General features: G+C 67.0%; 55 protein-coding genes and 1 tRNA gene (2 of these 56 running past the window's edge). 29 read left to right on the top strand and 27 right to left on the bottom strand.

The window, feature by feature from the left end; genetic code table 11:
- A protein-coding gene (locus LG299_RS07850; RefSeq protein WP_404434549.1) for an aldose 1-epimerase family protein crosses the window boundary here: on the top strand, nt 1-351 show its end. Its footprint begins 594 nt before the window's first position; the window shows 351 of its 945 coding nt (coding positions 595-945); its start codon lies off the left edge, out of view; the stop codon is at nt 349-351.
- 12 nt (nt 352-363) lie between these two features.
- On the opposite strand, the gene LG299_RS07845 is transcribed toward LG299_RS07850, so the two are convergent.
- From LG299_RS07845 to LG299_RS07825, 5 genes are all read right to left on the bottom strand, one after another.
- Nucleotides 364-870 carry a hypothetical protein gene (locus LG299_RS07845; RefSeq protein ID WP_404434547.1) on the bottom strand — a complete coding sequence of 169 codons (507 nt, stop codon included), beginning with the start codon at nt 868-870 and terminating at the stop codon, nt 364-366.
- 20 nt (nt 871-890) lie between these two features.
- Nucleotides 891-1,310, bottom strand: a complete 420-nt coding sequence (locus LG299_RS07840) for a DUF4383 domain-containing protein (RefSeq protein WP_404434546.1) — start codon at nt 1,308-1,310, stop codon at nt 891-893.
- 166 nt (nt 1,311-1,476) lie between these two features.
- The gene (locus LG299_RS07835; protein WP_404434544.1) at nt 1,477-1,674 is read right to left on the bottom strand and encodes a hypothetical protein; all 198 of its coding nucleotides are present in this window, start codon (nt 1,672-1,674) and stop codon (nt 1,477-1,479) included.
- A 170-nt stretch (nt 1,675-1,844) separates the two neighbouring features.
- Nucleotides 1,845-2,534: a hypothetical protein gene (locus LG299_RS07830; RefSeq protein WP_404434542.1), complete on the bottom strand. Its 690-nt coding sequence runs from the start codon at nt 2,532-2,534 to the stop codon at nt 1,845-1,847.
- A 124-nt stretch (nt 2,535-2,658) separates the two neighbouring features.
- Entirely contained in the window at nt 2,659-3,537 is an 879-nt protein-coding gene (locus LG299_RS07825) for an SDR family NAD(P)-dependent oxidoreductase (RefSeq protein WP_404434540.1), read from the bottom strand.
- 77 nt (nt 3,538-3,614) lie between these two features.
- On the opposite strand from LG299_RS07825, the gene LG299_RS07820 reads away from it, so the two are divergent.
- Nucleotides 3,615-4,217 carry an asparagine synthase gene (locus LG299_RS07820; protein ID WP_404434539.1) on the top strand — a complete coding sequence of 201 codons (603 nt, stop codon included), beginning with the start codon at nt 3,615-3,617 and terminating at the stop codon, nt 4,215-4,217.
- 47 nt (nt 4,218-4,264) lie between these two features.
- Nucleotides 4,265-4,337 (top strand) — tRNA-Arg (locus LG299_RS07815).
- A gap of 75 nt (nt 4,338-4,412) precedes the next feature.
- On the opposite strand, the gene LG299_RS07810 is transcribed toward LG299_RS07815, so the two are convergent.
- Nucleotides 4,413-5,543: a serine hydrolase domain-containing protein gene (locus tag LG299_RS07810; protein WP_404434538.1), complete on the bottom strand. Its 1,131-nt coding sequence runs from the start codon at nt 5,541-5,543 to the stop codon at nt 4,413-4,415.
- A gap of 231 nt (nt 5,544-5,774) precedes the next feature.
- Nucleotides 5,775-5,945: a CsbD family protein gene (locus tag LG299_RS07805; RefSeq protein ID WP_404434536.1), complete on the bottom strand. Its 171-nt coding sequence runs from the start codon at nt 5,943-5,945 to the stop codon at nt 5,775-5,777.
- A gap of 225 nt (nt 5,946-6,170) precedes the next feature.
- Between LG299_RS07805 and LG299_RS07800 the strand changes: the two genes are divergently transcribed.
- From LG299_RS07800 to LG299_RS07790, 3 genes are read left to right on the top strand one after another with little or no spacing between them, the layout of a single operon-like run.
- Nucleotides 6,171-7,259: an acyl-CoA dehydrogenase gene (locus LG299_RS07800; protein ID WP_404434535.1), complete on the top strand. Its 1,089-nt coding sequence runs from the start codon at nt 6,171-6,173 to the stop codon at nt 7,257-7,259.
- A complete protein-coding gene (locus tag LG299_RS07795; protein WP_404434533.1) occupies nt 7,256-8,653 on the top strand; it encodes a PIG-L family deacetylase in 1,398 nt (465 codons plus the stop codon). The genes LG299_RS07800 and LG299_RS07795 overlap by 4 nt, the downstream gene beginning before the upstream one ends.
- Nucleotides 8,650-9,354: a glycosyltransferase gene (locus tag LG299_RS07790; RefSeq protein ID WP_404434532.1), complete on the top strand. Its 705-nt coding sequence runs from the start codon at nt 8,650-8,652 to the stop codon at nt 9,352-9,354. The genes LG299_RS07795 and LG299_RS07790 overlap by 4 nt, the downstream gene beginning before the upstream one ends.
- A gap of 17 nt (nt 9,355-9,371) precedes the next feature.
- Here the strand turns inward: LG299_RS07790 and LG299_RS07785 are convergent, their stop codons facing one another.
- Both LG299_RS07785 and LG299_RS07780 read right to left on the bottom strand, forming a co-directional pair.
- Entirely contained in the window at nt 9,372-9,878 is a 507-nt protein-coding gene (locus tag LG299_RS07785; RefSeq protein ID WP_404434531.1) for a gluconokinase, read from the bottom strand.
- Between the two features lie 27 nt (nt 9,879-9,905).
- A complete protein-coding gene (locus tag LG299_RS07780; RefSeq protein WP_404434529.1) occupies nt 9,906-10,955 on the bottom strand; it encodes an NADP-dependent oxidoreductase in 1,050 nt (349 codons plus the stop codon).
- A gap of 142 nt (nt 10,956-11,097) precedes the next feature.
- Between LG299_RS07780 and LG299_RS07775 the strand changes: the two genes are divergently transcribed.
- From LG299_RS07775 to LG299_RS07755, 5 genes are all read left to right on the top strand, one after another.
- On the top strand, nt 11,098-13,206 hold the full coding sequence (locus LG299_RS07775; protein WP_404434527.1) for a RecQ family ATP-dependent DNA helicase: 2,109 nt from the start codon (nt 11,098-11,100) through the stop codon (nt 13,204-13,206).
- Between the two features lie 40 nt (nt 13,207-13,246).
- A complete protein-coding gene (locus LG299_RS07770) occupies nt 13,247-13,957 on the top strand; it encodes a spermidine synthase (protein WP_404434526.1) in 711 nt (236 codons plus the stop codon).
- Nucleotides 13,958-14,057: 100 nt separating this feature from the next.
- The gene (locus LG299_RS07765; protein ID WP_404434525.1) at nt 14,058-14,888 is read left to right on the top strand and encodes a tryptophan-rich sensory protein; all 831 of its coding nucleotides are present in this window, start codon (nt 14,058-14,060) and stop codon (nt 14,886-14,888) included.
- Entirely contained in the window at nt 14,885-15,250 is a 366-nt protein-coding gene (locus tag LG299_RS07760) for a VOC family protein (RefSeq protein ID WP_404434524.1), read from the top strand. The genes LG299_RS07765 and LG299_RS07760 overlap by 4 nt, the downstream gene beginning before the upstream one ends.
- Nucleotides 15,251-15,288: 38 nt before the next feature.
- Nucleotides 15,289-16,857 carry an L-serine ammonia-lyase, iron-sulfur-dependent, subunit alpha gene (locus tag LG299_RS07755; RefSeq protein ID WP_404434523.1) on the top strand — a complete coding sequence of 523 codons (1,569 nt, stop codon included), beginning with the start codon at nt 15,289-15,291 and terminating at the stop codon, nt 16,855-16,857.
- Nucleotides 16,858-17,033: 176 nt separating this feature from the next.
- On the opposite strand, the gene LG299_RS07750 is transcribed toward LG299_RS07755, so the two are convergent.
- Nucleotides 17,034-18,053, bottom strand: a complete 1,020-nt coding sequence (locus LG299_RS07750; protein WP_404434521.1) for a hypothetical protein — start codon at nt 18,051-18,053, stop codon at nt 17,034-17,036.
- Nucleotides 18,054-18,439: 386 nt separating this feature from the next.
- On the opposite strand from LG299_RS07750, the gene LG299_RS07745 reads away from it, so the two are divergent.
- Together LG299_RS07745 and LG299_RS07740 are read left to right on the top strand one after the other, a co-directional pair.
- Nucleotides 18,440-18,895 carry an Hsp20/alpha crystallin family protein gene (locus LG299_RS07745; protein WP_404434520.1) on the top strand — a complete coding sequence of 152 codons (456 nt, stop codon included), beginning with the start codon at nt 18,440-18,442 and terminating at the stop codon, nt 18,893-18,895.
- Between the two features lie 104 nt (nt 18,896-18,999).
- A complete protein-coding gene (locus LG299_RS07740) occupies nt 19,000-19,290 on the top strand; it encodes a DUF4287 domain-containing protein (RefSeq protein WP_404434519.1) in 291 nt (96 codons plus the stop codon).
- A 24-nt stretch (nt 19,291-19,314) separates the two neighbouring features.
- Here LG299_RS07740 and LG299_RS07735 read toward each other — a convergent pair whose 3' ends face one another.
- Entirely contained in the window at nt 19,315-19,755 is a 441-nt protein-coding gene (locus LG299_RS07735; RefSeq protein ID WP_404434517.1) for a MarR family winged helix-turn-helix transcriptional regulator, read from the bottom strand.
- A gap of 35 nt (nt 19,756-19,790) precedes the next feature.
- Between LG299_RS07735 and LG299_RS07730 the strand changes: the two genes are divergently transcribed.
- Nucleotides 19,791-21,608, top strand: a complete 1,818-nt coding sequence (locus tag LG299_RS07730) for a DUF2207 domain-containing protein (protein ID WP_404434515.1) — start codon at nt 19,791-19,793, stop codon at nt 21,606-21,608.
- A 33-nt stretch (nt 21,609-21,641) separates the two neighbouring features.
- Here LG299_RS07730 and LG299_RS07725 read toward each other — a convergent pair whose 3' ends face one another.
- Together LG299_RS07725 and LG299_RS07720 are read right to left on the bottom strand one after the other, a co-directional pair.
- Nucleotides 21,642-22,619, bottom strand: a complete 978-nt coding sequence (locus tag LG299_RS07725) for a phospholipase (protein ID WP_404434514.1) — start codon at nt 22,617-22,619, stop codon at nt 21,642-21,644.
- Between the two features lie 141 nt (nt 22,620-22,760).
- Nucleotides 22,761-23,345, bottom strand: a complete 585-nt coding sequence (locus LG299_RS07720) for a helix-turn-helix domain-containing protein (protein ID WP_404434513.1) — start codon at nt 23,343-23,345, stop codon at nt 22,761-22,763.
- Nucleotides 23,346-23,449: 104 nt separating this feature from the next.
- Here LG299_RS07720 and speB point away from each other — a divergent pair, with 104 nt between their 5' ends.
- From speB to LG299_RS07700, 4 genes are read left to right on the top strand one after another with little or no spacing between them, the layout of a single operon-like run.
- Nucleotides 23,450-24,445, top strand: coding sequence for an agmatinase (speB, locus tag LG299_RS07715; protein WP_404434512.1), 996 nt, complete (start codon nt 23,450-23,452; stop codon nt 24,443-24,445).
- Nucleotides 24,445-24,840 carry a YybH family protein gene (locus tag LG299_RS07710; RefSeq protein WP_404434511.1) on the top strand — a complete coding sequence of 132 codons (396 nt, stop codon included), beginning with the start codon at nt 24,445-24,447 and terminating at the stop codon, nt 24,838-24,840. Before speB ends, LG299_RS07710 begins: the two co-directional genes overlap by 1 nt.
- A gap of 55 nt (nt 24,841-24,895) precedes the next feature.
- Entirely contained in the window at nt 24,896-26,293 is a 1,398-nt protein-coding gene (locus LG299_RS07705; protein WP_404434510.1) for a purine-cytosine permease family protein, read from the top strand.
- A 5-nt stretch (nt 26,294-26,298) separates the two neighbouring features.
- Nucleotides 26,299-26,934: a cyclase family protein gene (locus tag LG299_RS07700; protein ID WP_404434509.1), complete on the top strand. Its 636-nt coding sequence runs from the start codon at nt 26,299-26,301 to the stop codon at nt 26,932-26,934.
- A gap of 16 nt (nt 26,935-26,950) precedes the next feature.
- Here LG299_RS07700 and LG299_RS07695 read toward each other — a convergent pair whose 3' ends face one another.
- From LG299_RS07695 to pgi, 3 genes are all read right to left on the bottom strand, one after another.
- Nucleotides 26,951-28,612 carry an alpha-amylase family protein gene (locus tag LG299_RS07695; protein ID WP_404434508.1) on the bottom strand — a complete coding sequence of 554 codons (1,662 nt, stop codon included), beginning with the start codon at nt 28,610-28,612 and terminating at the stop codon, nt 26,951-26,953.
- The gene (locus tag LG299_RS07690) at nt 28,609-29,508 is read right to left on the bottom strand and encodes a TIGR03557 family F420-dependent LLM class oxidoreductase (protein WP_404434507.1); all 900 of its coding nucleotides are present in this window, start codon (nt 29,506-29,508) and stop codon (nt 28,609-28,611) included. The genes LG299_RS07695 and LG299_RS07690 overlap by 4 nt, the downstream gene beginning before the upstream one ends.
- Before the next feature lie 152 nt (nt 29,509-29,660).
- Nucleotides 29,661-31,346, bottom strand: coding sequence for a glucose-6-phosphate isomerase (pgi, locus tag LG299_RS07685; RefSeq protein WP_404434506.1), 1,686 nt, complete (start codon nt 31,344-31,346; stop codon nt 29,661-29,663).
- Between the two features lie 414 nt (nt 31,347-31,760).
- On the opposite strand from pgi, the gene LG299_RS07680 reads away from it, so the two are divergent.
- The 5 genes from LG299_RS07680 to LG299_RS07660 all read left to right on the top strand — a co-directional run bounded on the left by LG299_RS07680 (nt 31,761) and on the right by LG299_RS07660 (nt 36,980).
- Complete coding sequence (locus LG299_RS07680) at nt 31,761-33,179, top strand: hemolysin family protein (protein ID WP_404434505.1); 1,419 nt, start codon at nt 31,761-31,763, stop codon at nt 33,177-33,179.
- Nucleotides 33,176-34,195: a hemolysin family protein gene (locus LG299_RS07675; RefSeq protein WP_404434504.1), complete on the top strand. Its 1,020-nt coding sequence runs from the start codon at nt 33,176-33,178 to the stop codon at nt 34,193-34,195. The genes LG299_RS07680 and LG299_RS07675 overlap by 4 nt, the downstream gene beginning before the upstream one ends.
- A 63-nt stretch (nt 34,196-34,258) precedes the next feature.
- Nucleotides 34,259-35,368 carry a semialdehyde dehydrogenase gene (locus LG299_RS07670; RefSeq protein ID WP_404434502.1) on the top strand — a complete coding sequence of 370 codons (1,110 nt, stop codon included), beginning with the start codon at nt 34,259-34,261 and terminating at the stop codon, nt 35,366-35,368.
- A 1-nt stretch (nt 35,369) separates the two neighbouring features.
- The gene (locus tag LG299_RS07665) at nt 35,370-36,656 is read left to right on the top strand and encodes an NAD(P)/FAD-dependent oxidoreductase (protein ID WP_404434501.1); all 1,287 of its coding nucleotides are present in this window, start codon (nt 35,370-35,372) and stop codon (nt 36,654-36,656) included.
- Between the two features lie 3 nt (nt 36,657-36,659).
- Nucleotides 36,660-36,980, top strand: coding sequence for a hypothetical protein (locus LG299_RS07660; protein WP_404434499.1), 321 nt, complete (start codon nt 36,660-36,662; stop codon nt 36,978-36,980).
- Between the two features lie 23 nt (nt 36,981-37,003).
- On the opposite strand, the gene LG299_RS07655 is transcribed toward LG299_RS07660, so the two are convergent.
- Genes LG299_RS07655 through LG299_RS07635 form a run of 5 tightly spaced genes read right to left on the bottom strand, consistent with a single transcriptional unit; the run spans nt 37,004 to nt 43,250 of the window.
- A complete protein-coding gene (locus LG299_RS07655; RefSeq protein WP_404434498.1) occupies nt 37,004-38,041 on the bottom strand; it encodes a glycosyltransferase family 4 protein in 1,038 nt (345 codons plus the stop codon).
- A gap of 8 nt (nt 38,042-38,049) precedes the next feature.
- Nucleotides 38,050-39,642 carry an ABC transporter permease gene (locus LG299_RS07650; protein ID WP_404434497.1) on the bottom strand — a complete coding sequence of 531 codons (1,593 nt, stop codon included), beginning with the start codon at nt 39,640-39,642 and terminating at the stop codon, nt 38,050-38,052.
- Nucleotides 39,639-40,454 (bottom strand): ABC transporter ATP-binding protein, encoded by an 816-nt coding sequence (locus tag LG299_RS07645; RefSeq protein ID WP_404434495.1) that lies wholly within the window; start codon nt 40,452-40,454, stop codon nt 39,639-39,641. Before LG299_RS07645 ends, LG299_RS07650 begins: the two co-directional genes overlap by 4 nt.
- Nucleotides 40,444-41,472, bottom strand: coding sequence for an ABC transporter substrate-binding protein (locus tag LG299_RS07640; RefSeq protein ID WP_404434493.1), 1,029 nt, complete (start codon nt 41,470-41,472; stop codon nt 40,444-40,446). The genes LG299_RS07645 and LG299_RS07640 overlap by 11 nt, the downstream gene beginning before the upstream one ends.
- Nucleotides 41,469-43,250 carry a lysylphosphatidylglycerol synthase domain-containing protein gene (locus LG299_RS07635; RefSeq protein ID WP_404434492.1) on the bottom strand — a complete coding sequence of 594 codons (1,782 nt, stop codon included), beginning with the start codon at nt 43,248-43,250 and terminating at the stop codon, nt 41,469-41,471. Before LG299_RS07635 ends, LG299_RS07640 begins: the two co-directional genes overlap by 4 nt.
- Before the next feature lie 143 nt (nt 43,251-43,393).
- Between LG299_RS07635 and LG299_RS07630 the strand changes: the two genes are divergently transcribed.
- The 5 genes from LG299_RS07630 to LG299_RS07610 all read left to right on the top strand — a co-directional run bounded on the left by LG299_RS07630 (nt 43,394) and on the right by LG299_RS07610 (nt 48,074).
- Nucleotides 43,394-44,482 carry a PQQ-dependent sugar dehydrogenase gene (locus LG299_RS07630; RefSeq protein WP_404434490.1) on the top strand — a complete coding sequence of 363 codons (1,089 nt, stop codon included), beginning with the start codon at nt 43,394-43,396 and terminating at the stop codon, nt 44,480-44,482.
- On the top strand, nt 44,482-44,907 hold the full coding sequence (locus tag LG299_RS07625) for a hypothetical protein (RefSeq protein ID WP_404434488.1): 426 nt from the start codon (nt 44,482-44,484) through the stop codon (nt 44,905-44,907). The genes LG299_RS07630 and LG299_RS07625 overlap by 1 nt, the downstream gene beginning before the upstream one ends.
- Nucleotides 44,908-45,021: 114 nt before the next feature.
- Nucleotides 45,022-46,437, top strand: coding sequence for a DUF222 domain-containing protein (locus LG299_RS07620; RefSeq protein ID WP_404434487.1), 1,416 nt, complete (start codon nt 45,022-45,024; stop codon nt 46,435-46,437).
- 31 nt (nt 46,438-46,468) lie between these two features.
- On the top strand, nt 46,469-46,963 hold the full coding sequence (locus LG299_RS07615) for a GNAT family N-acetyltransferase (RefSeq protein ID WP_404434485.1): 495 nt from the start codon (nt 46,469-46,471) through the stop codon (nt 46,961-46,963).
- A gap of 172 nt (nt 46,964-47,135) precedes the next feature.
- Nucleotides 47,136-48,074, top strand: a complete 939-nt coding sequence (locus tag LG299_RS07610; RefSeq protein ID WP_404434483.1) for a diacylglycerol/lipid kinase family protein — start codon at nt 47,136-47,138, stop codon at nt 48,072-48,074.
- Between the two features lie 116 nt (nt 48,075-48,190).
- Here LG299_RS07610 and LG299_RS07605 read toward each other — a convergent pair whose 3' ends face one another.
- From LG299_RS07605 to LG299_RS07580, 6 genes are all read right to left on the bottom strand, one after another.
- A complete protein-coding gene (locus tag LG299_RS07605; RefSeq protein ID WP_404434482.1) occupies nt 48,191-49,120 on the bottom strand; it encodes an SDR family oxidoreductase in 930 nt (309 codons plus the stop codon).
- A gap of 125 nt (nt 49,121-49,245) precedes the next feature.
- Nucleotides 49,246-50,085 (bottom strand): helix-turn-helix transcriptional regulator, encoded by an 840-nt coding sequence (locus LG299_RS07600; RefSeq protein WP_404434480.1) that lies wholly within the window; start codon nt 50,083-50,085, stop codon nt 49,246-49,248.
- Between the two features lie 100 nt (nt 50,086-50,185).
- Nucleotides 50,186-51,055, bottom strand: a complete 870-nt coding sequence (locus LG299_RS07595) for an ABC transporter permease (RefSeq protein WP_404434478.1) — start codon at nt 51,053-51,055, stop codon at nt 50,186-50,188.
- Nucleotides 51,042-52,025 carry an ABC transporter ATP-binding protein gene (locus LG299_RS07590; RefSeq protein WP_404434477.1) on the bottom strand — a complete coding sequence of 328 codons (984 nt, stop codon included), beginning with the start codon at nt 52,023-52,025 and terminating at the stop codon, nt 51,042-51,044. The genes LG299_RS07595 and LG299_RS07590 overlap by 14 nt, the downstream gene beginning before the upstream one ends.
- An 11-nt stretch (nt 52,026-52,036) precedes the next feature.
- Nucleotides 52,037-53,218 (bottom strand): outer membrane lipoprotein carrier protein LolA, encoded by a 1,182-nt coding sequence (locus LG299_RS07585; protein WP_404434476.1) that lies wholly within the window; start codon nt 53,216-53,218, stop codon nt 52,037-52,039.
- A gap of 115 nt (nt 53,219-53,333) precedes the next feature.
- The gene (locus LG299_RS07580) at nt 53,334-54,665 is read right to left on the bottom strand and encodes a flavin monoamine oxidase family protein (RefSeq protein ID WP_404434475.1); all 1,332 of its coding nucleotides are present in this window, start codon (nt 54,663-54,665) and stop codon (nt 53,334-53,336) included.
- 92 nt (nt 54,666-54,757) lie between these two features.
- Here LG299_RS07580 and LG299_RS07575 point away from each other — a divergent pair, with 92 nt between their 5' ends.
- Nucleotides 54,758-56,442, top strand: partial view of a long-chain-fatty-acid--CoA ligase gene (locus tag LG299_RS07575; protein WP_404434474.1) — the 5' portion only. 19 nt of this gene lie beyond the right edge of the window; only the first 1,685 of its 1,704 coding nucleotides appear in the window; it begins with the start codon at nt 54,758-54,760; the stop codon falls past the right edge of the window.

Raw genomic sequence — 56,442 nt, 5'->3', positions numbered from 1 at the left:
GACGACCCGACGCGTTTCGACTTCCGCGAGCCGCGCCAGATCGAGGCAGTGGAGATCGACCACGCCTACACGGGCTTGGCGCGAGACGACAACGGCATCGCGACCGTGCGCGTCGAGGCGGCAGACGGTCATGGCGTGCAGATGACGTGGGATGCCGCGTGCCCCTGGGTGCAGATCCACACGGCCGACAAGGGTGTGGGCAAGCCCGGGCACCGGACCGGCCTCGCGGTCGAGCCGATGACCTGCGCGCCCGACGCGTTCAACGCCGCGAACTATGACTACGATGCGGGACTGATCGTGCTCGAGCCGGGCGCTTCGTCGGCAGCTTCCTGGACGATCTCCGCCTTCTGATCCGGCCTGGGTCTAGTGGTGGCCGGGGTCGACGAATGTGTGTTCGCCGTGCGGCACGGCATGCTGCCCGGCCTCGCTGGCGCTGAGCGCCGGAGTAACCACGGCCGAGACGAGAACTCCCGCGACCAAGAGCACCGCGATACGCGGGGGAGCAGCATCCGCTCTCTTGCGACTCTGTCGTGCGCACGCGAGCGCAGTGACGATGAGTAGGACGGATGCTGCGGCCGCCGTCAGCACGCTCACCCGAGCAGGGTCGGCGGCGACGGTCAGCACCGTCAGCACGATGCCGAGGAGGGCGCCGGAGACGCCCACCCGAGGAACGATGAGTCGTCCTCGGGTGAGCGTCGCGGCCCCCCATACGAGCCCCGCTGCGCCGAGCATCACAAGAGTGATGCCCAAGACGCGGACGGTGTTTCCCCCGGCACCCCCGAAGGCGCCAGCACCGAGTGCGAGCTCGAGGAGTCCGGCCCCCCATGCCGTCACCGCAGCCCAGGCGGGCATTCCGGCTCGGGCATTCATCGCGGACTCCTGGGTGTGCATCAGGCCGTACGGCCCGACACGTTGGTCTTCACAGCTTTGTCGGCGGCGAGGCCGACTCCGAGCAGCACAACGGCGCTCGCGAGGTGAAGGAAGTGGTCAGCGGTGTTCAGCGCCAGGATGTTGAGCGCCGTTCCGACGAGGAAGAAGCCGATGATTCCGAGAAGCAGGTAGGTCGCTCCGACGATGACATTGACCGTCTTGGCGGCAACTACCGACGACAATCCGGCGATCAGCAGCGCTCCACCGATCAGCAGGTGAGCGATGTTGTGCAGCGGATTGACTTGGAAGACGCCGAGGAGAAGCCCTCCCTCGGTGGCGATGAAGCCCACGCCGCCGGTGACGGCGAATCCCAGGGCTCCGACGAGTAGGTATACCGCGCCGAAGATCGTAGCGACGAGGCGGTTGGGTGACGATCGCATGAGGACCTCCCGGTTCACGCACGGCGGATATGCCGTGTCTGTATCTGTTCGGAGCCTCGCGCCGATCGGTTTGCCTTATGCCCGTCCACCGGGCAAGAACAGAAGGCCCCCGAGTAATCTCCGAGGCCCCCCGTCGTTCGCCGCGACGCGGCGGTCTTTCGCGAGATCAGCTGTCGCGCAGGTCTTCCCTGATCTCGTTGCGCTTGTGGACCGAGTCACGCTCGGCTTCGGCCTTCTTGACCTCGGCGTCGGCCTTCATCTCGTCCGACTTGTCGCTGACCCGCTCCGTGGTGTCCTCCCACGTGTCGGCAATCTTCTCGCCGACGGCTTCCGCCGTCTTCTTGGCGTCATCGATGAATCCCATGACTTGCTCCTTTCGTAAAGGTGTGCGGTTACGACGCTACGTCGTCGTCGCGAGATCATCACGGGCCTTGCGTCCGAGGCATCCACTTGATACAGCCCGCGTGAATTGCACCGGTGAAGGGCGGTCGCAGCCCCGAGCAGGGCTGAATCGGTCGTTTCCCTCCGGCAGCTCTATCGCTCGAACTCAATGGAATTGATGACGGCGTCGATTTCGCGCCGGTCCGCCTCGGGCGTCGCGGGGAGGAAGAAGGCATTGATCACCAAACGCTCACCATCGACGTCGACGATCCAGATTCTGTCGACTTGCCCGGGTGCCTGCTGGTATCTATCGGTTCCGCCGACATCTCCCGTCCAGGACTCGAAAATGCCGTCGTCGCATACGGCAAAGTCGGCATCACTCGGCACGCTCCACTCGAGGTAGAGACCCTGAGCCCCATCCACAGACGTCGGCACAGGTTCGGAGGCGTTGCGCGTGGGAACCGCGCTCAGCGCCGTCGCCAGGTCTGTGACGGTCTGTCCAGGGTCGAACGTGCTGCCCTGCCAGTTGCAGGGCTCTGCGTAGACCTCGGTGACCCGCCACCACATCACGGCCATCATCGTGTCTTCTTCGGTGCAGCCCGCGTCGGCGCAGGGGTCGCGATTCAGTACCCACCCGTCTACGGCATTCCACGTCCGGGGAGCGGATGCCTGGAACGAGGGGAACGGCGGAAGTGAGAACGTGTGCGCCACCATGTCGGCGGTCGGCTCCGGCGAAGCACCACCGGCCGAAGATGCGTGGGGATACTGGCTCGTTGCTGGGGCACCGTCGCACGACGCAAGGCCCGCCGCAATCACCGCACAAACGGCAACACGGGTTGCCATCGCCCCCCATTTTCTGAGTTCCATCAGCATCCGTCCCCACGACGCTGGATTGCCTGATCCGCGGGCCAGGCGCGACCAGCATCCTCCTTGCCGGGCTCACCGTCAAGGGGTCGGTCGCGCCCGCTCAGCGCGTGATCGGCGTGGTGGTGTCGATCGCGTCTTTGAGGGGTTTGCGCATCGGCGCCCAGTAGTGGTTCGGGCTGAGTCGCGTGAGTACGTCCACGAGACGCGCTTCGCGCCCGACCATCGTGCGGGGCTTGCGGTTTACGGTCGCGTCGACGATCTTGCGCGCGGCGTCGACGGGCTCGGTGTGGTACATCTTCGCCTGCGCGTTCGCGGCGCGCTGGGCGATCGCCGGGTCGATCGCCGCGGCGAAACGGCCGTGCAGAATGATGCCGGTCTTCACTCCGGCCGGGTATACCGCTCCGACGCTGACCGTGGAGTGCTCGAGCTCGTGACGAAGTGCTTCGCTGAACCCGCGCACGGCGAACTTGCTCATCGCGTACGGAATGCGACCGGCGGGCGCGGCCAGACCATAGATCGACACGAGGTGCGTGATGTGCGCGGCGGGTTCGCGACGCAATGCCGGCAGCAGAGCCTGTGTGATGTTGACCGTGCCCCAGAGGTTCACGTCCATCAGCCAGCGCATCTCTTCCATGGTGACCTGGTCGATGTTGCCGAGCATCGACGAACCCGCACACGTGATGAGAGCCTGCACCCGTGGGTGGGCTACCTCGATCTCGCCCGCGAGCGCGCGCACGGCCGCGTCGTCGGTGAGGTCGACCTGGTGGGTTGTGACGACGGGTTCGGCACCGCGCGCCACGCGGGGCAGGGAGGAGATGGATGCCGCAACCTCGGCGAGCCCGTTCGCATTGCGGTCGACCAGCGCAAGGTGGGCTCCGCGGTTCGCGAGATCGCGCGCGACGTCGGCGCCCATGCCGCTGGCGGCACCGGTGATCACCGTGGTGCGTCCGCGCACATCGAGCTGCGGCATCCTGCTCATCTTCTGTCTCCTCGTCGTTGATCGACAATCGATTCTCGCCGACGTGGACGCTCGGTACTGACCGGTACCCTCAGGGTGTGGGGAAGACTGCGGATGCTGTCGCCGAGGGCGTCTCGATCGCCGCGGCCGCGGCGCGTCTCGCGGTGCGCAATCACATCCTCGTAGAGGCGATCGCGCACGGCGCAGACTTCGACCCCGCCGTCGTCGGAGTCTTCGCTCACGACACCCTGATCGCGCTGGCTGATGAGCAGGATGCGGCGGCCGATCTCGCCCATAAACAGCGTAAGAAGGCGTGGGGAAAGTTCACCGACCCCGACGGCACGCACGACTATCGCGACCGTGACACCCGCAACCTGCGTAAACGCCACAAGCAGTACCGCGGTGTGGCGAAAGAGCTGCGCCGCCAGGCATCCGACCCCACCGCCGTTTCTGCGCTCGTGGCGCAGGCTCGGGAGGCCGCGTGGGGCGACGTCGAGTCCAACCTGCAACGGCGTCTGAAAGTCGAGGGGATGCGCGCAGACCTTGACCCCGACTACGAGATGATGCGCGCAGCGCGCATGCAGTCGCTGCGGCTGATCGACCTACCCAGGCTGGCGTCGAACAAGCGTCGTGCTGCCGCGGACGAAGCTGAGGCGGACTCTGCCGACGGAGGCGACGCGCTCGATTCGCGGCAGGCGTGAGCGTGGGGTATTCTGGACGCTGGCCTGCTCGCAAGAAAATGGCCGATGCGCCCGTAGCTCAATGGATAGAGCATCTGACTACGGATCAGAAGGTTGGGAGTTCGAGTCTCTTCGGGCGCACACTGTGTTGAGACAGTGATTGGGAAAAGTGTCGGGAAACCGGCACTTTTTTCTTTTGCAGGGACCATTGTCCGATCACTCGTCGAACCAAACTTCGACGAGGTCGTGGCCCATGCCTGCCATGTCGATCCCGTCCTGATTGCACGACACGGCGCCCACCGTGTGCCCGTCCGCGCTGACCCCGAACGCGGTGTGCAGACCGGCTCCTTCTCCGGGATGTCCGAGTCCACCATCCGGAAAGACGTACAGACCCGGTCCGTAGCGAGACCCATCGTCCAGGAGTGCGCCGCTACTCAGAGCATCTGCCAGCGTCTCGGCGCTTACCAGTGACGGTTCACGCAGTTGGTCGCCCCAGCGGACCAACTCCGAGGGCGTCATCGTGACAAAGCCCGCTCCGCTCAGCACCCACGGCAATGGTTCCATCTCAGTGAACTCGCCGGTCACCTCGACCTCGTAGCCAACGGGATCAGAGGGAAGCGCTGCGCCGATCCTTGCCTCGAGGCCCAGCGGCGCGAAGACATTCCCCTCCATCCACGCGGCGAAATCGGTGTGGGTGACCTCGGCGACGATGTCGGCGAGCAACGCGTAGTTCGTGTTGGAGTACTCGAACTCGCCCGGGGTCCCGGGCTGGGCGAGGGGACTCGTTCTCACGAACTCGAGGGCATCGGTGTTCGTCAGCGGCGGCGTACCGAAGACACTCGTGTTCAAGGACACCACGTCCGCTACTCCAGAGGTGTGCTGGAGCAGGTCGGTGAGCGTCAGTTGTTGCGCCCACGCGGGTATCCCGTCCAGATAGTCAGCGGGCGACTCCTCCAGAGACAGGTCACCTCGCTCAGCGAGCATGAGCACCGCCATCGCGGTGAACTGTTTTCCCGTCGAGGCGATGTGAATCGGGGTGGACGTCGTGAACTCTGTGCCGTCATCGAGGTTCGCCAGCCCGCGCGCGTCAGCCCAAACGACCTCACCATCGATCGCGATGGCTGCGGAGCACCCCGGCGCGCCTTCGGGAACATCCTCTTGGATGATCGCCGTGCTCGCTGTTCGCCGGGCTTCTCTGGGGTCGGCCGCGCAACCAGAGATCGACGTGAGCACCAGAACAGGGATCGCGACGTGCGCCATACGGGACAGCCACATGCCGCCTCCGGTCACTCCCTGTCGGTAGTCCGCCGCGGCGGTCGAGAGTTGTTGAGCCGGCGTGGCGTGCAACGCGGCTCACGGTCGAGTTCGGTGTTCGGGATCTGGGCGTCGGCGCGGTGCTGGCTTTAGAGTGCCCGACTTTCAACCCACCCACCAGACCTGTGGAGCACGACTACGTGAGCCAGTTGAATCGATCGAGGACCCGTACGTTTTTCTTTGTCCTGTCGGCGGGGAAAGCCCGGCAGCGGCCGGGAACGTTTCTGTTCCCGGCCGCTGCGAACCGATACCGAAGGTGAAGGGTTACTTGAAAGCGTCCTTGACGTTTTCGCCGGCCTTCTTCATCTTGGCTTCTGCTTGGTCGCCGTGACCCTCGGCCTCGAGGCGTTCGTTGTCGGTAGCCTTCCCCGTCGCCTCTTTGGCTTTGCCGCCGAGGTCCTGAGCGGCGTTCTTGATCTTGTCGTCGACACCCATGAAGGTCTCCTTCTGTGATCGCCACGCGGCTGATGGTGCGCGACTCGTGTCTCTAGTTGACGCCCTCTGACGCCTGCGATCGAGGGGGTTGACAACGCGTTCGAGGAGTGATCACTGCGACCTGCCACGTCGCCGTGGACCCGGCTAGACCACCCTGCGCGCGCTTGTCAAGGGGCGCACATCGGGGCGCGCCTCGACCTACTCTCATCGAAAGAGGAGAACGCGATGGTTGCCACTGCGCTCGCCGCGACGGGAGAAGACAGTCCGCTCGTCGCCCAGGCGATCTCTGCCGCGCGCTCGATCGACGGTTTCGGCGTCGATGTCGCCGCCACTCTCTCCTGGTGCGTCGAGGTGGGCAAGTCCGCCCCGTTCATCGGCTACGGGCGCACGCGCGAGCTGTGGGAACTTCTCGCTGCCACCGCGGCCGTCGATGTCGCCGCTGCGCGGATGCTCGAGCCCCACCTTGACGCGCTGAGCATTCTTCGGCAGGCGGCATCCGCATTCGATCATGACTCCGCCTTCGATAAAGACAACGTGTGTGACGGTGTGGGTGCAGACGCCGAGTCGACCTGGGGTGTCTTCGCTGCCGAAGGCGCCGCAGGTAAGACCCTCGTGGCGCGACACAGTGCGGACGGGTGGCGGCTGAACGGAACCAAGCCCTGGTGTTCGCTCGCGACCCACCTCACGCACGCCCTCGTGACCGCGTCGGTCGACGGAGGGCGCCAGATGTTCGCGGTCAACCTGCGCGATGCCGGGGTGCGACCGCACGCCGGACCCTGGGTTGCGCGCGGTCTGCAGAATGTGGTGAGCGCCGACGTCGACTTTCACGATGTTCCCGCCATTCCGGTCGGCGACGCCGGATGGTACCTCCAGCGTCCCGGGTTCGCGTGGGGAGGTATTTCGGTCGCCGCGTGCTGGTGGGGAGCCGCAGCGCCTCTCACCGATTCGCTTCTGGGCGCGGCTCAGTCCGAGCGCGCCGATCAGGTCGCCCTCGTGCACCTCGGGACCGTCGACGAGGCGATGTGGTCAGCGCGTAGCGTTCTGGTCGAAGCGGCCGGACTCATTGACGACGGCGGGTCGGCGGTCATCGGTGAACGCCTGTTGGCGAACCGCGTGCGCGGCACCGTCTTCTCTGCCGCGACGCGCGCATTGAGCGAGGCGGATGCTGCGCTCGGCCCCCTCCCGTTGGTTGCTGACGAGCGGCACGCGCGGAGGATCGCCGACCTGCACCTGTATCTGCGACAGCACCACGGTGTGCGCGATACCGAGCGGATCGGCCGTGCCCTCGTCGAGGCGGCGGGTGAATCGCAGTGACGTTCACACATCTCGAATCGGGCACCTCGGAGCACGTGTGGGCGAGCGATGAGCGCATGCGGCGCGTTCGACCGTTGGATGCCGCGGCCATCGATCATCTGATCGTGGTGTCCGCTCATCCTGACGACGAGACCCTCGGCGCGGCGGGCATCATGCAGCGGGTGAGCGCGGCGGGCGGGCGAGTGACGGTCATCGTTGCGACCGACGGCGAGGCATCCCACCCCCACTCGACGACCCACACTCCGGCGGATCTTCGCTCGATCAGGCGCAGAGAGGTCCGGCATGCGGCGGACGCCCTGGCTCCCGGCTGCGACCTCCACTTTCTCGGGCTTCCTGATGGTGGGCTGCGCGAGCGTACGCGCGAGCTCGAAGATGTGCTCGCTGCAATGGTCGAGGTCATCTCTCATGATCTGCCGCACACCACGTTCGTCGCGCCCTGGTCGGGCGACGGGCATCGGGACCACCGCGTCACCGCGGAGTGCGTCGCGCGTGTCGCGTCGGCGACCGGCATCTGCCACCTCGGCTACCCGATCTGGCTCTGGCACTGGGGGCGTCCGGACGATGTGCCGTGGGAGGTTGCGGTCGGGCTCGAGCTGGTGGAAGCGGAACGTTCGGGCAAGGGCCGCGCGCTCAGCATGCACGTCTCGCAGACCTCACCGCTTTCAGCCGCGCCGGGCGACGAGGCGATCATTTCCGACGACATGAAGGCGCACTTCTCGCGTCCCATCGAGCTGTTCATCGTCGAATCGACGGATGTCAGCGAGTCGGCCGCCACCAAGGCGCTCACCACTCAGTCGCTCAACAGTGAGTGGTTCGACGACTTCTACAAACGCAACGATGACGACCCTTGGGGCTTCGAGACGCGGTGGTACGAAGAGCGCAAGCGCGCGGTGCTGATGGCTTCCCTCACCACGCACCGACTCGGAAAAGTCCTCGAAATCGGATGCTCGACCGGTCACATCACACGCGAGCTGGCGGCCCGCGCCGATCACGTCCTCGCGCTAGATGCCTCCGAGGCGGCGCTGGAGGTGGCGCAGGAGCGCCTAGCGTCACCCTCGGTCACACTCACGCACGGCCACGTCCCCGACGACTGGCCCGGCGGTTCCTTCGACACGATCGTCTTCTCGGAGGTCGGCTACTACCTTTCGGTCGACGATCTCGAGCGCACGATCGAGCTGATCGACGCGGCACTGTCCGAGGGCGGCCATCTCGTTGCCTGCCACTGGCGACACCCGGTCGTCGCATATCCGCAGACGGGCGATTCCGTCCACGCCGCGCTACGCGCTCATCACGCGTGGGAGCGGCTCGTACTCCACGAAGAAGAAGATTTCGTGCTCGAGGTGTTCGGTCGCAGACCCACCGTCTCGGTGGCACGCAGGGAGGGCATCGCGTGAGCCGGTCGAGTATCACAGCCGTCGTCGTGGTCGTGCCCGTCCACGACGAGCAGGCACTGCTGGGGCGTTGCCTGGACTCGATCGCGGTTGCTGTCGCCGCTGTCGATCTTCCGACTCACGTGGAGGTGGTGATGGATGCCTGTAGCGACGACTCTGCGGTGATCGCGGCCGGCTACCCCTTTGCCGTGAGCCATATCGACGCGCACCTCGTGGGCCGTGCGCGCGCCCACGGAGTCGAGGCCGCGCTCGCCGCGCACGCGCGTGTACCCGAGCGCCGCGTGTGGATTGCGAACACCGACGCTGACTCGGTTGTGCCAGCGAATTGGCTGACGGTTCAGCTCGAGCTCGCCAAGGCTGGAGCCGATGTCGTGATCGGCACTGTCCGGCCTGAGTTCGACGACCTCCACCCGCGCCACCAGCAGCACTGGCTCAGTACACATATACCTGGACAGCCCAACGGCCATACTCACGGCGCGAACCTCGGCATCCGCGCCAGTGCCTACCGTGCCGTCGGCGGCTTCGCCGAGCTGCCCGAACACGAAGACGTCGGCCTGGTCCAGGCGTGCCGCCACGCGGGTGTCGCGATCGCCGAGAGCGATGCTGCCGAAGTGCTCACATCGGGGCGCACGGTCGGCCGCACGCCCGGCGGCTACGCCGGTTACCTCCGCGCGCAAGCGGAGATGCTGGGGGCGAAGCGCTGACCGTGGCGGTGTGTCCGTCAGGTCTTGATGCTCTTGATCGCCTCAGCGATCACCATCTCGGGCGCGGGCTCCACGTCAATCCGGACCCCGGGTTCGTCGGCCTCGAGCGGTTCGAGGGTCGCCAGTTGCGAGTGCAGCAGGGCAGGGGGCATGAAGTGGTTCGCGCGGGCGGCGGCGCGTGCGCGCAGCAGGGCTGGGTCGGCGTCGAGAAAGATGAAGAAGGCGTCGGATGCAGCATCCCGAATCTGATCCCGATACCGCCGCCGCAGCGCGGAACACGCGATCACGAGACCTCGTTCGGCGTTGGCGAGTGCCTCGCCGACGAGGGTCAGCCAGGGTGCGCGGTCGTCGTCGGTGAGGGCTTCGCCGCCGGCCATCTTGGTGACATTTGAGGGCGGATGCAAGTCATCGGCGTCGACGAAGGGGATGCCGAGGGCCTCGGCGACACCCTTTGCCACGGTCGACTTGCCGGCCGCAGAAACCCCCATCACGACGATGCGGGGTGGGGCGGATGTCGCGGTCACGCTTGCCAGCGTAGCGAGCGCGCCGTTCTACCGTGCGGCGACGGGAACCGGCCCGGTCATCGCGCGGCGCAGGTCGTCTTGCTGATCGCTGATGCGGTCTTGCACATCGCGGGCCTTGAGCGTGCGGTAGGTGGTGACCGGACGCGTGGCGAGCACGATCTTTCCGCGTGAGTGCAGGCGCGCGAGGTCTTCGAACGCGTCGATGATGTCGTCGAGGGGGTAGAGGCCGGACACGAGCATGCGAAACGCGCCCTGACCGAGCAGTGCCGTGAGTTTGGTGAGTTGCGCGGTGCCGTGCGCGATCGACGCCGGGTCGTCCTGCAGAAGCCGCAACTCGACCTCGCGGCGGTACTCGCTCGATCGGTATTTGGCCTCGAGCACTCCGAGGGCTTCGGCGATGTCGGCGCCGTCTTTGCCGAAGTTGTCGATGAACGCCGTCACCGGGCCCCCTGCGGCGCGGCGGATGCGCTCGACCATGTCGTCGCCGTACTTGACCGGCGACACCCCGATCTGGCGGAGGTAGTCGAAGTTGCGCTCGCCGCAGGTGCCGATCACGCGCGCGCCACGCTGCTTGGCGAGCTGCACCTGAAGGCTGCCGACGCCGCCGGCTGCGGCCGAGACCACGATCACGTCGCCCGGGCCGATGCGCAGTTCGTCGAGGATATCGAGCGCTGTCGCGCCCGCCAGGTAGAGGCTGCCGGCGACTTCCCACTCGATGCTCTTCGGTTTGGTGACCAGGGCGCCGGCGGGCACGGTGATGTGGGTCGCATGCGCGCCCGTGCGGGTGTAGCCGATGACTTCGGACCCGACCTTGAAGGCGGTGGTTCCGGCGCCGACGGCCGTGACGACGCCCGCGAAGTCACTGCCGGACCGGCGGGGCCAGGGGAGGTCCGACCAGGTCTGCTCTTTGCCGTTGCGCAGGAACGCGTCCATGTGGTTGATGGCCGTGGTCATCACCTCGACCGTGACGTGGCCCGGGCCCGGTTCATCGAGCGGGCCCGACACGCGTTGGAGCACATCGGCGTCTCCGTACTCGACGTACTCGTACCAGGCTGCGTCGCGAACCTTGCGTGCCATGATCCTCACCATCTCTGGTCGTAGGTAAATGCCGTTGCATCTGTGTATTCGGCGCCGACGGTGGTTTTGGATGCAGCGAACCGCCGCGAATCTCCCGAGTGCATGAGATGTCGCTGTCGGCGGGTGCTGACACACTCAGGGGGTGACAGACACCACCCGCGCAGAGGCGCTCGAGATTTTGCGCACCCTCGTAGGGCGCGACGACGCCGACTTTCACGAGGGTCAGTTCGAAGCGATCGAGACCCTCGTCGATGATCACCGCCGCGCATTGGTGGTGCAGCGCACAGGGTGGGGCAAGTCCGCGGTGTACTTCGTCGCGACCCTGTTGCTTCGTCGTCGTGGCGCGGGGCCTACCGTGCTCGTCTCGCCCCTGCTCGCCCTCATGCGCGATCAGATCTCGGCGGCCGAGCGCGCCGGAGTGCGGGCCGTCGCGATCAACTCGACCAACGCACACGAGTGGACAGAGGTTCTCGACCGCCTGAACCGCGACGAAGTCGACGTTCTGCTGCTCTCGCCCGAGCGGCTCAACAACCCGGCATTCCGCGATGAGCAGTTGCCTGCGTTGGTGGAACGCATGGGGATGCTTGTGGTCGATGAGGCCCACTGCATCAGTGACTGGGGCCACGACTTCCGTCCCGACTACCGTCGGCTCGGAGACCTCATTCGACGGATGCCTCCGGGCGTGCCGATTCTCGCCACGACCGCTACGGCCAACAGCCGAGTCGTGACCGATGTCGCCGAGCAGCTCGGCGGGGCCGCCGATGAAGACGTCGAGGTTGTGACCATCCGCGGTCCGCTCGCCCGCGCCTCACTTCGGCTCGGCGTTCTCCGCCTGCCCGATGCGAAGACCCGCCTGGCCTGGTTGCTCACCCACCTCGGTGACCTCCCCGGCTCGGGCATCATCTACAGCCTCACCGTCAACGGCGCCGAAGACACCGCCCGCCTGCTCCGCGAGGCGGGCCACGCCGTCCGCGCGTACACCGGGCAGACCGACCCCGCGGAGCGCGAGCGGTCGGAGGCGATGCTCAAGCACAACGAGGTCAAGGCCCTCGTCGCGACCAGCGCGCTGGGCATGGGTTTCGACAAGCCCGACCTCGGCTTCGTCGTGCACCTCGGGGCTCCGTCGTCGCCCGTCGCCTACTACCAACAGGTCGGCCGCGCGGGCCGTGCGACCGAGAACGCCGATGTGTTGCTGCTGCCGGGCACCGAAGACCCCGAGATCTGGAAGTATTTCGCCACGACCTCGATGCCCACGCAGGATCGCGCCGAGCGAGTGATCGCGGCCCTGAATGCCGAGAGCGGCTCGCCGCTGTCGACCCCCGCCCTCGAGGCGCTGGTCGACATCCGCCGCACACCGCTCGAGCTCCTGCTGAAGGTGCTCGACGTCGATGGCGCAGTCCACCGGGTGCGCGGGGGATGGGTGTCGACCGGCCAGCCGTGGACGTATGACGCCGAGCGCTACGAACGCATCGCGGCCGCGCGCACGGTCGAGCAGCAGGCGATGATCGACTACGAGCAGACCACGGGCTGCCGCATGGAGTTTCTGCAGCGCAGCCTCGACGATGCCACCGCCGCGCCGTGCGGACGATGCGACAACTGTGCTGGGGTGTGGTTCGAGGGCGATGTCGCGGCGACGGCCGAAGCATCCGCCACAGCATCTTTGGCACGCGTCGGAGTGCCGATCGAACCGCGGGCGCAGTGGCCGACCGGTGCCGACAGCCAGGGTGTTCCGATGAAGGGGCGCATCGCGGTCGGCGATCGGATGGAAGAGGGCCGTGCCCTCGCGCGGCTCACCGACCTCGGCTGGGGCGGCGCGCTGCGCACGGTGTTCGCCGAGTCGTCGCTCGATGCGCCGGTGACGACAGCGATGCGGGATGCTGCGGCCCGCGTGCTCGGCGACTGGGGGTGGGCAGAGCGCCCGGTCGCGGTGGTGGCGATGCCGTCTCGGCGTCGTCCGCAGCTGATCGAGTCGCTCGCGCAGGGGCTCGCGGCCGTGGGCCGGTTGCCGTATCTCGGGGTGCTCGGCACTCGTGGCGGAGGCCCCTCCGGCCAGCCGGGAGGCAACAGTGTGTACCGGCTCGCCGGACTGTGGGACCGCTTCGACGCGAGTGGGCTAGAGCTTCCGTCCGGTCCGATCTTGCTGGTCGACGACATCGCCGACAGCCGGTGGACACTGACCGTGGCTTCCCGCGAGCTCCGGTGTGCGGGCGCCGACGCCGTGTTGCCCTTCGCGCTCGCCCTGCGCGGATGAGCGCGCTGAGTAGGGTGAGCAGCAACGGGAAGGCGCTCACATGATCGCGCGGTTCGAAGAGCTTGATTGGCAGCTGACCCCGATGGGCGACCTGACGTTGCGCCGCCGGTTCGAGCCCGCGGCGAGCCAAGAGATCTACGAGGTCAAACTTGGCGACGAATACTTGATGTCGAGTCTGTTCACCGTTGCCGAAGTGGCGCTCGCTGATCTGGGCCTCGCGGCAGTCACGACCGAGAAGATCGACGTCCTCGTCGGCGGCCTGGGCCTCGGCTACACCGCGGTCGCCGCGCTCCGCGACCCGCGCGTCACGTCCCTGACGGTGATCGACCGCCTCGCAGCCGTGATCGGGTGGCATGAACGGATGCTTCTTCCGGCAGCATCCGACCTCGTCACCGACGCCCGCACGAGCCTGGTGTGCGACGACTTCTTCGCCGTCATGCGCGCCGCACCTGCGCCTGATCACGCGGGGTACGATGCCATCCTGCTGGACGTCGATCACTCGCCTCGCCACCAGCTCGACGCCACTCACGCCGATCTCTACACGGTGAACGGCCTCCGCGCCCTCGATCGCCACCTGCGCCCGCGGGGGGTGTTCGCGCTCTGGTCGGATGACCCGCCCGATGCAGAGTTCATGGTGAAGATGCGCGCGGTCTTCGACGACTGCGCCGCGCACGTGGTCGAGTTCGACAACCCGGTCACCGGCGGTGTCTCGTCCAACACGGTCTTCGTTGGGGTGACTCGAAAGCGCTGACGGAGGCACATCCGAGCAATTCCCGCAAGGCGCCCCACCATCCCGCCGAACGTGATTCGCTAGAGGAAGTTCCTCGCACGTTCCCCCAAGGAGAGCCCCCATGTCCAGCGTGAAAACCCCCACACACACGGAAGCTCAGCCCACGACCGCCGACCGCGTCCGCCAGATCACCGTGATCACAGGCTCGGTCGTCGCCATCGTCGGCGCCTTCCTCGGCTCGGGTGCCGCGGGCGGCACGACGGTGCAGGATGCCGGGGGTGGAGCCTTTGCCGCCGACGCAACGCTCCTCTCCCCATTCACCACGGCCTTCTCGATCTGGTCGGTCATTTACGCCGGCCTGGTCGCTTACGCGATCTGGCAGGCATTCCCTCGGAACGCAGCATCCGCCCGCCACCGTTCCATCGGATGGTGGGTGCTCCTATCGATGCTGCTCAACGCGGTGTGGATTCTCGTCGTGCAGGCGGGTCTCGTCCCGCTGTCGCTGCTCGTGATCGTGTTACTTCTCGCCGTGCTCATCCGGATCTTTGTCACGCTGCAGCAGATTCCCGGTCGGGGAATCGTCGAGGCGATCGTCGTCGATGGCACTCTCGGGCTGTATCTCGGCTGGGTCATGATCGCCACGGTCGCGAACGTCGCTTCGGTGCTGGTCGCGGCGGGCTTCGACGGCTTCGGAATCTCGCCCGATCTCTGGGGCGTCGTCATCCTGGTCGTTGCCGGTGCGATTTCGGTGGCGCTGGCTTTCTGGGGCAGGGGTCGACTCACTCCCGCGATCGCCACAGCGTGGGGTGTCTTCTGGATCGGCGTCGCTCGCACGACCGATGAGCCGGCATCGTCTGCCGTGGGCACCACCGCGTTCATCGTTGCGGGCGTGATCGTGTTGGCTGCGCTCGTGTTCCGCGCGAGCGCCCTGCGTCAGGTCCCCGAGGCATGAGACTCGCCCAGGTCGCCCAGCGCGCCGAAGATCTGCAACGAGCTGCGGACTTCTACACGGTGCTGCTCGAGACCACCCCATCGGCGACGTTCGACCTGCCCGGGCTCGTCTTCTTCGACCTCGAGGGGATGCGTCTGCTGATCGACCGCAATGCTCCAAGTTCGCTGATCTATCTGCACGTCCACAACGTGCACGAGACGATCGACCGGCTCGCTGGGCTCGCCGACGTCGTTTCGCCGCCGCACATGATCTTCGCGCACAAGGACGACACGATTGGCCCCGCAGGGCATGAGGAGTGGCAAGCCTTCATCTCGGACTCCGAGGGCAACACCGTCGGCCTGATCGCCTTCCAGTCCGCCTAGTGCTGGGGGAGCACGCGCCGACCGCGTAGCCTGGGGGAGTGAGCGCATACGTCTCGGCGTTCGAGCTGTTCTCCATTGGAGTAGGACCCTCGAGTTCCCACACCGTCGGCCCCATGCGGGCCGCCCTCGACTTCGTTGTGCGCCTTCGCGAGAACGGTCTGCTCGAACAGACCGCCCGCATCACGTGCACGCTGTACGGATCACTCGGCGCAACGGGCATCGGCCACGGGACCCCCGACGCGGTGGTCGCGGGGTTGCGCGGGCTCGCGCCCGAGACGGTGGATCCGGATGCTGTGCGCTCAGCCTGGACCGCGTGGCCCGGGGGTGACCTGCTGCTCGACGAGAGGCATCCGGTTCCCTTCGAGAAGGGCGATATCGCCTTCGCTCCGCGGACACGCCTGCCGGGTCACCCGAATGCGATGACCATCGAGGCGTGGGCGGATGCCGCATCCGGCCCCCCTCGTGCATCCACCAGCGGCGTGCGGTCGACGGGACCCGCCCAGATCTCTGCCCCGGATACCGGCGACGACGGGCTACTTGTCCGCGAGACGTACTACTCGGTCGGCGGCGGATTCATCCGTCGCGATGGTGAGCCGCCGCGCGTGCAGTCCCACGCGTATCCGCTGAACTTCTCCAGCGCCGAAGCGCTGCTCGAGCTGTGCGACGAGCGCGGCATCACGATCGCCGAGGCAGCCCGCATCAACGAAGAGGCGCTCCGCAGCGACGAAGAGATCGCCGCCGGGCTCGACGCGATCTGGGATGCCATGGCCGCGTGCGTCGAAGCAGGACTGCACGCCGACGGAGTATTGCCCGGGATGCTACGGGTCAAGCGGCGCGCGGGAGCGATCCGCGTGCAGCTCGACGAGGCCGAGCAGACCGGGCACCGCGAGCTTCCGGGCGAGTGGCTCGGTGCGTTCGCGCTCGCCGTCAACGAGGAGAACGCAGCCGGTGGTCGAGTCGTTACCGCGCCGACGAACGGCGCCGCGGGGATCCTGCCGGCGGTCGCGATGTATTGGTGGCGGTTCCTTGCCGACTCGGGCCTGGGCGCGGGCAACGCCGTGACCCCCTACGGCGAGTTGGTCGGCAGCGCCCTGCTCGGGTTCGGGGGCCCGGCTCAGCTCACCGCCAACGCCCTCGATGAAGAGGTCGTGGCTGAGGCGAACCGCCGCCGAGGCATCCGTCGCTTTCTGCTCACTGCCACGGCGCTCGGTTCGCTGTTCAAGGCGAACGCCTCGATCTCTGGCGCCGAAGGCGGGTGTCAGGCCGAGGTCGGGTCTGCGTGCGCGATGGCCGCCGCCGGATTGACCGCGGTGATGGGCGGTACTAACCGGCAGATTGAGAACGCCGCCGAGATCGCCATGGAGCACCACCTCGGCCTCACGTGCGACCCGGTCGGTGGACTCGTGCAGATCCCGTGCATCGAACGCAACGCGATCGCTGCCTCGACCGCCGTCACCGCCGCGCGTCTCGCTCTGCGCGGCGACGGCTCTCATTTCGTCTCGCTCGACGCCGTGGTCGAGACCATGCGCCAGACCGGCATCGACATGTCGACGAAGTACAAAGAGACCAGCGAAGGTGGTCTTGCGGTCAACGTCATCGAGTGCTGAGCGGCCCCAGCTGCCGCTGCGCCGCTGCGAGTGTTTCACACCTGGTCGCTTCTTGGGAGTTGATGCGACCATTCGCGACACATCCAGCATCCGAGGCCCGAAGTATGTGTCACACCTGGACTTATGCATGAGCGCGAGGGGACCAGATGGCGAACATTCATCAAGCGCTACATCGCTCAGGCGCGGGTCTCCGGACGCCACCCGCGTCGGACCAACACGGTCGCGACCATCCCGGACGCGCGCGGACCCTCCCCACGGATGTGTCGTGAAGTGAGGCGCACGACCTCCCAACCTTCCGCAGCGTAGGCGGCGTACTTCTCGATGTCGCGGTCCCACTGTCTCTTGGTCGTGCGATGGTGATCTCCTTCTATCTCGACCAGTGTCCGAAACTCGGCGTAGCTGATCTCCGTGATCCCCAGAAGACTGCCGCGACCGTCCCGGATTTCGACATCGAGTTCGGGTTCGGGAAGCCTGTCCGCAAGAGCGTCCAGCCTGAACTCCGTCTCCAGCGGAGATGAGCTACCCACCCGCACGAGTTCGACGGCTTCACGCAGCTTCGCGACTCCGGGGCGTGAGCCGGCGTGTGCCGCACGGCGCAGGTGTTCAACCGATGCGAGTTGCTCGTCAGCTCGCAGTCGCCCGATCGTGTCGCGCGGAATGCGCACGATCGCGTCACCCACAGTGATGAGTTCGCGAACACTCAGTTCGCGCCCGAGCATCGCCCAGGTCGACGCAGGGCTCGACATGCGCAGACCGTTGTGCTCGCGGACGCTGATCAGACCGGGTTGCACTTTGAACCCGCGGATGCTTCGACCCCTCGGCGCGGTGGAGGGCCCGCACACCCCCACATCGAGCGCATCGGTGTGGCTGAGGGGGAGGCCATAGATCACCGCGGCTGTCCGTGACGTGAAGAAGGCTCGGTCAGCCATCACGGCGGTATAGGCGGTGGCCGCTCGAAGGACTGATCTGCGTTGCATCCGATCGCGCGCGAGGGGTTCTTCGCCATCGAGACTTTCAGCGGCAGTGATCGTGCCGAGTGTCGGCGTCGACGCATCCAGGGTTTGCCGGACTCCGTGGAAGGGTGATTCGAGGTCTTTCGCCCGAAGTCGCCGCGCGCTTACTCCGGCCGCGAGGGCATCGGCCCGCAAGAACGTCTCTCCGAGCCCCTCGGGAAGCGGACGGGGAGGTCGAGGCATCCGTCTACCATCGCTGCCACAGCAGGGTCACGCGCTCCAGAGGAGCACTTCGGTGCACAACACTTTCGCCACGGCGCCTGTGGAGGACCGGTATCTCATCACGAATGTGTCAGACCTTGTCGCGTCGCGTCGCGTCGCGCGAAGCGACCATCCCTGACACATCGGCAGAAGTGCGTGTGGGGGATGTGTCGTGAATGGTCGTTTCCGGAGCCCCCATGCGACCAGTTGGCGCACTTCTTCGCGCCAGCGCAGGATGCGACGGCGAAACCTGTCAGGGCACGTTCCCCGAGAGCGAACACCCAACTCTTAGCACTCGCGCTGGCAGAGTGCTAACATTTCTGTAGTTGAGTCGACCACGCTCAACTTTATCGACAGAGAGGAAAACCATGGCCACCTACGACCCCTTCCGCGACCTCGACCGCCTTGCGTCGAGCCTCTTCGACACGCGCCGCGGCCCCCGCCGCATGCCGATGGATCTGTACCGGGACGGCGACCACTACGTCCTCAGCGCCGACCTGCCGGGCATCGACCCGGGTTCGGTCGATATTGATGTGGACGGCCAGCTCCTGACCATCCGGGCCGAGCGCACCCTGCCGTCCGGTGACGGAGTGGATTGGATCACCCGCGAGCGCGAGGGTGCGAGCTTTCTGCGGCAGCTCAATCTCGGCCAGGGCGTCGACACCGAACGCATCGCCGCGAGCTACAGCAACGGCGTGCTGAGCGTGACGATCCCTGTGAGCGAGAGGGCGAAGCCGCGCAAGATCGCTGTGGCGACCGACAGTGACGGCTCGATCATCCAGGCTCACGAGAACAGTGACGCCCCGCAACCGGTCGACCAGTAGTATCTCCACACGAATGCCCTCTCCGTGATCGGAGAGGGCATTCGTCACGCAGGGAGTACGGTCTAGGCTGTCTGCATCCGCTCGTAACTCCCGGAGGCTGGCTCATGTCATTCCAGGCATACCTCGACAACATCGAGGGCAAGACCGGGCTCACGCCTCGCCAGTTCCTCGACCTCGCTGCCGAGAAGGGCTTCGGTCCCGGCACCAAAGCGGGCGAGATCGTCACGTGGCTCGGCGCAGACTACGGCCTCGGCCGAGGCCACGCGATGGCGCTTGTGCATGTGATCACCAAGGGTCCGCAGATCGACTCGAAGCACGTGGCGACAGGGACGACGCATTCGGATGCCTCTGACACGCTGTGGCTCGACGGCAAAGCGACCAACCCCGCGGTTTAGAACCGGCCACGAACTCGCGGTAGCTCAACAGCCGGTCGGCGGGGTGCGAAGCTTCGCCGTCAGGTCACGGAGCTGCGCCAGTTCGGCGTCGGTCAGGATCGACATCCGCTCGGCGATTGATGCTCCGTGCGCGGTCGCGAGTCGGCGAAACTCGGCGGCACCTCTATCGGTCGCGCTCACCAACGAGCCCCGGCCGTCGTCGGGGTCGGCGCACTTCGAAATCAGGCCGCGGGCAACCATGCGTTCGACGAGGCGTGACACGCTCGGCTGACTGATCAGCATGTTTGCGGTGACATCGCGCAGTCGCGCAGTCATCTCGGGTGACCGGGTCACAGTGAGGAGGACGTCATACTCGGCCTGCGAAAGTCCGGTGTCGTCGAAGTCACCGGCGATCTCGGCGAACACCTCGTACTGAGCGCGAAAAAGGCTCTCCCAGGCGTCGATGGCGAGGCGGCGGTCGGTCACAGACACAAGAGTACGGCGAACTCTAGGCTGAGGGCATGACCGGTCGATTCCGCGGCACGCTCCGTAAGGCGATCGTGGCGCTGGCGGCCGTCGCCATCCCGCTGATCCTCGTTGCGTGCAGTGTCAACGTGTCGTTCGACGCAGACCCCGCGCCGCCGGTGTCGAGCGACGTGAATGCGTTCACGTTCGCGAGCCTCGACGTCGAGTATGAGCTCTCTCGCGCCGAGGACGGTACGAGCAGACTCCGCGTGGTGGAGCGGTTCGTGGCCGACTTTCCGGACTACGACCAGAACCGCGGCATGCGCAGGGCTATCCCCGATTCGTACCTGGGCGTGCCGCTGCATCCCGAGCTCGTCTCGATCACCGACGAGAACGGCGCGGAGCGCGAAAGTGAAACCGACTCCGAAGACGGCTACTACTCGATGACCTCGCGCGCGGATGACTACGTGCAAGGGCGCCAGACGTACGTCTTCGAGTACACGCTCGAGAACGTCACGCGGTTCTTCCGCAACACGCGCGTGGACGAGTTCTACTGGAACGTCAACGGCACCGAGTGGCAACAGCCGTTCGGCCGGGTCACGGCGCGTTTGTCGATGGACACCGACCTCGCCGACGCGCTCACCGGCGATGGATTCTGCTACGTCGGGTATGAGGGATCGACCGACCTATGTTCATTCGTGATGGATGCTGCCACCGGCGAGATCCGTGCTGAAGCGGGGGCAGTTCTGCCCTACCAAACGGTCACGGTGGCGGTCGCGTTCGAGCAGGGGACGTTCGCGGAGTTCGACGATTCGTACCTCGCTTCACCGTGGGGCTGGCTGCAGGGTATCGCCGGGCTGGGTGTTGCCGGAGCGCTGACGGCGGCAGGCGTCACCCGGGCGCGGCGGCTGCGAGATGAGCCCGGCAGACCGACGATCATCGCCGAGTACACCCCTCCGCCGGAGATAGATGCGCTCGAGAGCGCCGTGCTGCTGAACCTCCCCGCCAAGGCGATTCCGGCCGAGGTCCTCGAGCAGGCGGTGGTCGGCAGCATCCGGATCATCGAAGGCGAACGTCGCTGGTTCGGCGGGACGAAACTCATTGCCGAGCTGATCGATCCGTCGAAAGCCGACGGAGACGGCATCATGCTGCTCGAAGGCCTCTTCCCCTACGGAGTGCCGGGCGAGCAGTACGAATTCGGGCGGCAAGACACGCGCCTGTCGAACGCAGCGCAGAAGATACTCAAGGCTGCCGCGAGCGAGCTCGACCGGAGGGGTCTGCGTCGCAAGGTGCCCGGTATGGCGCGGGCGTGGCCGGTCATCATCTCGACGCTGTCGACCATACTCGTGTTCATTCTCGGCTTCCTGGCGCTCGACAACGGGGTGAGTCCGGTTCTCCCGCTGTCGCTCATGGCCGCCGCGATCATCGTGGAGTTCATCGTGATCGGTATGGTCTCTCGCAAGCCGCTGACCGCAAAGGGTGCAGAGGTGCGCGACCACCTCGAGGGGCTCAAGATCTTCATCGAGTGGGCGGAGGCCGACCGAATCCGGATGTTGCAGTCGCCAGCGGGCGCCGAGCGCGTACCCGTCGATTCGACCGACCCGCGCGAGAAGCTCAAGCTCTACGAGAAGCTCCTGCCCTACGCCGTGGTGTTCGGCCAAGAGAAGGAGTGGGCGAAGCAACTTGCTGTGCTCTACGGCGACGGGTCGCCGCGTTGGTACGCAGGCTCGAGCGGGTTCAACGCCGCAGCGTTCTCGTCCGGGATCTCGACGCTGTCAGCCAGCACCGCGTCATCGTCCTCGACCTCAGGAGGGTCGGGTGGCGGCGGGAGCGCGGGCGGTGGGGGAGGCGGCGGAGGCGGCGGGGGCGTATAGCCTCGCCGCCGCCTCAGCGCTGAATCCGTACGGTCAGTACCAGCCGACCGACTGCGAGTGGCCCCACGCGCCGCACGGGTTGCCGTAGCGGCCTGAGATGTAGCCCAGACCCCACGCGATCTGCGTCGCGGGGTTGGTCTGCCAGTCTGCGCCAGCCGAGGCCATCTTGCTGCCCGGGAGTGCCTGGGGGATGCCGGTGGCTCCGCTCGAGGCGTTGTAGGCCTGGTAGTTCCAGCCCGACTCCTTGTTCCAGAGTGCGACGAGGCATCCGAACTGGTCCTCTCCCCAGCCGTAGTTCGCGGCCATCATGTCGCGAGCGATGAGCTGAGCGCCCGACGGGTTCGCGGGGGCTCCGGGAGTGGCGCGGGGGACGGATGCTGCCTGAGCGCGCTGCGCCTCGGCTGCGGCCGCTGCGGCGGCAGCTTCTTCTGCGGCCTTCTGGGCTGCGGCCGCTGCGGCGGCTGCCTCTTCGGCGGCCTTGCGGGCTGCTTCTTCGGCGGCGATCTTCGCGGCGATGGCCTCATCGAGGCGCGTGCGAAGATCTGCCACTTGCTCGAGAACGTCATCGGTTGCGGCAGTCGCGGCATCCGTCAGCGCGGGCACGAGAAGTGCGGGCATCATTTCAGCCGCGGCGATGCGATCGATCTCGTCACGGAGGTCGGATGTGTCGATCGTGGTGCTTTCCGTACCCAGGTCGAGCGCGGCGGTAGCGATGTCGTCGCCGATCGTCGTCACCTCGACGAGGGCTGACTTCGCCTCTTCGTGTGCGGCCTCAGCGTCGCGGGAGATATCGCGGAGCGTTGCGGCGCCCGATACTTCGCGCGCGGTGGCGACGGTGGTGGCGCTGGCGGCAGGTGCCGCCGAAGCCTGGGTCACCGCAACAGCGGCGCTGGCCGAGGTCAACCCGGTGAGGGCCACGAGGCCGAGCGCGACACCGAAAGCGGTGGTGCGAGCGGTCGATATCGTGCGAACCGTGCGCAGCGCGCGGCGAGAAATCTGGGGGTGAGTCATGGGGAAAGTAACATCCTTGCGTTCTCAGATGCCGCAGATTCGGCACCCTTGGACGCCCTCGGGATGGGCGCCAAAGACCCCAGCCTTGCGGTGTTGTCTGGACGAAACCTCCAAAACCCCTGATAGGGGCATGCGCGGCGGTCAGGCCGAACCACTCCACGGCGCAGGCACGATCACCCAGATGACCGATGCTGGCGCGCCCCCTTCGACCTTCCAGGTGTGTGGTTCGCGGCCAGGAAACGTGAGCGCGTCGCCCGTGCGCACCCGCACGACCCGGTCAGCGAACCGCATGCTGACGGCGCCTGAGAGGACGTGCAGTACTTCGACGTCGCAGTTGATCGTGTAGAGGTCGGCGCCTCCGTGTGCGTCGGCTGCGAGCTCCGAGCGCAGCAGTTGCACGCGTTGTTCGCCACGGGGTGACATCAGGCGTTCGTCGGTGTGCACCCCGCCCAAATTGATACGAGGTGCGTCGTCAAATGCGATGTGCTGCACCTCCGGCTCGGCGAACAAGGCGCCCACGGGCAATGACAGAACCTGGCACAGCTGCACCAACGTTGCGACGCTCGGCGAGGTTTCATCGCGCTCGACGCGACTGATGAAGCCCTTGCTCAGACCCGTCGTCTCGGCGACCTGCGCAAGCGACATCCCTTGCGCGGTGCGCGCCGCACGAATCTTCGCGCCGATCGGCGTTGCGGCCCCGTCAGCGGCCGGATGGATAGCGCGCATGGGTACTCCTTGCAGCCAAGACCGAAATCAACCCTTGACGACCGCGGGGTCTCGGCGTACCTTGATCGCAGTAGTTGTCTATAGAGTACCGAAAGTTGTCAAATATGCAACCCTCTCGTGAGACGGCTAAAAAGCATTCTCCCGTTCCGCGCGGCCCGGTCGATGCGAGCATCGTGCCGCGCTTCGCCGGCATCGCGACCTTCGCGCGACTTCCCCGTCTCGACGAAGTCGACCGCGCCGACATCGCCGTGGTCGGCGTCCCGTTCGACAGCGGCGTGAGCTACCGCCCTGGTGCGCGGTTCGGTCCGGCGCACGTGCGCGAGGCTTCGCGTCTGCTGCGTCCTTACAACCCTGCGCAGGACGTGTTTCCCTTCGGCGCCCAGCAGGTCGTCGACGCTGGCGACATTGCGGCGAACCCCTTCGACATCACCGCGGCTGTGGCTGAGATCGAGGCTGCGGCGCGAGAACTTCGCATACTCGCCGACCGGCTCGTGGTCATCGGTGGCGACCACACTGTCGCACTGCCGCTCCTGCGCTCGGTGCACGAAGTGCACGGTCCGGTCGCCGTGTTGCACTTCGACGCGCACCTCGACACCTGGGACACGTACTTCGGTGCACCGGTGACCCACGGCACGCCGTTCCGTCGCGCGTCCGAAGAAGGGCTCATCGATCTCGAGGCCAGCATGCACGTCGGCATCCGTGGTCCGCTGTACTCCAAGAGCGACCTCGAAGACGATTCGCGCCTCGGTTTCGCGATCATCACCAGTGAATTCATCGAAGAGCATGGCGTCGAGGCGGCAATCCAGCGCCTTCGTGCTCGCATCGGTAGCGCTCCGCTGTACATCTCGATCGACATCGATGTGCTTGATCCCGCTCACGCACCCGGAACCGGCACCCCTGAAGCGGGAGGACTCACCAGCCGAGAATTGCTCCGGATGCTGCGTGCCCTCAGCGATCTGCACATCGTCGGCGCCGATGTGGTCGAGGTTTCACCGGCCTACGATCACGCCCAACTGACGGCGGTGGCCGCGAGCCACGTCGTCTACGAACTGTTGAGCGCGATGGCGCCCAGAGACCAAAGCGCGGATGGAGCACAGTGATGACGCACGTAACGCCGACCGAAGAAGACGTGCGGGCCGCGGCATCCGCCATCGTCGATGCGTTCGCCGCGACCGACGGCGCGCGCTACTTCTCACTCTTCGCGCCCGAGGCGACCTTCGTTTTTCACACCGAGCCCGAACGGCTCGAGGACCGCGCGGCCTACGAGGCGCTGTGGCAGGAGTGGGTGGCGAGCGGCTGGCGAGTGACCTCATGCACATCAAGCGACCCGCACGTGCAGGTGCTCCCGGGCGGTGCCGTCTTCGCACACTCCGTCAGCACGTCGGTCGACACCGCCGACGGCCCCGAATCGTACCGCGAGCGCGAAACCATCGTGTTCCGCGCCGAGGGTGACGCACTCATCGCCATCCACGAACACCTCTCACCGCAACCCTGACCCGACCGTCCCACCCTTGACCCGACCCCCGCCCGACCCCAAAGGGAGCCCGAAGATGTCGCTCTACACCCGCCTCGAGCGCCGACTCGAAGAACAATCCGACGACGCGCGTCCGGTCCGCGGAGCATATTCGCTGGGCAGGATTCTGATGATCTGGCTGGCGGCGAACCTCGTCGTCACCACCCTGCTCACCGGCACACTCTTCGTTCCGGACATACCGTACGGTCTCGTGATCGCACTGATCATCGGTGGGACCGTCTTGGGTGCCGCGGTGCTGGTGACGATCGGCGCGATTGGCTCACGCACGGGACTGCCAACGATGGCACTGACCCGCGGCCCGTTCGGTACGCGCGGGAGTCTTCTGCCCGTCGCCGCCAACATCACTATTCTCATGGGCTGGAGTTGGGTTCAGGCGATGCTGGCCGGTATCGCGCTCGACTACATCGTCGCGTCCGTCACCGGGTTCTCGAGCCCTGTCATCTTCGCCGTGATCTGTCAGACCATTGTGGTGATTCTCGCGATCTTCGGCCACGCAGGTGTCGCTCGTGTCGAGCCGTGGTTCGCTGCGGTGATTCTTGCGATAGCCGCATACATCTTCGTGGTCGCGTTCTCGACCTTCTCTCCTGCCGACTTTGCCGGCATCACGCCGACGGTCGAACCCTTCTACAGCCCTGGGCTGGCGTTCGATGTCGTGCTGGCGACCGCCATCTCATGGACGGTTCTCTCGGCAGACTTCAATAGGTTCGCCTCATCGACCCGCGCTGGCGTGATCGGCTCGGGCGTGGGGTACACGCTGTCGACAGTGATCTCGATGTCGCTCGGTGCCACCGCGATCGGTTACGTGGTTTTGCAGGGCGGTGACGCGATCCCGTTCGACCAGGTGACGATCATTGAACCCTTCGGCGCTCTCTTCGCCGTGGCGATCTTCCTGTCGGTCATGGCTACGAACACGATGGTGGTCTACGGGATGGTCACGAGTGTCGTCAACGCACTTCCGGGCAAGCGTGTGAAGTTCTTGCCGACGGCGATCGTGGTCGGTGTGATCTCGATCATCGGATCGACCTTCTTCGGCCTGCTCGCACAGTTCACGACATTCCTGGTGACCATCAGTGCGCTGTTCGCCCCGGTGTTCGCCATCATGATCGTCGACTACTACATCGTCGCCCGCCGTCGCTACGACGCGGACATCCTCAAAACGACGGGCGGTCGCTACTGGTTCACAGGTGGCGTCAACTGGCTGGCCGTGGGTGTCTGGGTGATCGGCGCGGTCTCGGCCTACGTATGGGCGTATGTCTGGCCGTTGCCCTTCGGTGCGACGATCCCGGCGTTCCTGCTGACGTTCGTGCTCTACCTCGCCGTGTCATGGCCACGGCGCGCCAAAGCGCCGTTCGGCGAGAGCAAGCACCTCGCTGATGTCGGGCAGGAGTCCGCTGAGCGCGCTGCCGCGAGTTGAGCCCGGTGCTCCGTGACCTGAGCCATCCGATCACCGGCGGCATGCCGGTGTATCCCGGCGACCCGACTGTGCACGTCCACGCTGCTCTCGATCTCGCTCGAGACGGCGTGGCCGTCACGGCGCTCCGCCTCGGCTCGCACACGGGCACGCACATCGATGCCCCTGCCCACACGGTGCACGGAGGGAGGACGATGGCCGATGTCGCGCTGGACGAGCTGGTCGGTGAGGCGATGGTGATCAGGATGCCTGAGCTGCGCGATCGCGAAATCTACGGGTGGGAGCACCTCAGCTCTTTAGCGCCTGTCCCTGACCGCGTCCCCGCGATCGTGGTCATCGCGACAGGTTGGGCGCGCTGGTTCGCTGACTCTCGAGCGACGAGGCATCCGGCGCTAGCTTCTGACGCCGCCCGCGAACTGGTGGCGCGCGGGATGCGGATCCTGGCCGTCGACACGCTCAGCCCCGACCTCACTGACGGCTCATCGACCGACTTTCCCGTTCACGAGGTCGTGCTCGGCAGCGGCGGGCTGATCGTGGAGAACCTGTGCGGCCTCGAGGGGTTGCCGGCGCGCGTGCGAATCGGCTTCTTTCCTTTGCGCCTCGCCGGCGACGGTGCGCCGGTGCGTGCAGTGGCGTTTCTCTGAGCTCCGGTTCGGTCGGTCAGCCGATACGCGTGTCGCCGGGCGGTGACACGCGTAGCCAGCGGAACCCGTAGGGTGCGAGCTCGAGCTCGACCCGCCCTCGGGGTCCGACATCGATGCGTTCGGGCCCGTGCAGGTCGAGCAGCATGGTTCCCTCCTCGACATCTTCGACGCGCATGGTCATGCGCACGGGGACCTCGGTGAAGTTGTGCAGCGCGATCATCCGCCCGACGTCCGCGCCGACTTCGTGCACCAGCACACCCTCGCCGTCGTGCTCGAGGATTCGCAGTTCGCCCCATCCGATCTCGGGCGAGATGCGGTACCGGCCGATGAGGCTACGGATGAACTGCAGCAGTGACTGGTCGTCATTGCGTTGCTGCTGCACGTTGACGTGATCAGGTGAGTACCCATCGCCGGGAATCGGCGCGGCCAAGCGCCCTGCCGCCGCCCGCGAGAACCCGCCGTTCTTACCGTCGGTCCATTGCATCGGCGTGCGGACGGATTTGCGACCGGGGATCTCGGGGTTCTCGCCCATCCCGATCTCTTCGCCATAGAAGAGCACCGGCGTGCCCGGCAGCGAGAACATCAGACTGTAGACCATGCGGACGCGCCGGGGGTCGCCCGCGAGCATCGGCGGGAGCCGCCGGGTGATGCCTCGGTCGAACACGCGTTGCGACTCGTCGGGGGCGAAGGCGTCGAAGACTTCGTTGCGGTCGGCTTCAGACAGCTTGTCGAGCGTGAGTTCATCGTGATTGCGGACGAAGTTCGCCCACGCAGCCTCGGGCGGAATGACCGGCCGTGCGGTCAGTGAAGCGATCAGAGGCGACGGGTCATTGCGGGCCAAGGAGAGGTAGAGAGCTTGCATCGAGTTGAAGTCGAACTGAAGGTCCAGTTCTCCGCCCTGCTCGCCGCCGAAGAAGTCGACCTGCTGCGCAAAGGGCAGGTTGACCTCGCCCAGGAGTGCGGCGTGCCCCGCGCGGCGCTGCAGAAACCGCTTCACGTCGCGGAGGAACTCGTGCGGATCGCCGATGTCGACACCCTTGGGCGGTTCGATGAGGAAGGGCACTGCGTCGAGTCGAAACCCCGAGACGCCCAGCGCGAGCCAGAACCCGATCGTCTTCGCGATCTCGTCGCGCACCTTCGGGTTGGCGATGTTCACGTCGGGCTGATGCTTGTAGAACACGTGCTGGAAGTACTGTTCGGTGCGTTCGTCGTGCTCCCAGACGCTCGCTTCTTCACCCGGGAACACGGTGGGCTGCTGGTTCTTGGGCGGCTCATCGCGCCAGACGTAGTAGTCGCGGTACGGCGATGTGCGGCTGCGGCGGGCGGAGACGAACCACGGATGCTTGTCAGACGTGTGGTTGACCACGAGGTCGACGATCACCCGCATTCCGCGGTCTTCGGCCGTCCGAATCACCTCGACGAAGTCGCCGTGGGTGCCCAGGCGCGGGTCGACTCCGTAGTAGTCGCTGACGTCATAGCCGTCATCGCGATCGGGCGAAGGATAGAACGGCATCAACCAGAGGCAGGTGATGCCGAGGTCGGCCAGATAGTCGATCCGTCGGGCAAGACCCTCGAAGTCGCCGATGCCGTCATCATTGCCGTCCATGAACGTCTCGACGTCGAGGCAGTAGATGACCGCGGTCTTCCACCACAGGTCGCTGGTGTCGGTGATCTTCACAGCGCCCTCCTCAGTGCCGGGAGCAGGTCGTGTTCGGCGCGGTCGAGGAATGCGGTTTGGTCGGGCCCGATCCCGTGCAGATAAACGCGGTCAAAGCCCAGCCGCGCGAGGTTCGCGATCCGTTCAGCCAGTTCGCCGGCGTCATGCGAAACCAGCGCCCCCTTGTGCAGCTGCTCGTCGCTCGGGGTGCCGGCGCGGGCGTCGAAATCCTCGGGCTGTTCGATGTCCCACAGCGACACGTCTGTGATGGCCGCATGTCGCCACTGCTCGCGGGCTACGGCCAGTGCTGCTTCTTCGGTGTCTTCGAGAGAGACGTGCACCTGCAGCACGCGCGGGCCGCGGCCCCCGGCATCCGCATACGCACTGACTACACGGGAGAGCAGGTCGTGGGGTTGCGCCACCGTCGCCAGACCGTCTGCCCAACTCGCCACCCATGCGGCAGTCTCGGACGTCACGGCCGCGCCGAGGAGGGGCGGCGCCGCTTCGGGGAGGCTCCACACGCGCGCACGATGGACGTCGATCTCGCCGCTGTGGGTCACCTCTTCGCCCGCCAGCAGGCGCCTGATCACGTCGACGGTTTCACCCAGCCGCGCATTGCGACGATCTTTCGTCGGCCACGGGTCGCCGGTCACGTGCTCGTTGACGAGTTCCCCGCTGCCGAGAGCCGCCCAGAACCGGCCGGGAAACATCTCTTCCAGCGTTGCGATGGCCTGAGCGCTGATCACGGGGTGGTACCGCACTCCGGGTGCCGTGACGACGCCGAGAGAGAAGGATGTCGACGCGAGAGCCGCGCCGAGCCAGCTCCAGGCGAAGCCGGACTCGCCTTGGCGGATGCCCCAGGGTGCGAGGTGATCCGAGCACATGGCGCCGTCGAAGCCGACCGCTTCGGCGCGCACGACGGCTGAGAGGAGTTTGCTAGGGGGAACTTGTTCGTGGGAGGCGTGGTAGCCGAGGAATACCATCGTTCGACTCTTCGGCATTCCCGATGGGGCGGCAAGGGACTTGCGCTTCCTCCCGAAGCGACCTAGGGGTCGGTGCCGAAGGTGGCCTATGGCTGGGTGCGGTGCTCGCGGTAATAGTCGAGGAGGGAGCGGGTCGAGGCATCCTGAGCATCGATCGCCGACGCGTCACCCTCGAGAGCCGGCGCGATCTGCATGGCCAGCTGCTTGCCGAGTTCGACGCCCCACTGGTCGAACGAGTTCACGCCCCAGATCAATCCCTGAGTGAAGGTGATGTGCTCGTACAGGGCGATGAGCTCGCCGAGCACTTTCGGGGTCAGCGCGGGCGCGAAGATCGACGTCGTCGGGCGGTTGCCCGCGAACGTGCGGGCGGCGACCAGGGCGCCGGTGGTGCCTTCAGCTTCGACTTCTTCGGCGGTCTTGCCGAACGCGAGAGCCTTGGTCTGCGCGAGGAAGTTCGCAAGGAAGAGCGCGTGCACGTCCTGACCCTCGGCCTGCGTCGGGAAGGCGGGGTTGACGAACGCGATGAAATCGGCCGGGATCAAGCGGGTGCCCTGGTGGATCAACTGATAGAACGCGTGCTGACCGTTCGTTCCCGGCTCGCCCCAGAAGACCTCGCCGGTGTCGGTCGTGACGGGCGAGCCGTCCCACCGCACCGACTTGCCGTTGGACTCCATCGTGAGCTGCTGCAGGTAGGCCGCGAAGCGGTGCAGCTGCTGCGCGTAGGGGAGGACCGCGTGGGTCTGCGCGCCCAGGAAGTTCGTGTACCAGACGTTGAGCAGGCCCATGACGACCGGCACGTTCTGCGCGAGCGGCGTGTGGGCGACGTGCTCGTCGACGGCGTGGAAGCCCGCGAGCAACCCTCGGAACGCATCCGGTCCGAGGGTGATCACCAGCGAAAGGCCGATGGCCGAATCGACGGAGTAGCGCCCGCCGACCCAGTCCCAGAACCCGAAGGCGTTGGTCGGGTCGATGCCGAAGGCCTCGACCTTGTCGAGCGCGGTGGAGACGGCGACGAAGTGGTGCGCAACGGCGTTTGCGCGGTCGCTTTCGTCGTCGGTGATGATTCCGGATGCCTCGAGCCCCGCCCACAGCCAGTCCCGGGCCATCCGGGCGTTGGTGAGGGTCTCGAGGGTCGTGAAGGTCTTGGACGCGACGATGAACAGCGTCGTCTCAGGGTCGAGCCCGGCAGTCTTGAGAGCAAGGTCGGCCGGGTCGATGTTGGAGACGAACCGGGCCGCAATCCCGGCATCCGCGTAGGGCTTCAACGCTTCGAAGATCATGTACGGTCCGAGGTCGGACCCGCCGATGCCGATGTTGACGACGGTTTCGACCTTCTTGCCGGTGATGCCGCGCCAGTCGCCGGTACGCACACGCTCGGCGAAGGCATCCATCTCGGCGAGCACCTTCTGCACGTCATCGTCGATCGGCTGACCGTCGACGCTCAGCGCGGGCGAGGCGCCCGGCGGGCGCCGGAGGGCGGTGTGCAGGACGGCACGATCTTCAGAAGTGTTGATGTGCTCGCCCGCGAGCATCGCGGCGTAGTGCTGGGCGACGCCGGTCTGTTCGGCCAGGCGCACGAGGCTCGCGAGGATGTCGTCGGTGACGAGGTTCTTCGACAGGTCGACGTGCAGCTCGGCGAGCGGCAGGCTCAGGCGCTCGACGCGGTCGGGGTCGTCTGCGAACCAGGTGCGCAGGTCTGGGGCGAACGAGGCACGGTGGCTCTCGAGTTCTGCCCAGGCGGATGTTTCGGTGGCATCGATGGGTGCGCTCACCGTTTCACCGTAGCGCGTGGGGTCGTGTGGCGGTTGCTCTGTGACGGGGCAAGAGTAAGGGCCGGTTGGAGAGGCTCCCAACCGGCCCTTGTCCCTGCACCAAGAGTGTCCTGCAATCACATGTCCGGTAGCTGCCACAGCAAAACAACTACCGTGCCTGCACTCTATAACGGTGAGGTAACGGAAGGGAAGAGGCTGACGTTATCTTTTTGTGATTCTTTTTCGGAGCCGTGTTCCCACGCTGTGACCGCTTCGTTCGGCTAACTCTCGGCTGGAGCAGATTGCCTACGACGTACGATTGACCACACCCGTTTCTGACCCACGAGAGAGAATCCCCGTGAGCCATCGTCGTACCTCCTCTGACCAGGAGGGTCGAACACCCTACCCCCTCAACCTTCGAGGGGGTGAATTCGGATGCTGGAGGCAACGCTGACCCTGTTGGTCGGCGTGCTGATCACTCTGGCGATCATTGCCGCCTGCGGCTTCTTCGTGGCGCAGGAGTTCGCCTACATGTCGGTAGATCGTTCCCGCATGGCGGCGCTCGCTGAGAAAGGCGATGCACAGGCCAAGCGCGTGCTCGCGATCACCAAGCGCACCTCGTTCATGCTGTCCGGAGCTCAGCTCGGCATCACCGTCACGGGTCTGCTGATCGGATACGTCGCCGAGCCCCTGATCGGACAGTCGATCGGCACGCTTCTGGGCGGAACCGGCCTCGACCCCGCGGCATCCATCCTCATCGGAACGATCGGCGCCCTCCTGCTGGCAACGGTCGTCACGATGATCTTCGGCGAGCTATACCCGAAGAACCTCGCGATTGCGAACCCCGAGCCCTTGGCTCGAGCGCTCGCCATGCCGACGCGCATTTATCTGCTGGCATTCGGATGGCTCATCACGGTGTTCGACGTCGCCGCCAACGCTCTGCTGAAGTTGCTGCGCATCGAACCCCTCGAAGATGTCGATGAGAGCGCGACCGCGCGCGACCTGGCAGCGATCATCGAGGAGTCCCGGGCCAGTGGTGACCTTCCGGACGATCTTTCGATGATCATCGACCGCATCCTCGACTTCCCGCAGCGCGACGCCGAGCACGCGATGGTTCCGCGATCCCGTGTCGACTCGATCTCACCCGACACCACCATCGGCGAAGTCCGGGCTCTCATGTCGACCGGACACACGCGATACCCGGTGATCGGCGACGAAGACGACCCCGTCGGCGTCGTCGAACTCATCGACTTGCTGCGCGGCCCGCATGACGACGAGGCGCCCGTGTCGACAGCCATGCGTGCCGCCGTGGTCATTCCGACCACGATGCAACTGCCGGTGGCACTGGACCGGATGCGGCAGACGCGTAACGAGATGGCCTGCGTGGTGGATGAGTACGGCAACTTCGACGGCATCCTCACCATCGAGGACCTCACCGAGGAAGTCATCGGCGAGATCTCGGACGAGCACGATCTCGACATCCACGAAGTGGTCAACGTCGGCGACGATCACTGGACCCTTCCCGGAGACGTGCATCTCGACGAGGTCGAACGCCTCATCGGACACGACCTGCCGCGCGGAGACTCCGAAACCATCGCCGGCCTCATCATCAGCGAGTACGGCGACCTCGTTCCCGAGGGAGGGACGGTGCGCATCGTCCTCCCCGAGAAGGCGTCGGAGACCGTGCAGGGATTGCGGATCGAACGTTGGCTCGACATCGAAGTGACCGAGGTCGAGCGCCATGTGCCCTCTCAAATCGTTGTGAGGCTGAGCGAGAACGATCAAGATTCTGCTGACGGGGGCGACGATGCGAGTACCCCTGTCGACCTCCCGGATGAGGAGGTGACCCGATGAGTTGGTGGATGGTCACGATCATCACGATCGTTCTGATTCTGGCAAGCGCGTTCTTCGTCATCGTGGAGTTCGCTCTGCTCGCCGCGCGCCGACACCGGCTCGAAGCCGAAGCCGAATACAGCGCGTCGGCCCGCGCTGCCCTGCGCGGAATGAACGAGCTGACCGTCATGCTTGCGTTCGCGCAGTTGGGCATCACGGCCTGCACGTTCTTGCTCGGTGCCATCACAAAGCCGGCGATCGACTACGCGCTCGCACCTGTGCTGGAGCAGTGGGGGCTGCCCGCAGCCCTGTCGGGTGTCATTGCCTTCATGCTCGCGCTCATCATCGTCACCTTCCTGCACCTCGTGATCGGCGAGATGGCTCCGAAGTCGTGGGCCATCGCCCATCCCGAAGTCGCGGCGAAGGCGACCGGCCTCACAGCCCGCGCGATGACCTGGCCGCTGCGTCCGTTCCTGCTCTGGATCAACCACATCGCAAACCGCCTCGTGAAGGCTTCGGGAGTCGAACCGGTTGAGAAGGCTGCTGCGGGTGGTCAAGACATCGACACCATTCGTCAGCTGGTGGCGCACTCCCGCGCCGCGGGGACGCTCGAAGAGCAGTTCTCTGCGCCGATCGCTCGCGCCATCGCTCTGGGGACGCTCACCGTGGGCGACATCGTCCGCACCGACCGAGTCCCCACCTCGGTGCCGGTGACAGCCACCGCAGCCGACATCCAGGCGGTGGCGGCGTCCTCCGGGCACCTCCGCATCCTTGTGGGCACCGGTCCCGACTGTCGGGTTGCGCATGTGCGCGATACGCTCGCCGTCGATGCGCAGACCCCTGCAATGGAGATCGCTCGGGACGCCCTCGTGGCAACTCCCGATACCTCCGCATACGACACCCTCGCCCGGATGCGTCGAGGCCGCGTCCAGCTGGCAACGGTGGTCGACTCAGGTCGTCTGCTCGGCATCGTGACCATGGACGATCTCTTGCGGGAGGTGCTGCCAGGGTCGACCACGCTGCCGGCTGCTGTGTGACGGTCCCGTATCAGGCGCCCAGCATCCTGCTCTCTCACGGCAAGCCCGTCGAGAGGACCTGTCGTGACCGAAACCGCCCCTTCACCCGATACCGCACCTGCTGCTCGCCGCTTCGCTTTCCTCGTGCATCCGCGCGCGCAGGTGGCGACCGATATGGCACGCATCTGGCGGCCGCTGGGATTGATCCCGGACTCGGCGTGGGGGTGGGGGCTTCGCAATCTGCCCGTGCCCCCCATCACTCTGGCGAACGTCCACCGTGCAGACACCGATGCCGGTCCCGCAGGGTCAGTGATCGTGGTGCCGGTCGGCGCTCGCCAGATGCTTGCCGAAAATCGGCGCTGGGTGGTCGGCAGGATCGAGGCTGCGATCGACCGGGCCGAGGCGCTCGGCGCTGAGATCGTGGGGCTGGGTGCGCTCACCGCACCCGCGAGCGGAGCAGGACGGATGCTGCGCGAACGCCCCGGTATCGCGATGACGACCGGCAATGCGTTCACCGCCTACCTCACGGTCGAGGCGATTCGCAGGCTGCTGCCGGCCGCACGCGGCGGGCACATCGCGATCATCGGAGCAACCGGAAGTGTCGGCACCTGCGTCGTGCGCCTTCTCGCTGACGAGCCGATCGGGACTGACCTCACGCTCATCGCTCGAAACGAGCGGCGTCTGGACATTCTCGCGGCCGAGTTCGCCGAGCGGGGCACGGGAGTCTCGGTGCGCGCGACGACGTCGATGGATGCTGTGCGCGATGCCGACCTGGTCGTCGTGCTGACCTCGGCAACCGACGCGGTACTGCGCTCTGAACACCTTCGGCCGGGTGCGATCGTCCTTGACGACACGCAGCCCCGCAACACGGATCCGGCCCTCATGACCGAACGTCCCGACGTGCTCGTTGTGGACGGCGGGGTGGCGGCGGTTCCCGGCATCCGGATTCGCGGTGATATCGGACTGCCGCGCGGTCTCGCGTACGCGTGCCTGTGCGAAACAATGCTTATGGCGTTCTCGGGCAACGCCGCTGATGCCGTCGACGCCGTTGGTCAGGCGAGCGTCGACCACGCGCTGCGCATGCGCGATGCGGCTCGGCGGTTCGCGCATCTGGGCTTCACGCTCGCTGATCCGCTGTCGTTCGGGCGCCCGACGCACTGGCCTGACGCGGTCGCCGTCGAACAGGCGGCGTGACATGGCCATCGAGGTGCTGGTACTGGGTGGCGGATACACCGGAGTCTGGGCTGCGCGCAGAATCGCGCGAGCGCAGCGCCGGGGAGTGCACGACGACGTCCGGGTGACGCTGGTGTCGGCAAGCGATGTGCACGGCTTCCACGGATGGACCGCGGAGGTCATCACCGGGCACGTGCGTGAGCATCGTGCACGTGTGGCGCTCGCGGAACTCCTTCCCGGAGTGCGCCTCGTGCGCGGCGTTGTCACTCACGTCGATCTGGAGAACCGAGAGGTACAGGTCGTCGAGGAACGCGGCATCCGTGTCTTCCGGTACGACGAACTCGTCATCGGTGTCGGAAGCCGCGATGCGCGCGAACGCGTGCCGGGGCTGCGCGAGCACGGCTGGTCGCTGAAAGATGACGGCGGACTCGAGGCGCTGAACGCTCATCTCGCCGAGGTCGTTTCCGACGCCGCGAGTATCTCCGATTCCGTTGAGCGTGCCCGTCTGCTGACCGTCGCCGTCGCCGGCGGAGGGTTTGCGGGGGCCGAAGCATCGACCGCGATCGCCCAGAGGCTGCGCGCGGCGCTCGATGCGACACCCGCGCTCGCCGGGGAGCGCGCGCGAGTTGTGCTGGTGCACTCGGGCTCGTCACTGCTGTCTGAGTTGCGCCCTCGCTTCGCACGAGTCGCCGACTACTCAGCGCGTCATGTCGTGGCCTCCGGCGTGGAGATGCGCGGGGGCGTGCGGGTCGTGTCGGTCACTCCCGCCGGAGCCCAGTTGAGGGACGGGTCGTTCATCGCTTCGGCAACAGTCGTCTCGGCGATCGGGCAGGCGCCCGTCGCGCTGGCAGGGACCGAGGGACTGCCGAGGGATGCTGCGGGCCGGGCGATCACGGACCGATATCTGCGCGTCGCGCCGCACGTGTGGGCGGGGGGAGACTCCGCCGCTGTGCCGCATCCGTCCGGCCGTGGCGCGTGCCCCACCAACGCGCTGTGGGCGATCTTCCACGGGAAGCGCATCGGCGCGAACGTCCTGCGAAAGCTTCGCGGGCGCCGCCCTGCGCCGTTCCGCTTTCCGGGGCTCGGTCAAGGCGCGAGCTTCGGGGTCGGTCGCGGAGCAGCAGAACTCTACGGCGTACAGCTCACCGGGTGGGTGGCGTGGATCGCGCGCTGGGGCTTCTTCCACTGGTTCATGCCCTCGCGCCGCGTGGCGTTGGCGACGGCCCGAGAGTGGTTCGCGGGTCCGGTGATTGCAGCTGTACCGTCTGGCGAGGTCGCGCGCGGATACTCGGGAGCGCGGCAGTATTGAAGGATGCACGATGCTGCGCACGACTTCGAGCCCGCGTCCCGGCACCTCGACGTCGAGATCGTCACCCGACCCGGCACGCGGGTCGTCAAGATCGTGCGAGCGGTGCTCATCGCGGTGATGGGTCTGATCACCGGCGACCACGGATCGGGGCCATCGGCCAACGACCTGGTCGTGACGCGCCGGGCGACGGGTCGCGAAGTGCTGCGGGTTTCGGCCGGGTCCATCGTCGAAGCGGACCAGTTGCACCAGCGGGTACGCGCCGACCTCGAGACCAAGAGCGTCGCGGCGTTCGTCGCCGAGTGGCGACTGCCCGAGGGGAGCTAGCCGCGGACGGTAGGAAGCGCACCTCACGCCAGCGCGTCGAGCACGGCTTGCGCGGTGCGGGCCGTGTCGAGCCAACCGGGTAGGGTCGAGCCGGCCTCAGCGGCGGCGTGAGCCATCCTGATCCTGAGTGTGTCGTCGGTGAGAACTGCACGAAGTGCATCGGCGAACGCCAGGGGATCGTCCGGCGACACGAGTACACCCGCATCGGGGCGCACGGTCTCGGGCACGGCGCCGACGCGACACGACACCACGGGCAGACCGTGCGCGAGGGCTTCGTCGAAGACCAGGCCGTACCCCTCGTACCGAGTGGCCAGCGCGAAAACCGAGGCCAGGCGGTACAGCTCGTCGCGTTCGGCGACCGAAACGATGCCGGCAAAGCGCACTCGACCTTCGAGCCTGAGCTCGGTGTGCAGGGTGGCGAGTTCGGCGGCATGAACCGGGTCGTACGCCGAGCCGACGATGACGGCCGTCCAGGGCAGGTCGGATAGCTCCGCGAGCGCTCGCAGCAGCACGTCGTGGCCCTTTCGCGGATGCTGGATGCCGACTGAAACGATCAGCGCCGGCCCTGCGGACACGATGCCGGGCACGACATCGTCAACGCGATCGGTACCCGGGCGTGCGACCGTGATCCGCGCGGGGTCAGTACCGTACTCGTCGATCAGGATCCGCGCCGTGAAGGGACTCGGCACGATCACCGCGCGTGCCAGCGCGAGGTTGTCGCGCTCGGTGCGAATGAGGTATTCCCGACGAGCGTCGCTCAGGCCCGCCTCGTGTGCGAGCGGATGGTGAATCATCGCGACGATCGGCGCCCGGGCGCGCGCTAGCCCGGCGGTCGCGAGAGAGCCGAAGACGAGTCCGTCGACGATCAGCGGATGCGCGGGATCGAGCGCCTCCATCGCCGCGACCGCGTGCGCGGAGTCGTCCGGCGACGGGTCGGGGAACGACGAACCCAGCGGGAGGTGCGCGGTATCGGTGCCGATCTCGCGCAAGCCTTCGAGCAGCCGTCGCTCGTAGAGATAACCACCGGTGACGGTGCTGAGGTCGCCCGGAATGGCGAACACCGCCCGCCTCATGCCTGTTGCTCCGGGGCATAGACGCGCAGCACACGTGATTCGATTGCGCCGACGGCGGCATAGCCGAGCGCCGACAGCGCGGTGACGAGCACGACGGCTCCGGCGAGCAGGTCGTAGCCGGATCGGGATGCTGCCAGCGCCATCAGGCTCCCGATCCCCGTGCCAGTGGCCAACCATTCCACGACGGTGACAGCCAGCACGGCGGCGGGAACACTCATCCGCGCTGCCGCGAAAAAGGCCGGGAGCATCGACGGGATCCTCACGCGCACGAGCTGCGTGCGCGTCGGTGCCGCATAGCTGCGCAGCACATCCAGCGCCTGTCCGGGCGCTTGGGCCAGCCCTTGCAGACACGCGACAAGGGTGGGGAAGAACACCATGATGGCCACCAGAGTGATCGCCCCGACGGGCCCACGGCCGAGAAGGAGCACGATGAGGGGCGCGGTCGTTACGATCGGCACCGCACGCAGAGCGATCGCGGCCGGCATCGTGACGTCGGCCGCCCGAGGTGCCCACACCAAAAGCACCGCGATGCCGGCCCCGGCAGCCAACCCGGCGAGGTACCCAGGCACAGCGAGGGCCACGGTCTGACCGAGAGCCGCGAACAGCTCATCCCGCACTGCACCCTCGTCGTCGACACCCACGAGAATGCGCACGGCGTCGATCGGCGTTCGAGCGAAGAACGAGTCGAGATCTGTGACGATGATCCCGCCCCACCAGAGCACGACGATCACGAGCACGAACACCGCGGCGTCGATCACCGAGGTGCGCAATCGGTGGCCGGGAGATACGCGCGGGCGGGTGGGCGCCAGGATGATGGGAGGCGACTCGGTCACGAGCCTCCGCCCGATCGCACCGATGAGCGCGTAAGCGAGGATCGAGACCACAGTGGCGACGGTCGCAACGGCCCAGGTGAGCTCGACGTCGAGATCACGCGACGCGCGGATGGTCAGCACGCCGAGACCGCTTTCGGCCCCGGTGAACTCGCCGACCATGGCGCCGAGGAACGCGGCCGGGGCAGCGATCTGCAACCCGGCGATCAGGTACGGAAGGCTCGCTCGGGCGCGTACGAACCTCAGAGCGGCACCCTCTCCGCGCCCGTAGCTCCAGACGAGGTCGAACCAGCCGCCGGGCGCGGCCCGCAGCCCGACGAGCACCGGGATCATCGTCGTGTAAAAGACGGCGAGGCTGGCCAGCACGACCTGCGGGCCCATTCCGGGGCCGAGCAGCACTCGCAACACGGGACCGGTCGCCACCAGAGGGAGGCAGAAGACGACCAGGGCGACGAGGGTCACAACGCGCTCCGTGCGCGGGAGCAGCAGCGCCCCGCAGGCGAGCGCGATCGCCGCGAGGTTGCCGATGACGAACCCCGCCAGCGCCGCGCCACCCGTCACGAAGAGCGCACGCGACAGCAGCCCTGCATTCTCGACGAGCGAGACGACAACCTCACTGGGTGCGGCGAGAACGAATGATCCGCTGATCACACGCGCGAAGATCTCCCACGCGACCAGCAGCACGACGACCGCCAGGGCCGTCTCCCCGCGTCGGGCGATTCCGGTGCGGGACGGTCGCGCGCTGAGAGTCGCCGTCACAAGCGTTCATTCGCGACGGGCGCGTCGCCGCCGAGTTCGCCGCCGCGAGAGCGCGTCAGCGCGTCGGTGACGGCATCCACCGTCTCTCTGAATGCGAGGGTGTGCACGATGTCCGCGCCTCGTGGCTGCGGCAGAGGCACGGGAATGTCGGCCGCGATGCGGGACGGTCGCGGGCTCAGCACGACGATACGGTCGGCAATGCGTACCGCCTCTGCAATGGAATGGGTTACGAGCACCGTCGTCGTTCCGCGCTGCCGCCAGAGCGGAGGCAGCTCGGCGAGGAGATCCTGCCGCGTGAGCTCGTCGACGGCCCCGAAGGGCTCGTCGAGCAGGAGGAGCCTCGGCTCGGTGATCAGAGCCCTGGCGATCGCCGCGCGCTGACGCATGCCGCCCGACAGTGCCGCAGGGCGGGTGTGGTCGAAACCCTCGAGCCCGACCAGGGCGATCATCCTGTCAATGTCGCCCTCGTCCACCGGTCGCCTCGCGAGGGTGAGTGCGAGAGCGATGTTGCGTCGCACCGATCGCCACGGCAACAGAGAGGGGTCTTGAAAGGCGACCGCCAGTTCTCCGCGTTCGGCGACGGTGACCGGATGCTCCCCGTCGATCATGACGGATCCTTCGGTGGGCTCCTCCAATCCCGCGATCATCCTGAGCAGCGTCGACTTGCCGCAGCCGGACGGCCCGACCAACGCCGTCGTGCGTCCTGGCTCGAGGATCAGATCCAGCGGCGCGACGGCCTCGAGGCCACCGGGGTAGACCTTGCGAGCCTGGGCGATCGCGACGGTCGGTGCGCGACCGGGTTCAACGGCCATGGACCTGTTCGAGGATCGACCGATCCCAGAGGTTCGCCTGCACCGACTGCCCCAGAAGAGCGAGCGTCTCGATGTTGGCAGCCACGGTCTCGTCGGTCCACCACCCGAAACCGAACTCGTCGGTGAGCGGCGAGAACATCAGCGGCACCTGGCGTGCGGCCTGCAGCTTCTGCGTCTCGAGGTCGAGGCCGGCGTCGGGGAACATCTCGACGCTGAGTTCGGCGGCCGCGTCCGTGTCGGCGCGGAACGCCTCCCACCCGCGCACCTCACCGGCCATCAGTGCGACGAGGTCATCGCGCCGTTCGGCGAGACTCTGCTCGGTCGCGATGTAGGTCTGGGAGTGCAGTGCGTAGCCGAAGTCGGCCATCAGCATGGTGACACTCTCGATGCCCTGGGTCGTCATGGCGACCGGCAGGTCGGTCTCCCAGCACAGCAGGCAGTCCACCTCGCCGGCGATCAAGGGCTGCGCCGAGTACTGTGTCGGCACGATCTCGATCGCGTCGATGTCCACACCGTTGAGCGTGCACAGCGTCTCGAGCACGGGCGTGTTGGCCAGCGCCATGCCGATGCGCATGCCCTCCATGTCACGCGGTTCGTTCACGGGTCGTTCGGGCAGCGACGCGATGACGAACGGGTTCTTCTGCATAGCGACGCCGAGGATCTTGAACGGTGCACCCTCGGCGACGGCCGCGGCGGTGTAGTCCGCGGCCGATATGCCGATGAGCGCAGCCCCCGACACGACCGGTGGTTCGACCGGTGCATTGGGTCCGCCCTGCAACAGCGACACGTTTAGCCCGCTGTCGGCCCACCACCCGCGGTCGAGGGCGATATAGCTCCCCCCGAACTGGGCCGAGTGCAACCACGACAGCTGCAGCGCGGCATCCCGCGGTGGGTCCTGAGCGCCCTGTCCACCGAGGTCGAGCCGGCTGAGGCCGAACGCGGCGCCGGCGATGCCGACCGCTCCGATGATGCCGGCACCGATCAGTGTGCGTCGTGAGAGGGTGCGCTTTTCGGTCATGAGAACTCCTCGGGGCCAGCTTTGGGGGAAGTATGCCGCATCCGGGTGCCTTCTGAGCCTGGCACGGTTTCGACCCGCTGGGCACGTCCCCTCGCCCAGATGGCGACGAAACCGGGAAGCGCCGCGACCAGGGCCATCAGTCCGAACGCGGCGCTGGTCGAGAAGGCTTCGGAACCCGTCATGCCCGCAATCGGCAGGAGCGCGACCGCGGCACCCTCGCGGACTCCCCAGCCGCCGATCGAGATCGGCAGCAGCATGGCCAACAGAACGAGGGGGACGACCGCAATGCTCGCGGCCAGCGACAGCGGCGCGCCGATCGCCGCGGCGCAGCAGGCGAAGGCGGCGAGGATGCACAGCGTCGTCCCCGCGCTCAGCACCACCTGAGCCCATGCGATACGCGGCTCGGCGAGACAGCGTCGCAGCCCGTCGATGATGCGGGCGAGACGGGATCCTGGCTCGGGGCGCACGCGCCGCGCGCCGACGGCGAGCACGAGCACGAGCATCCAGAACCCGCTCACTACCGCGGCAACCGTGATCGCGATGCCCCGGGGCCACTCCAGGCCTCCGGGCGCTGCGACCGTCACGGCGAACGCGGCGCCGAGTGTCGCGAGCATTGCGAGTTGGCCGATCGTGCGTTCGACGATGACCGCACCGGCGGCGGGCCCGAGGCCCGCCTGGTGGCGTGAACGCGCAGCGCGCCCGGCGTCGCCGATGACTCCGCCCGGCAGGATCGAGTTGACCAGTTGTGCGAGAAAGTACTCGCTCACCGCCTCTGTGCGGGAGAGGTCGATGCCGAGCGGCGCAGCTGTGACGCGCCAGCGCAGAGCCGCCAGAACGGTGTAGCTCAGAAGCAGGAGCGCCGAGAGAGCGAGCCACCACGGATTCGCCGTGGCGAGGATGCGCGCGGCATCGGGACCATCGGCGAAGCGCCAGAGCAACACGAGCAGCGCCACCGCGACGACGGCCTGCGCGACGCGGATCGCGGCCTTTCGTCCGCGTACGCCGTCGTGGCGATCGACGCTCACGCGACCGGCCGCTCCCCGGCGACGCCACAGCGTGGCGATGTCGACACCGAACGACCAGGCCAGGAGCATCACGGTCGCCATGACGATCCCTAGCGCCACCATCGCGGGCAACCACGGGAGCTGCAGGATGATCAGCGCGATCAGCTGGACGACGCAGATGACCTTGCGGCTCAGGCGCGGAGGCAGCTCCCCGTTCAGCCACGGCATCGCACGGCCCGCAATCCAGAACAGGTAGCGCGGCAGACCCAAGGCCACCGCGGCGGGTCCAGCCGGACCCAGGGTCGCCAGTAGTGAGAGCACCAGAGCGAACGCCGAGTCGACCTCCATGTCGAATCGCGCGCCGAAGCTCGATTCGAGGCGTTGGCGGCGCGCGAGATAGCCGTCGACGCCGTCCAGGCTCAGTGCGGTCACGCTCAACACGATGACCACGATCGTGTTGCCACCGCCCGCGAGCAGCACGCTGAGCAGGACGGCGACCATCGTCAAGCGGACGAGGGTGACGACGTTGGCCCATCCGAGGCGAGGGTGCGGGTGCTCGCGCCGCAGCATGATCGCGCACACGATCGTCGCCACCGCAAGCGCGCCGACCGCGATGAGCACAGAGACCAGCGGGAGGCTGAGGGCGACGCCCGCGGCGGTTGTCGCGATCATGCCCATACCGGCTGTGAGGGTGAATCGAGTCGCGGGTCCGCGCGCGGCGCGGCCCTGCGCCGAGACGGTCTCGGCGTGGGCGGACGGCCGGGTAACGGTCATGTTCGGCACGCTAGCAGGCGTGGGAAGGGCGAGGTCCGGCCACGGAAGAACGGTGCAGTTCCGTTGTTCTCGCCACACCGACTCGACAACAGCGCATCCGTCCGTGCCGCCCTCGCGCTCGTGAACCGACATAGCGTGGGTACATGAACCGTGTGGGCGGGAGCGGAGCAGCGACACTTGTGGTCCTCCTGACGATCGGCGTACTCAGCGCATGCTCCTCACAGAGCACCGACGGTGCTACCCCGGTCACCCCCGCGGCGACCGCGCCCGCGACAGAGGTCGCCGCGAAGGGGCTCGAGGCTCCGTGGTCGGTGGTGCTGGTAGGCGGATCATTCCTCGTGAGCGAGCGTGATTCGGGCCGGATCATCGAAGTGCTCGAAGACGGTTCGACTCGAGAAGCGGGGGTGATTGCCGACGCCGAGGGTGAGGGTGAGGGCGGGCTGCTCGGGCTCGCGCTCGACCGTGACGATGACGGTGTCGACGAGCTCTACGTGTATCTGACGACGATGACCGACAACCGCATCCAGCGCGTCGAACTGCAGGGTGAACCGGGGTCGCTGAGTCTGGGCGGGTCCGAGACCGTGATCGACGGCATCCCGAGGGCACGAAATCACAACGGCGGCCGGATCGCTTTCGGCCCGGACGGAATGCTCTACGTCGGCACCGGCGATGCCGGGCGCCCGGATGCCTCGCAAGACCCCGATTCGCTCGGTGGAAAGATCCTGCGGATGACACCGGACGGTGATGTGCCCGGTGACAACCCCATCGACGGCTCGTTCGTCTACAGCTCCGGCCATCGCAATGTGCAGGGAATCGCCTGGGCAGAGGACGGCACGATGTTCGCGTCCGAGTTCGGTCAGAACACCTGGGACGAACTCAACGTCATCGAAGCCGGTGCCAACTACGGCTGGCCGGTCGTCGAGGGTGATGCGGGCAACCCCGACTTCGTCGATCCGGTCCAGCAGTGGTCGCCCGGTGAAGCCAGCCCGAGCGGGATCGCCGTGGCCGGAGGCATCCTGTACATCGCCAATCTCCGCGGCGAGCGACTGCGTTCGGTCGACCTGGATGACCTCTCGGTGGCAACGGACCACCTGACGGGGGAGTACGGGCGTCTGCGCGACGTCATTCCCGCGCCGGGGGGCGGATTGTTCGTGCTCACGAACAATACGGACGGGCGCGGCGACCCGGTCGAGGGCGATGACCGCCTCGTGCGCGTCGTCGCGGGGGAGTGATGGGCTCGATCGTGCGTGCGGTCGCGCGCGTGGTTCTCGGCGCCGGTCTCCTGTTCGCCGGCATCGGCCATCTGACGTTCGCTCGCGAGGACTTCGTGGCGCAGGTTCCGCAATGGTTGCCGTTGCCGGTCGATTTCGTGGTCGTCGCCTCCGGAATCGTCGAGATCGCGCTGGGCCTCGCGCTCATCGTTCTTCCGCGTCACCGCGTCGCGATCGGCTGGGTGACTGCGGCGTTCTTCATGGCGGTGATCCCGGGCAATATCGAGCAGTTCGTCAGCGGCACCGATGCGTTCGGGCTCAACAGCGACCTCGCTCGCGGCATCCGTCTGCTCTTTCAACCCCTTCTCGTGATCTGGGCGCTGTGGTCGACCGGAGCGTGGCGGGCGTGGCGTGAGAGGCGGGCTCTGACTCACCGCCAGGTGTGACGTCCTCTCCTGCACAGGCTGGCCAGTTTTGAGTTATCCACAGATTTTGTTTCTTGTGCCTGATCTCGGGTTTGAACGGCTCTGAATGTCGGAGCCCCCGTGTTGAATCGGGGAATGAACAACCTCGCCGACGTGCTCGCGCAGCTCGATGCTGCGGTAGAGATCGCGCTCGGCGAGGTGCGCGGCGCGGGCCTCGTTCGCGGTGCGGCGGACGGTGATGTTCTGGATGCTGCCGCCACCGCCGCGATGATCCATCGGCGACTCGAGGGGTTTCTCGTCGAGGTAACGGCCGAGGTGCAAGACCGGGTGGACTATCGCGCTCACGATGAGCGCATCACGACGGCCCACGGGTGCCGCAACACGTCCGAGCTCATGCAGCGGGTCACACGCTGTTCGCCTTCAACCGCCGCGGTGTACGCGCGGATCGTTCCGACGGTGCGGGAGGGGGTGTCGCCGACTTCGGGTGAGACGCTTCCGGCAGACCTTCCGGTTCTTCGTGAGGCGCTGTTGCGCGGTGATGTCGGGGTCGACGGCATGAGCGCGCTCATCGGGCCCCTGGCCGATCTGCGTCACGCGGTCGGCGCAGACGTGTTGAGTCGAGCCGAGAGTGAACTCGCCGCGGCCGCGCGAGGGGTCGCTGCCCCGCCCGCGCGCTGGCAAGACCTGCGTCTGCTGGCGCAGGTGCTCGTCGCCTACCTCGACCCCGACGGGGCTGAGCCGATGGGCGCTCGCGCGATGCGCAAGCGCGGGATGACGATCGGCGCGACGCGCGATGGGCTTGTTCCGCTGCACGGCAACGTTCTACCCGAGGTCGCAGCCCAACTCCAGCGCCTCTTCGACAGCATCCTCAATCCTAAGGTCGACGGCTGCGCAGCGTCCGGTCCGCGCTTCGTCGACTCTGAGGGCCGCGACGGCGACGCCGCGGGGCGCAGCGATGACCGCCGCACTCGTGCGCAGAAGCAGCACGACGCGCTGGCGACCGTACTGAGCGTCGCGGCTCGGGCGGGTGAGCTGCCCACCATCGGCGGGGCTGCGCCGACTCTGATCGTCTCGGTGCGCGCCGAAGACTTCGAGTCAGGCGTCGGACGCGCAGACGTGGCCGGCGTCGACGAGCCGGTGTCGATCGCGGTCGCGCGGCAGGTGGCCTGCACGGGCAGCATCGAGCGCGTGGTGATGGACAAGAACGGTCGCATCCTCTCGCTCGGCGTGGACGATCGGGTCTTCACCCACCATCAACGGCGGGCGATCATGATTCGCGACGGCAACTGCATCATTCCCGGCTGTGACGTGCCGGCGTCATGGTGCGAAATCCATCACGTCGAAGAGCACGCGAGAGGCGGGCCGACTCATACCGACAACGGGGTCCTGCTCTGTTGGCACCATCACCGAACGCTCGACACCGGGCAATGGCAGATTCGGATGAACGCGGGTGTTCCGCAGGTGAGAGGTCCGTCGTGGTGGGACTCGTCCGGGCGTTGGCGCGCGGTGACGTCGTCGCGGGTGCGGCAGCTCGACCGGCTGAGTGGCTAGACGCGACGAGGTGGGTGGGACGATGGAGTGCATGAACTTCGTGATTCGCGAACCTTCGCCGGCGGATGCTGCGGCCATCGCCGCGCTGAACGTGTCGACGTGGCGCGAAACGTATTCGCACCTCCTGCCGGACGGCTTCTTCAGTCCCGAGTTCGCCCAGAACCGCCGCGATATGTGGAACCACGTGCTCGCAAACCCTCATCCAGAGCGAACGGTGCGCGTGGCCGAGGTCGACGGTGAACTCGTCGGTTTCGGCTTCGCGGGCCCGAGTTTCGGTGCAGAGGGCGAGGTCCTTCCCCGCGACCGCCACCTGTACAGCCTCTACGTGAGCGGGAGTCAACACGGCACGGGCGTCGGGCAGGCCCTGTTCGATGCCGTGCTGCACGACGAACCGGCGATGCTCTGGGTCGCTACAGAGAATCCTCGCGCGATCGCTTTCTACGAACGCAACGGGTTCGCGTTCGATGGTCGCGAGCAGGTCGATCCCCTGGCGCCCGGCATCGTTGAAGCGCGCATGATCCGGTAGCGCTGCGTCGGGAGCTGCTGCGCACCACAGCGCGTTCTGAGCTGCTGCGCAGCTGAGGGTCCAGCGCACCAGTTGTCAAGGGGTCGGCCGCTTCGTCAGACCAGCGGCAAGATGGAGTGACACTTCGCACGGAGATTCGCACAGAGAAGATTCGCACAGAGAAGAGACGTGAATGACTGGTCGCATCGCGATTATCTGGAACCCCACCAAGACAGAGAAGGAAACGCTCGAGGCGGGGCTGACGTCGGCGGCCGACGAGACTGACCTCGACGTCCTCTGGTTCGAGACGTCCATCGACGACCCGGGGCAGAAGGTGGCCGCCCAGGCTCTTGCGGAGGGCGCGGATCTGATCGTGGTCGCCGGGGGTGACGGCACCGTGCGCGCTGTCGCTGAGCACCTCGCGGATGTGTCGGCTCGCGCCGACCTCGCGATCGTTCCGCTCGGCACCGGCAACCTCCTCGCCCGCAACCTCGAGGTGCCTCTCAACGACGTGCCTGCGGCTCTCACTCGTGCCCTCGAAGGTGATGCACAGCCGGTCGATGTGGGGTGGGTCGAAGTCGACCTCTCGCACGGGTCGGAGCGCCACGGATTCGTCGTGATGGTCGGGTTCGGCGTCGACGCGAACATGATCGTCGAGACCGATGACGACCTCAAAGACAAGGCGGGTTGGCTCGCGTACGTCGAGTCGCTCGGCCGCGCGCTCTCGGCGACCGAGGTGCTCACCTTCCATGTCACGAAGGATGACCAGCCGGCGTACGACGAAGAGGGGCACACCCTCCTCATCGGCAATTGCGGCATGATCCAGGGTGGGTTGCGACTGCTGCCCGACGCTGATCCGGCGGACGGAGAGCTCGATTACCTCGTGCTCAGCGCCGACAGCTTCGCCCAGTGGGCCGGCACGCTCAAGACGATGGCGTGGGACAACGGGCTCAAGCGCCTGCTCACGAACTCAGACGAAGTGACGAGCACGGATGCGGCGAGCCACGGCCGCGCAAAGAAGATCGATGTCTCACTTCCCGACGCCCGCGCCTTCGAGATCGACGGCGAGCAGGTCGGCGAGACCAAGGGTTTCTCGGTGACCGTCCAGCCGTCCGCGATCCGGGTGCGCTGAGGCGCGCCCAGGGCTGCCTTCGCAGCGGTCGAGAGCCCGCGGGGTCAGCGTGTCCGATCGCGACCTTTGCGATCGGGTCGCTCTTCGGCACCGCCATCGGCTGATCGGTCGCGGATTCAGCGCGGGATGCGTGCGGCGACGAGCTCTTCGGACACTTCCCACACGCGGAACGCGTCGTCCATGCTCTGCAGCGGTTCCCACAGTTCCCGCAGTGCGGGCGGGCCGGCCGTGACCCGCTGGGGTCCGTAGAACTGATCGCCCGCCGCCTCCGGCGCGGTCGCGGCCATGAGCGCCGGAAGCGCCGCGCTCCCGGGCGTGCCGGCCATGCCGACGCGAGAGAGAAGCCCGATGAGGCGTCGCTCGGGCGGCATCCGGTGGCGTCCCATGCGGGGCTGGGCAGCCAGCAGGTTCGTCGGCGAAATGCCCGGGTGCGAGAGGTTGCTGGTGATTCCCCAGTCGCCGGCACGGCTTCGCGCGTCGAGTTCGCGCCCGAAGAGACCGACGGCGATTTTCGACGCGGAGTAGGCCTTCATCACGTCGTAGCTGCGCTCGTAGTCGAGGTCGTCCCAGTTCATATCACCGCTGCGGGCGGCGATGCTGGTCTGGTGCGTGACCCGAGCCCTCCCGGCGCGCAGGAGCGGAAGCAGGCCCAGCGTCAACGCGAAGTGACCGAGGTGGTTGGTGCCCCACTGCAGCTCGAACCCGTCGGCGGTCACTTGACGCTGCGGCGGGCGCATCACGCCGGCGTTGTTGATCAGGATGTTGATCGGCCGCCCCTCTGCAATCAACTCCGTCGACAGCGCGGCGACGGAGTCGAGCGATGACAGGTCGAGCGACCGTGTGCTCACCTGTGCGCGCGGCACGTCTGCGCGAAGACGTTCGGCCGCAGCATCACCCTTCTTCTGCGTGCGCACGGGCATGATGACCTCGGCGCCCGCGGCAGCGAGGCGAGTGGCGATGATGGTGCCGATTCCGTCGCTCGCGCCTGTGACGACGGCGACCTTTCCGGTCAGGTCGGGGACGATGAAGGTGTGGGCGCGAGGCATGGGTGCTTCTTTCGGATCAGGTTCGCTGGCGTATCGGTGTACGGCAATGCTCGAACGATTCGGGAAGTGCATCCAGGGCCTGTCAATCCACGGTTCCGCAATCCGTGGCTCGCGCGTAGGTCGCGTCAGGACGACATCGCCTGGGCGCCGATGACCGCGAGCAGCTGCAGCTTCTCATGGCTCTCGCTCCCCGGGACGGCGGTATACACCAGCAGGCGGTGGGACTGTTCGGGGTCGAGGAGCGTCTGGCAGGTAAGTTCGAGAAGGCCGACGGACGGATGCTGGAACCGCTTGACTTCGGCCGGTTTGATGCCGACCTCCTGCAGATCCCACACCGCGCGGAACTCGTCGTTGTCTTGCAGCAGCGCGGCGAGGTGCGCCGCGCGGGAGGTGGGCCCGCGGAGGGCGGTCAGCTGGCGTAGACCGGACGCGTAAAGACGCGACAGGTACTGGCGTTCCTCGGACGAATAGGGCTCGCGTGCAGCAGGGTCGGTGAACCAGCGATAGCCGACGCTGCGATCAGGGCCGGTGCGAAGAGAGGCGTCACCTGTCAGCGCGATGCCGAGCGGGCTCTGCCGCAGGGTCTCACCGATCTCGGTGACGATCTCGGCGGGCGTGTCCGAGAGTCGATCGAGAATGCGCAGAAGACCGGGGCTGATGAACTCGCTCGTGGCCCCGCGCACCGGGGGAGCGTGTCCGGCGAGACGGAAGAGGTGGTCTCGCTCGTCGAGGCTCAGGTGCAGTCCCTGGGCGATCGAGGCGATCATCTGCTCGGACGGATGCGGTCCGGTCGCGCGCTCGAGACGCGCGTAGTAGTCGGTCGACATGTGGCAGAGGGTGGCGACCTCCTCGCGGCGGAGCCCATTCGTGCGTCGTCGCGACCCGCGCGACAGGCCGACGTCTTCGGGCTGCAACGACTCGCGTCGGTGCCGGAGAAAGGCGGCCAGGCTGTCGCGATCGATCACGTCGTCATCCTCCACAGGGTTCGTTTCCGTTTGTACCCCGTCCGGGCAGAACTATCCACGGCTCGACAATCCACCCTTCGTCGCCGCCGATCAGCGAGTGCTACGAAAGCACGTCCTTCGTCGTGAAACGGAAGATCGCCGCCGCGCCGAAGACGAGGATGTACCCGCCCTGCAGAAGTGCGTTCGCGGTGAAAGAGTCCCACACGATGGGTGAGCGCAGCAGGTCGCCGAAGTCGAGCCACCGATCGGTGAACAGCCAGGGATGTAGCGCATCGAGCTGCGGAATCGCTCCGATGATCTGCGCGGTGACGGCCAAGATCGCCGTCGCCGCCATCGCACCGATCGGCACGGTCGTGAGCGTCGAGAGGAACAGCCCGATCGCGGCAAGCCCGAACATCGACACCGCCACATACGCGGCGATCACGAGCACGCGCATCATCCCTTCGCCGACCGAAACCTGCGCTCCCGAAAGCAGCGTGACCGGACCGATCGGAAACAGAATTGCACCCACGATGGTGCCGACCGCAACGACCGTCAACGTCGCGGCGAGGCAGAAGACGGCCGCACCGAGGTACTTCACCAGCAGCAGGCGCACGCGACCGGCCGGTGCGATCAGCAGGTAGCGCAGAGTGCCGTGACTCGCTTCGCCGGCGATCGCGTCACCCGCAGCGACACTGATCGTCAGCGGAAGGAACAGCGGGATCGCCACGGTGAGCGCGGCAAGGGCGACGAACAGCCCGTTGTTGGTGATCTGGTCGAGAAACGCCGGCCCGCGCCCGGGGTCGGACCCGCCGACGAGCCGGATGGCGACGCCGAGCAGGATCGGAATCAGAGCGAGTGCGGCAAGCATCGCCCACGTGCGCCACCGCCGAAACTGAGTGGCGAGCTCGTTGCCGAGCAGCGAGAGCGTGCCCGAGCCGCCACTCCGCTGCGGCGTGGGTGCGATCACGACGACCTCAGGCGACGACATCGAAGCCCTCCCCGGTGAGCTCGACGAACCGCTGCTCGAGGCTTTCGCCGACGACCTCGAACCCGCGCACGCGCACGCCCGCCGCGACGAGTGACGACACAATCACCTCGGGATCGATCGGGTCGCCGGCGGGCATCAGCCCGGTGATGAGGTCGAGGTCGGATGCGGCATCCTGAACATCGCTCTCGATGCCGAGCGATGCCAGCACGACGCGGGCTCCCTCGAGATCGGGGGTGCTCACCCGCACGCGCGGCCGTGCGCCCGCCCGGCGGAATTCGTCGAGCGTGCCTTGGGCGACCAGCTTGCCGGCGCTCATCACCCCGACGTGCGTGCACAGCTGCTCGACCTCGGCGAGGAGGTGGCTCGAGACGAACACCGTGGTGCCGTCCGCCGCGAACGAGCGGATGAGCGCGCGCACCTCGCGGGTGCCCTGCGGGTCGAGGCCGTTGGTGGGTTCGTCGAGCACGAGCAGGTCGCGGGGCATGAGCAGGGCGTTCGCGAGCCCGAGCCGCTGCTTCATTCCGAGCGAGTACGCATGCGCCTTCTTCTTCGCGGCGTGCGACAGGCCGACGCGGTCGAGTGCCGTAGCGACCCGAGCCGCGCGAGTGCGCGCGGGCGAGTGCCGGTCGGCGGCGTCGAAGCGATGGAGGTTCTGCTCACCGGTGAGGAAGGGCGAGAAGGCGGGCCCCTCGACGAGCGCACCGACCCGGGGGAGCACCGTGTCGAGCGAGCGCGGCATGGGCTCGCCCAGAACGTTCGCCTCGCCACCGCTCGAGTTCAGCAGCCCGAGCAGCATGCGGATCGTCGTGGTCTTGCCCGAACCGTTCGGCCCGAGAAAGCCGAACACGGCACCACGCGGAACCGCGAGGTCAACCTGGTCGACCGCCGTCTGCGCGCCGAAGCGCTTCGTCAGACCTCTGGTCTCGATGCTGAGTTCTGCTTCGGGGCGCACCGATTCGGGGCTCTGCACGAGCGCGTCCGTCAGAGCCCGGTCTGCGCGGCTTCGACGAGACGGCTCGCGGGTACGGCGCCGACCAGAACGCGACCGTCGTCGGTGATCAGCACGGTGATGAGCGACGTCTGCAGCACACGACCGCCGTCCACGGCCGTGGTGACGGTCGCGAGCATCGCGAGCTGCTCGGGGTCGAGGCCCGCGAACACGTTCTGCCCGCTCGCCTCAGAAGAGCTCGGCAGGACAGCCACGGCCGACCATCCCTCGCCGATGACGACAGGGGCCGAGGCATCCGTCGTCGTGTCGTCCTGATCGGGACGAGATGTGGGCAGCGCGAGATCCTTCTCGGTGATGGTGATGTCGGCGCCCGGTTCGAAGGCGAAGACGCTCGGGTCCGGGGCTGTGAAGTCGACCTGGGTGAACGCGATCTCGAATGCCGGTTCGCTCGCGCCGCGTGCGGTGACGGATGCTGCGACCGCAGCCCCGGTCTCGCCATCGATCGCGAACCGCAGTTCTCCGACGAGAGTGTCGGTGGTTCGGGGCGCAAGGATCAGTTCGTACACGTCACGCCCGGCGACGCGGGCATCGGCGCCGACGGTCACCTCGGTGCTCTCGTCGAGTCGCGCGAGGGCCTGGTCGAGCATGTCGTCCGGGGTGGGGAGTGCGCCTTCAGCGTCGGGCCTGGCGGGCGCGGCATCGGGCTGGGCCTCGCTGTGGAGCGCATCGAGCTCGGCCTCGGACGGGAGGGTCAGTTTCGTCGCCGTCTGCGTCTCGCTGTCGACGAACCAGATCTGCTCGGCATCACCGTCGACATAGACGTTGCGCTCGCCGAGCCGATCGAGCACCTGCAGTCGTGCGCTCTCGCCATCGAGGTAGACCTTGGCCGTGTGCGAACCGGTCACCAGCGAGATGAGGTCATCGATATCGGCCGCGCCCGTGCTGTCACCTTCGGTGGATCCACCCATCGAATCGGTGAGCGCGCCGAGATCAGGCAAGCCCAGCTCAGAAGTCTGCACGATCGTGCCGCTCAGGGCATCGACGTCGCTCGCCTCAGCGAACGCGATCAGTTCTGCGGCGGTCTTGTCGGGTAGATCGACCGCGCCGCTCGCCGTCATCGGCACCAGAATGGCGGCTCCGGCGATGATCGGGACAGCGATTGCCGCCGTCCAGAGGAGCGGACGACGTTCCAACGCACGATGGGTACTGCTCATGTCAACAGGCTACGCCGGTAGCGGCATTCCGTCTCAGGTCACGGTCAACACACAGGATCCCCCGGGACTGGCGCTGCACGACACTCAGCGCCTCAGGGTGGGGGCCAGCCGCAGTTCAGCGCCAGGCGCGCCAGATCAGGTCGATCGGAATCTCGCGCTGCAACACGCGCTCGGCCGCGCGATGGCCGGAGTGCAGCGCCGCCGTCACGGTCGCGGGGTCATCGGTCCAGGTCGCCTCGCCAGCGAGATGCAGCACTCCGCCGATCGGGACGGCGAGGTCGTCGTGGTCGGAGGTCACGCCGCCCACGGTCATGAACGCATACGAACCGCGAGCGAACGGGTCGCCCTGCCAATCCGTCACCTGCACGTGTGTCGGCTCCTCGACACGGTCGCCGTAGAGCCGCCGCAATTGATCGAGCACCGACTCGGCGACCTGCTCGGGGCTCCATCCGTGCGTCTCTCGCGCCGCCGGTCCCGCAGCGAACGTCAACAGTGTCGGGGTGCCGTGCAGGGGAGTCAGGTCGTACCAGGAATGCCACCACTCGCCGCCCGGTCCTTGCTGGCGGATTGCATAAACTCCGTCGTCCCAGAACTTCGACGCAAACCGAAGAAAGACCTTCTCGAAGGCGTTCATCTGCAACCTGCTGAGAGCAAGGGCGTGGGGCTCGGGGAGGGGCGGTTCGATGACGAAGTTGGCGGACTTCAGCACGCCGACGGGGACCGTGATCACCACAGCGTCGGCCGCGAACATCCCCTGATCGGTCGTGACCTCGACGCGGTCTGCCGACCACTGCACCGAGGAAACGACATGCTCGAGATGGATGCTGAGGCCGTCGGCGAGGCTCGCCGGCAGCCGGTCGTACCCGTCCGGAAAGACGACCTCGTCGCCGTCGACCGTGTCGTCGTCGAGCCCGTGCGCGGCGAGGTCTCCCGTCCACGCGCCGTACTGCTCTTCGGTGCGGTGCTGCAGAAACTCCCGCACGCGCTGCGCCCGCTCGGGCTCCCACCCGGTCGCAGCGAGGGCGGTCTCGGTCACATCGAGGTACGAGGCATCCGGATCCGACGCGTCGATCACCGGGAGCAGCGCGTCGTAGATCGTCGCAATGTCGTCGGTGAAGCGTTGGGCGTCAGCATCCGTCAACCGAGTCGCATCAGGACCGTAATGGGCGATCGGTCGCGAGTCAGCCTGAAAGCTGCCTACGGTGAACTCGACGGCGCGCATGCCGAATGCTTCGGTTGCGGAGAACACCGCGCTGTCGGTGATGCCGTGGATCCACGAAGCACCGAGATCTGTGACGTGCTCGTCGCTGCGCTCGGTGACTACCCGGCCGCCTACGCGGTCGCGCGCTTCGAGCACGAGGACCCCCTGGCCCTCTCGCACGAGAAGTCGAGCGGCGGTGAGCCCGGCCACTCCTGCACCGACGACGATGGTGTCGTACCGTTCCACCGCTGACCTCCTTGTCGTTGCCCGTCCCCGAGTCCGACGTTACCCGCGCGGCGGGCGTACGGTGGAGATTCCGCAGTGGTGAGGAGCGTCTCATGGAAATTCCGAATGCCTCGACGCCGGTTTCGCTCGAAGACCGACCGTGGATCGCGGCCTACGCCGAAGGGGTTCCCGCCGAGATCGACCCGGTCACCGAGACCCTCGTCGACATGCTCGAGACCTCTGTGGCGAAGTTCGGGGGGCATGTCGCGCTCGAGTTCTTCGGTGCGCGCACCACGTACGCCGAGCTCGGGGAGCAGGTCGAGCGCGCCGCCGGCGGGTTGCGAAGGCTGGGGGTGAGTCCGGGTGATCGTGTGGCCCTCGTGATGCCGAACTGCCCGCAGCACGTCGTCGCGTTCTATGCCACACTGCGGTTGGGCGCGATCGTCGTCGAGCACAACCCGCTCTACACCGCCCGTGAGCTTCGTCATCAGTTCGACGTGCACGGGGCCAAGGTCGCCATCGTGTGGGACAAGGTGGCCGACGTCGTCGCAGGCCTCCCTGCCGATGTCGTGCCGGCCACCGTCATCTCCGTGCGCATGACCGACGCGATGCCGTGGACCAAACGCTTCGCCCTTCGACTGCCCGTCGCGAAGGCTCACACCGCCCGCGATGCCCTCACTGCGACCCCCAAGACCGCAGGTGTCATCCCGTGGACGAAGGTCGTCGAAGCGCGTCGGGTCTCGCACAAAGCCCCTCGGCCCGCACTGGACGACATCGCGCTGCTCCAACTCACGAGCGGAACCTCGGGCATCCCCAAGGCGGCGATCCTGACGCACCGCAATCTGCGCTCGAATGCCGCGCAGGGTCGCGCGTGGGTGCCGGGTCTGCAGGAGGGAGACGAGGTGTTCGCGGCAGTGCTGCCGCTCTTCCACGCCTACGGCCTCACGCTGTGCCTGACTTTTGCGATCTCGATCGGGGCTCGGGTCGTGCTGTTCCCGAAGTTCGATGTGGGGTTGATGAAGGATGCCGCACGTCACACCCCGCCGACGTTCTTGCCCGCAGTCCCTCCCATCTACGACGCCCTGTCGAGGTCGGACGTGGACCTGCGCAGCATCCGGTATTCCATCTCCGGCGCCATGAGCCTGCCGGTGCCGACGGTGTCGCGCTGGGAAGAGAAGACCGGCGGCCTGCTCGTGGAGGGCTACGGGATGACCGAGACGTCGCCGGTGGCGCTCGGCAATCCGATCGGCCCGAGCCGGCGACCGGGCACCGTCGGCGTGCCGTTCCCGAGCACCGAGATCCGCGTCGTCGACCCCGCGGACCCGACAGTCGATGTGGCGATCGGCAAGCCGGGGGAGTTGCTGATCCGCGGTCCGCAGGTCTTTCAGGGCTACTGGAATCGTCCGGAGGACACGGCCGCTGCGCTCCTGCCCGGGGGATGGCTGCGCACGGGTGACGTCGTCACGGTGTCGGCGGATGGCTTCGTCACGGTCGTCGACCGGGTCAAAGAGATCATCATCACCGGCGGGTTCAACGTCAGCCCGACCGAGGTCGAGCAGGTCCTCGCCCTGCACCCCGACATCGTTGCGGCAGCGGTCGTCGGCATTCCTCGGGAGTCCGGAGGCGAGAAGATCGTGGCGGCCGTCACGCTGAACCCCGGCGCAGTGTTCGACCAAGAGGCCGTGCGTGACTTCGCCCGTGCGCACCTCACGGCGTACAAAGTCCCGCGCGAGATCGTGGTCGTCGACGAACTCCCGCGCTCGCAGATCGGCAAGGTCCTACGCCGCGTCGTTCGCGA

It is taken from the genome of Microbacterium lacus, from assembly GCF_044794305.1.
Taxonomy (GTDB): Bacteria; Actinomycetota; Actinomycetes; order Actinomycetales; family Microbacteriaceae; genus Microbacterium; species Microbacterium lacus_B.
The sequence above is the reverse complement of the archived record's forward strand: the minus strand, read 5'-3'. Positions and strand labels throughout refer to the sequence as shown.

Excerpts from the sequence above, each read along its gene's own strand:
- LG299_RS07780 (WP_404434529.1), bottom strand. The coding sequence starts at position 10,955 with ATGGCACGCAAGGTTCGCGACGCAGCCTGGTACGAGTACGTCGAGTAC.
- LG299_RS07660 (WP_404434499.1), top strand. The coding sequence starts at position 36,660 with ATGCACGATGCTGCGCACGACTTCGAGCCCGCGTCCCGGCACCTCGAC.
- LG299_RS07595 (WP_404434478.1), bottom strand. The coding sequence starts at position 51,055 with ATGTCGTCGCCTGAGGTCGTCGTGATCGCACCCACGCCGCAGCGGAGT.
- LG299_RS07720 (WP_404434513.1), bottom strand. The coding sequence starts at position 23,345 with ATGCGCGCTATCCATCCGGCCGCTGACGGGGCCGCAACGCCGATCGGC.
- LG299_RS07765 (WP_404434525.1), top strand. The coding sequence starts at position 14,058 with ATGTCCAGCGTGAAAACCCCCACACACACGGAAGCTCAGCCCACGACC.
- LG299_RS07610 (WP_404434483.1), top strand. The coding sequence starts at position 47,136 with ATGACTGGTCGCATCGCGATTATCTGGAACCCCACCAAGACAGAGAAG.
- LG299_RS07760 (WP_404434524.1), top strand. The coding sequence starts at position 14,885 with ATGAGACTCGCCCAGGTCGCCCAGCGCGCCGAAGATCTGCAACGAGCT.
- LG299_RS07830 (WP_404434542.1), bottom strand. The coding sequence starts at position 2,534 with ATGGCAACCCGTGTTGCCGTTTGTGCGGTGATTGCGGCGGGCCTTGCG.
- LG299_RS07710 (WP_404434511.1), top strand. The coding sequence starts at position 24,445 with ATGACGCACGTAACGCCGACCGAAGAAGACGTGCGGGCCGCGGCATCC.
- LG299_RS07740 (WP_404434519.1), top strand. The coding sequence starts at position 19,000 with ATGTCATTCCAGGCATACCTCGACAACATCGAGGGCAAGACCGGGCTC.
- LG299_RS07625 (WP_404434488.1), top strand. The coding sequence starts at position 44,482 with ATGGGCTCGATCGTGCGTGCGGTCGCGCGCGTGGTTCTCGGCGCCGGT.
- LG299_RS07750 (WP_404434521.1), bottom strand. The coding sequence starts at position 18,053 with ATGCCTCGACCTCCCCGTCCGCTTCCCGAGGGGCTCGGAGAGACGTTC.
- LG299_RS07835 (WP_404434544.1), bottom strand. The coding sequence starts at position 1,674 with ATGGGATTCATCGATGACGCCAAGAAGACGGCGGAAGCCGTCGGCGAG.
- LG299_RS07805 (WP_404434536.1), bottom strand. The coding sequence starts at position 5,945 with ATGGGTGTCGACGACAAGATCAAGAACGCCGCTCAGGACCTCGGCGGC.
- LG299_RS07640 (WP_404434493.1), bottom strand. The coding sequence starts at position 41,472 with ATGACCGAAAAGCGCACCCTCTCACGACGCACACTGATCGGTGCCGGC.
- LG299_RS07825 (WP_404434540.1), bottom strand. The coding sequence starts at position 3,537 with ATGAGCAGGATGCCGCAGCTCGATGTGCGCGGACGCACCACGGTGATC.
- LG299_RS07725 (WP_404434514.1), bottom strand. The coding sequence starts at position 22,619 with ATGACTCACCCCCAGATTTCTCGCCGCGCGCTGCGCACGGTTCGCACG.
- LG299_RS07770 (WP_404434526.1), top strand. The coding sequence starts at position 13,247 with ATGATCGCGCGGTTCGAAGAGCTTGATTGGCAGCTGACCCCGATGGGC.
- LG299_RS07800 (WP_404434535.1), top strand. The coding sequence starts at position 6,171 with ATGGTTGCCACTGCGCTCGCCGCGACGGGAGAAGACAGTCCGCTCGTC.
- LG299_RS07615 (WP_404434485.1), top strand. The coding sequence starts at position 46,469 with ATGAACTTCGTGATTCGCGAACCTTCGCCGGCGGATGCTGCGGCCATC.
- LG299_RS07745 (WP_404434520.1), top strand. The coding sequence starts at position 18,440 with ATGGCCACCTACGACCCCTTCCGCGACCTCGACCGCCTTGCGTCGAGC.
- LG299_RS07620 (WP_404434487.1), top strand. The coding sequence starts at position 45,022 with ATGAACAACCTCGCCGACGTGCTCGCGCAGCTCGATGCTGCGGTAGAG.
- speB (WP_404434512.1), top strand. The coding sequence starts at position 23,450 with ATGCAACCCTCTCGTGAGACGGCTAAAAAGCATTCTCCCGTTCCGCGC.
- LG299_RS07645 (WP_404434495.1), bottom strand. The coding sequence starts at position 40,454 with ATGGCCGTTGAACCCGGTCGCGCACCGACCGTCGCGATCGCCCAGGCT.
- LG299_RS07585 (WP_404434476.1), bottom strand. The coding sequence starts at position 53,218 with ATGAGCAGTACCCATCGTGCGTTGGAACGTCGTCCGCTCCTCTGGACG.
- LG299_RS07635 (WP_404434492.1), bottom strand. The coding sequence starts at position 43,250 with ATGACCGTTACCCGGCCGTCCGCCCACGCCGAGACCGTCTCGGCGCAG.
- LG299_RS07680 (WP_404434505.1), top strand. The coding sequence starts at position 31,761 with ATGCTGGAGGCAACGCTGACCCTGTTGGTCGGCGTGCTGATCACTCTG.
- LG299_RS07630 (WP_404434490.1), top strand. The coding sequence starts at position 43,394 with ATGAACCGTGTGGGCGGGAGCGGAGCAGCGACACTTGTGGTCCTCCTG.
- LG299_RS07730 (WP_404434515.1), top strand. The coding sequence starts at position 19,791 with ATGACCGGTCGATTCCGCGGCACGCTCCGTAAGGCGATCGTGGCGCTG.
- LG299_RS07705 (WP_404434510.1), top strand. The coding sequence starts at position 24,896 with ATGTCGCTCTACACCCGCCTCGAGCGCCGACTCGAAGAACAATCCGAC.
- LG299_RS07845 (WP_404434547.1), bottom strand. The coding sequence starts at position 870 with ATGAATGCCCGAGCCGGAATGCCCGCCTGGGCTGCGGTGACGGCATGG.
- LG299_RS07840 (WP_404434546.1), bottom strand. The coding sequence starts at position 1,310 with ATGCGATCGTCACCCAACCGCCTCGTCGCTACGATCTTCGGCGCGGTA.
- LG299_RS07665 (WP_404434501.1), top strand. The coding sequence starts at position 35,370 with ATGGCCATCGAGGTGCTGGTACTGGGTGGCGGATACACCGGAGTCTGG.
- LG299_RS07605 (WP_404434482.1), bottom strand. The coding sequence starts at position 49,120 with ATGCCTCGCGCCCACACCTTCATCGTCCCCGACCTGACCGGAAAGGTC.
- LG299_RS07675 (WP_404434504.1), top strand. The coding sequence starts at position 33,176 with ATGAGTTGGTGGATGGTCACGATCATCACGATCGTTCTGATTCTGGCA.